Source organism: Catellatospora coxensis (assembly GCF_016862635.1).
Classification (GTDB): domain Bacteria; phylum Actinomycetota; class Actinomycetes; order Mycobacteriales; family Micromonosporaceae; genus Catellatospora; species Catellatospora coxensis.
Window position 1 is genome coordinate 225,319 of sequence record NZ_BONI01000001.1, and the last position, 57,671, is coordinate 282,989.

General features: G+C 72.2%; 39 protein-coding genes and 2 pseudogenes (2 of these 41 only partly in view). 32 read left to right on the top strand and 9 right to left on the bottom strand.

Annotation, left to right across the window (positions count from 1 at the left end):
• The 3 genes in view from Cco03nite_RS01050 to Cco03nite_RS01060 are tightly spaced (at most 3 nt apart) and all read right to left on the bottom strand, a layout consistent with a single transcriptional unit that may run on beyond the window.
• Positions 1–2,321, bottom strand: the 5' portion of a protein-coding gene (locus tag Cco03nite_RS01050) for a transglutaminase TgpA family protein (protein ID WP_203687968.1). It extends 139 nt beyond the left edge of the window; 2,321 of the gene's 2,460 nt are visible here — the first part of the coding sequence; the start codon lies at positions 2,319–2,321; the stop codon falls past the left edge of the window.
• Positions 2,318–3,619 carry a DUF58 domain-containing protein gene (locus Cco03nite_RS01055; RefSeq protein WP_203687969.1) on the bottom strand — a complete coding sequence of 434 codons (1,302 nt, stop codon included), beginning with the start codon at positions 3,617–3,619 and terminating at the stop codon, positions 2,318–2,320. Before Cco03nite_RS01055 ends, Cco03nite_RS01050 begins: the two co-directional genes overlap by 4 nt.
• 3 nt (positions 3,620–3,622) lie before the next feature.
• Positions 3,623–4,633: an AAA family ATPase gene (locus Cco03nite_RS01060; RefSeq protein WP_203688051.1), complete on the bottom strand. Its 1,011-nt coding sequence runs from the start codon at positions 4,631–4,633 to the stop codon at positions 3,623–3,625.
• Positions 4,634–5,216: 583 nt separating this feature from the next.
• On the opposite strand from Cco03nite_RS01060, the gene leuS reads away from it, so the two are divergent.
• Positions 5,217–8,030, top strand: coding sequence for a leucine--tRNA ligase (gene leuS, locus Cco03nite_RS01065; protein WP_203687970.1), 2,814 nt, complete (start codon positions 5,217–5,219; stop codon positions 8,028–8,030).
• A 410-nt stretch (positions 8,031–8,440) separates the two neighbouring features.
• Here leuS and Cco03nite_RS01070 read toward each other — a convergent pair whose 3' ends face one another.
• The 4 genes from Cco03nite_RS01070 to Cco03nite_RS01085 all read right to left on the bottom strand — a co-directional run bounded on the left by Cco03nite_RS01070 (position 8,441) and on the right by Cco03nite_RS01085 (position 12,123).
• Positions 8,441–9,370, bottom strand: coding sequence for a DUF559 domain-containing protein (locus Cco03nite_RS01070; protein ID WP_239167017.1), 930 nt, complete (start codon positions 9,368–9,370; stop codon positions 8,441–8,443).
• A gap of 86 nt (positions 9,371–9,456) precedes the next feature.
• On the bottom strand, positions 9,457–10,182 hold the full coding sequence (locus Cco03nite_RS01075) for a TVP38/TMEM64 family protein (protein ID WP_239167018.1): 726 nt from the start codon (positions 10,180–10,182) through the stop codon (positions 9,457–9,459).
• The gene (locus tag Cco03nite_RS01080) at positions 10,179–10,886 is read right to left on the bottom strand and encodes a type 1 glutamine amidotransferase (protein WP_373314198.1); all 708 of its coding nucleotides are present in this window, start codon (positions 10,884–10,886) and stop codon (positions 10,179–10,181) included. The genes Cco03nite_RS01075 and Cco03nite_RS01080 overlap by 4 nt, the downstream gene beginning before the upstream one ends.
• Positions 10,879–12,123: a Mur ligase family protein gene (locus tag Cco03nite_RS01085; protein WP_203688054.1), complete on the bottom strand. Its 1,245-nt coding sequence runs from the start codon at positions 12,121–12,123 to the stop codon at positions 10,879–10,881. Before Cco03nite_RS01085 ends, Cco03nite_RS01080 begins: the two co-directional genes overlap by 8 nt.
• 215 nt (positions 12,124–12,338) lie before the next feature.
• Between Cco03nite_RS01085 and Cco03nite_RS01090 the strand changes: the two genes are divergently transcribed.
• The 27 genes and pseudogenes from Cco03nite_RS01090 (at position 12,339) to dnaE (ending at position 44,587) form a co-directional block, all read left to right on the top strand.
• Positions 12,339–12,614: a hypothetical protein gene (locus Cco03nite_RS01090; RefSeq protein ID WP_203687971.1), complete on the top strand. Its 276-nt coding sequence runs from the start codon at positions 12,339–12,341 to the stop codon at positions 12,612–12,614.
• A 398-nt stretch (positions 12,615–13,012) separates the two neighbouring features.
• Positions 13,013–13,444, top strand: coding sequence for a division/cell wall cluster transcriptional repressor MraZ (gene mraZ / locus Cco03nite_RS01095; RefSeq protein WP_203687972.1), 432 nt, complete (start codon positions 13,013–13,015; stop codon positions 13,442–13,444).
• A 199-nt stretch (positions 13,445–13,643) separates the two neighbouring features.
• A complete protein-coding gene (gene rsmH, locus Cco03nite_RS01100) occupies positions 13,644–14,675 on the top strand; it encodes a 16S rRNA (cytosine(1402)-N(4))-methyltransferase RsmH (RefSeq protein ID WP_203687973.1) in 1,032 nt (343 codons plus the stop codon).
• Positions 14,676–14,846: 171 nt separating this feature from the next.
• A complete protein-coding gene (gene ftsL, locus Cco03nite_RS01105; RefSeq protein WP_239167019.1) occupies positions 14,847–15,263 on the top strand; it encodes a cell division protein FtsL in 417 nt (138 codons plus the stop codon).
• Between the two features lie 146 nt (positions 15,264–15,409).
• A complete protein-coding gene (locus Cco03nite_RS01110) occupies positions 15,410–17,644 on the top strand; it encodes a peptidoglycan D,D-transpeptidase FtsI family protein (protein WP_239167020.1) in 2,235 nt (744 codons plus the stop codon).
• Between the two features lie 37 nt (positions 17,645–17,681).
• Positions 17,682–19,286, top strand: a pseudogene (locus Cco03nite_RS01115) (UDP-N-acetylmuramoyl-L-alanyl-D-glutamate--2,6-diaminopimelate ligase); the annotation flags it as partial.
• A gap of 80 nt (positions 19,287–19,366) precedes the next feature.
• Entirely contained in the window at positions 19,367–20,791 is a 1,425-nt protein-coding gene (locus Cco03nite_RS01120) for a UDP-N-acetylmuramoyl-tripeptide--D-alanyl-D-alanine ligase (protein ID WP_203687976.1), read from the top strand.
• Positions 20,788–21,897 (top strand): phospho-N-acetylmuramoyl-pentapeptide-transferase, encoded by a 1,110-nt coding sequence (mraY, locus tag Cco03nite_RS01125; protein ID WP_203687977.1) that lies wholly within the window; start codon positions 20,788–20,790, stop codon positions 21,895–21,897. Before Cco03nite_RS01120 ends, mraY begins: the two co-directional genes overlap by 4 nt.
• A 5-nt stretch (positions 21,898–21,902) precedes the next feature.
• Positions 21,903–23,300 carry a UDP-N-acetylmuramoyl-L-alanine--D-glutamate ligase gene (gene murD, locus Cco03nite_RS01130; RefSeq protein WP_203687978.1) on the top strand — a complete coding sequence of 466 codons (1,398 nt, stop codon included), beginning with the start codon at positions 21,903–21,905 and terminating at the stop codon, positions 23,298–23,300.
• Between the two features lie 179 nt (positions 23,301–23,479).
• On the top strand, positions 23,480–25,000 hold the full coding sequence (locus tag Cco03nite_RS01135) for an FtsW/RodA/SpoVE family cell cycle protein (protein WP_203687979.1): 1,521 nt from the start codon (positions 23,480–23,482) through the stop codon (positions 24,998–25,000).
• Complete coding sequence (gene murG / locus Cco03nite_RS01140; RefSeq protein ID WP_203687980.1) at positions 25,000–26,130, top strand: undecaprenyldiphospho-muramoylpentapeptide beta-N-acetylglucosaminyltransferase; 1,131 nt, start codon at positions 25,000–25,002, stop codon at positions 26,128–26,130. The genes Cco03nite_RS01135 and murG overlap by 1 nt, the downstream gene beginning before the upstream one ends.
• Before the next feature lie 26 nt (positions 26,131–26,156).
• Positions 26,157–27,626: a UDP-N-acetylmuramate--L-alanine ligase gene (murC, locus tag Cco03nite_RS01145; RefSeq protein WP_203688057.1), complete on the top strand. Its 1,470-nt coding sequence runs from the start codon at positions 26,157–26,159 to the stop codon at positions 27,624–27,626.
• Positions 27,626–28,435, top strand: a complete 810-nt coding sequence (locus Cco03nite_RS01150; RefSeq protein WP_203687981.1) for a cell division protein FtsQ/DivIB — start codon at positions 27,626–27,628, stop codon at positions 28,433–28,435. Before murC ends, Cco03nite_RS01150 begins: the two co-directional genes overlap by 1 nt.
• A gap of 283 nt (positions 28,436–28,718) precedes the next feature.
• On the top strand, positions 28,719–29,828 hold the full coding sequence (gene ftsZ, locus Cco03nite_RS01155; protein WP_144121468.1) for a cell division protein FtsZ: 1,110 nt from the start codon (positions 28,719–28,721) through the stop codon (positions 29,826–29,828).
• A 205-nt stretch (positions 29,829–30,033) separates the two neighbouring features.
• Positions 30,034–30,813 carry a YggS family pyridoxal phosphate-dependent enzyme gene (locus tag Cco03nite_RS01160; RefSeq protein ID WP_203687982.1) on the top strand — a complete coding sequence of 260 codons (780 nt, stop codon included), beginning with the start codon at positions 30,034–30,036 and terminating at the stop codon, positions 30,811–30,813.
• A 166-nt stretch (positions 30,814–30,979) separates the two neighbouring features.
• Positions 30,980–31,753: a cell division protein SepF gene (locus Cco03nite_RS01165; RefSeq protein WP_203687983.1), complete on the top strand. Its 774-nt coding sequence runs from the start codon at positions 30,980–30,982 to the stop codon at positions 31,751–31,753.
• 24 nt (positions 31,754–31,777) lie between these two features.
• Positions 31,778–32,074 (top strand): YggT family protein, encoded by a 297-nt coding sequence (locus tag Cco03nite_RS01170; RefSeq protein ID WP_203687984.1) that lies wholly within the window; start codon positions 31,778–31,780, stop codon positions 32,072–32,074.
• A 55-nt stretch (positions 32,075–32,129) separates the two neighbouring features.
• The gene (locus Cco03nite_RS01175; RefSeq protein WP_203687985.1) at positions 32,130–32,912 is read left to right on the top strand and encodes a DivIVA domain-containing protein; all 783 of its coding nucleotides are present in this window, start codon (positions 32,130–32,132) and stop codon (positions 32,910–32,912) included.
• A 367-nt stretch (positions 32,913–33,279) separates the two neighbouring features.
• A complete protein-coding gene (locus tag Cco03nite_RS01180; protein WP_203687986.1) occupies positions 33,280–33,942 on the top strand; it encodes a hypothetical protein in 663 nt (220 codons plus the stop codon).
• Between the two features lie 203 nt (positions 33,943–34,145).
• Positions 34,146–34,466 carry a DUF167 domain-containing protein gene (locus Cco03nite_RS01185; protein WP_203687987.1) on the top strand — a complete coding sequence of 107 codons (321 nt, stop codon included), beginning with the start codon at positions 34,146–34,148 and terminating at the stop codon, positions 34,464–34,466.
• Positions 34,467–34,480: 14 nt separating this feature from the next.
• Positions 34,481–35,959 carry a potassium/proton antiporter gene (locus tag Cco03nite_RS01190; RefSeq protein ID WP_373314200.1) on the top strand — a complete coding sequence of 493 codons (1,479 nt, stop codon included), beginning with the start codon at positions 34,481–34,483 and terminating at the stop codon, positions 35,957–35,959.
• Between the two features lie 582 nt (positions 35,960–36,541).
• Complete coding sequence (locus tag Cco03nite_RS01195) at positions 36,542–36,976, top strand: TraR/DksA family transcriptional regulator (RefSeq protein ID WP_203688058.1); 435 nt, start codon at positions 36,542–36,544, stop codon at positions 36,974–36,976.
• A gap of 81 nt (positions 36,977–37,057) precedes the next feature.
• Positions 37,058–37,678: a signal peptidase II gene (gene lspA / locus Cco03nite_RS01200; RefSeq protein ID WP_239167021.1), complete on the top strand. Its 621-nt coding sequence runs from the start codon at positions 37,058–37,060 to the stop codon at positions 37,676–37,678.
• Positions 37,675–38,613: an RluA family pseudouridine synthase gene (locus Cco03nite_RS01205; protein ID WP_203687989.1), complete on the top strand. Its 939-nt coding sequence runs from the start codon at positions 37,675–37,677 to the stop codon at positions 38,611–38,613. The genes lspA and Cco03nite_RS01205 overlap by 4 nt, the downstream gene beginning before the upstream one ends.
• Before the next feature lie 45 nt (positions 38,614–38,658).
• Positions 38,659–39,693, top strand: a complete 1,035-nt coding sequence (locus Cco03nite_RS01210; protein ID WP_203687990.1) for a hypothetical protein — start codon at positions 38,659–38,661, stop codon at positions 39,691–39,693.
• Between the two features lie 328 nt (positions 39,694–40,021).
• A pseudogene (locus Cco03nite_RS01215) lies at positions 40,022–40,960 on the top strand (MinD/ParA family ATP-binding protein); the annotation flags it as partial.
• A gap of 90 nt (positions 40,961–41,050) precedes the next feature.
• Positions 41,051–44,587, top strand: coding sequence for a DNA polymerase III subunit alpha (gene dnaE, locus Cco03nite_RS01220; RefSeq protein WP_203687991.1), 3,537 nt, complete (start codon positions 41,051–41,053; stop codon positions 44,585–44,587).
• A 153-nt stretch (positions 44,588–44,740) separates the two neighbouring features.
• Here the strand turns inward: dnaE and Cco03nite_RS01225 are convergent, their stop codons facing one another.
• On the bottom strand, positions 44,741–45,124 hold the full coding sequence (locus tag Cco03nite_RS01225; RefSeq protein ID WP_203687992.1) for a hypothetical protein: 384 nt from the start codon (positions 45,122–45,124) through the stop codon (positions 44,741–44,743).
• Positions 45,114–45,545 carry a YbaB/EbfC family nucleoid-associated protein gene (locus Cco03nite_RS01230; protein ID WP_203687993.1) on the bottom strand — a complete coding sequence of 144 codons (432 nt, stop codon included), beginning with the start codon at positions 45,543–45,545 and terminating at the stop codon, positions 45,114–45,116. Before Cco03nite_RS01230 ends, Cco03nite_RS01225 begins: the two co-directional genes overlap by 11 nt.
• A gap of 190 nt (positions 45,546–45,735) precedes the next feature.
• Between Cco03nite_RS01230 and Cco03nite_RS01235 the strand changes: the two genes are divergently transcribed.
• The 4 genes from Cco03nite_RS01235 to Cco03nite_RS01250 form a co-directional block, all read left to right on the top strand.
• A complete protein-coding gene (locus tag Cco03nite_RS01235) occupies positions 45,736–55,779 on the top strand; it encodes a toxin glutamine deamidase domain-containing protein (RefSeq protein ID WP_203687994.1) in 10,044 nt (3,347 codons plus the stop codon).
• Positions 55,776–56,348, top strand: coding sequence for a hypothetical protein (locus Cco03nite_RS01240; RefSeq protein ID WP_203687995.1), 573 nt, complete (start codon positions 55,776–55,778; stop codon positions 56,346–56,348). Before Cco03nite_RS01235 ends, Cco03nite_RS01240 begins: the two co-directional genes overlap by 4 nt.
• A gap of 108 nt (positions 56,349–56,456) precedes the next feature.
• Positions 56,457–57,023, top strand: coding sequence for a hypothetical protein (locus tag Cco03nite_RS01245; RefSeq protein WP_203687996.1), 567 nt, complete (start codon positions 56,457–56,459; stop codon positions 57,021–57,023).
• A gap of 179 nt (positions 57,024–57,202) precedes the next feature.
• A protein-coding gene (locus Cco03nite_RS01250) for an SUKH-3 domain-containing protein (protein ID WP_203687997.1) crosses the window boundary here: on the top strand, positions 57,203–57,671 show its 5' end (the start). 785 nt of this gene lie beyond the right edge of the window; the window shows 469 of its 1,254 coding nt (coding positions 1–469); it begins with the start codon at positions 57,203–57,205; its stop codon lies beyond the right edge, outside the window.

A 57,671-nucleotide genomic window follows, 5' to 3' on the forward strand; every position in this document is an offset into this window, starting at 1 on the left:
AGCAGCGCCGTCAGGCGCACACCACGGTCGGCCTCGTCGGCGATGGCCCGGCGCACCTCGCGGACGGCCGGGGCCAGGCGCTCGGCCGACAGCGGCACCGGGGCGTACCGGGCCCGCTCCTCGGCCAGCCCGAGCAGGCGGGCCTGCTCCACCGCCGCCGACGCGGGCAGCGCGGTGCTGATCAGCCGTTCGACCGTGGCCCGCGGGGTCTCCGCCGGGTCGACCACCAGCCGGTGGTCGACCATCGTGTCGATGAGCTCGTCCCAGGCCGCATGCGCCTGCCGCCGGGCCGCGTCGGTGTCCCCGACCACGGTCATGGTCAGCTCCGCCGGGGCGGCGCCGACCGTGGCGAACCCGTCGCCGGCGGACGCCACCGCGGCCCGCACGCTGCGCCGCCGCCGCAGCGTCAGCCGCCGCAGCGCCGGGGTGACCAGCAGCACCAGCAGCACGAGGACGCCAGCGCTCGCCACCCATACCCAGGTGGGCAACTCGGTCTCGATGTTGATCGGCCCGGCCACCCCGCCGTCGGGGTCGATCGGGTCACGGGTCGGCCCACCCGGGCCCGCCGAGCCGTCGGTCGCGCCGGGGCTCAGCGAGGGCCGGGGCGCGCCCGGCACCTCCTCGGGCGCGTCCACGTCCGGGGCCCACGCCGTGGGGGCCGAGCCCACCACGTACGTCGACGGGGTCGCGTCGAACGGCACCCAGCCGAAGCCGGAGAAGTACACCTCGGTCCAGGCGTGCAGGTTGCGGTTGGTGAGCGTACGCACCCCGTTGTCGGCCGAGCCGCCCAGCGTGAAGCCGAACGCCACCCGGGCCGGGATGTCCGCGGTGCGCACCATCCAGGCCAGCGCCGCGGCGTACTGCTCGCAGAAGCCGCGCTTGTTGTTGAGGAAGTCGACGATGGCAGCGCCGGAGGTGCCCGCCGGGGCCGCCACGTCGTACTTGAAGTCGTTCTTGGCGGAGAAGTAGTCGTAGAGCGCCCGGACCCGGTCGTAGTTGTTCGTCTTGCCCTCGACCAGCTTGTTCACCAGGGTGCGGACCTCGGGCACCTCCGGCACCCGGCTGTAGTCGCGCTGGTTGGCGTCGGACGCGGCCATCGTCGGCGCGGTGCGCAGCTGGTCGGGCGTGAACTCGGCCCGCACGTAGTCGAACTCGTACGACAGCTCGGCCGAGTTCGACCGCTGCGAGTAGACGATCTGCAGCGACGGGTCGTACGACCACGCGGCGTCGAGCCCGCGGACCGACGTCGGCGCCGAGTAGACCGGCAGCAGCGGCATGGCGAAGTTCTCGGTGATCTCGACGCGGGCCGTCGCGGCCTGCGTGCGCACCGCGCTGAGGTCGAGTCCGGCCGGGTCGGGCAGGTTGTCGCTGACCGGCTGGCCGGCGGGCTGGTGGCTGGCGAAACCGCCGCCGCTGATCTGGTCGGCGACGCCGAAGCGCATGTAGAACGGGTCCGGGTCGTTGGTGGTGACCTTGACCATGTCCTGCACACCGGCCTGCTTGAGCCGCCCGCTCAGCTCGGCGAACAGGTCCACCCGGCCGCTGCCGCGCGGGCCCTTGCCGGCCTGGCCGAGGCCGTCGCCGCTGCCGAACTCGCCGAGGAAGCCGGCGCTCATCGCGGGCACGGCCAGCGGCAGGGCGACCGCCACCAGCACGCCGACCACGGCCAGCCGCCGCCCGGCCGAGGCCAGCGGGGACGGCTCCCAGACGTCGACGCCGCGGCCCTCGCCGGTGAACCGGCGGCCGAACCGGCGTACCCGGTCGACGTTGTCGCTGACCAGCAGCCACAGGAAGCCGATCGCGGCGACGACGAACGGGATCGGCGACACCGAGTCGATGTACACCGCGACCGGCACCGAGTAGACGGCCAGCATCGGCAGGCCGGCCAGCGCCGGGCGGCGCAGGCCCACCGCGCACACGTCGACGATGATCGCCACCGCGCCCATGCCCAGCGCGCTGACGAACAGCAGGCCCTCCAGGTCGGGCACCGGCACGTAGCTCTTCTGGACCTCCTCGCCGGCCAGCGCGAACAGCGAGCCGAACTGCGCGAACGTGTCCGGCGTCGGGATCAGCCCGAGCAGGGCGGTGTCCCCGCCGAACAGCCAGGTCAGGCCGATCAGCAGGGCGGCCAGCATGGCCAGCAGCTGGGCCCAGAGCCGCCCGCGCAGCGAGCGCGCGCCCAGCGCGGCCCCGGTCACCATCGCGACCATGAGCCCGCCCTCGAACAGCCAGCTCCAGCCCGCGAAGATCTGCGAGATCGGGGCCGAGGCGAGGATCGTGGCCCCGCCCGCGACCATGCCCAGATGACGTCGTGAGTTCATCGGCCGCCTCCCATGGTGACCGTCTCGGCCATCGCCGCGCGCACCGCGAAGCCCTGCTGGCCCCGGGCGGCCTGCGGCCACAGCGTGGGCAGCTGGTCGCCGTGCTTGACCCGGACGACCCGCCAGCCGCTCTGCATCAGCGACAGCGCCGCCGACGCGTGCTCGTGCTCGGCGGCCTCGCGGGCCTGGACGGGCAGGTTGAGCCAGGTGCTGGCGTCCAGGAAGAACGCCACGCAGGTGGTGCCGCTGCTGCGCAGCGCCGACAGCAGGCGCGCCTCCTCGGCGCTGAGCAGGCCCAGCACCGCGATGATCAGGCCGCCGTCGGCGCGCCGCCGGGTGTGCTCGACCAGGCTGGTGACGTCGCCGCGCGGCGTGGCCTTCACCTCGGCCAGGTGGTCGAGCAGCATGCCGTCGCCGACCCCCTCGGTGGCGTCGATGTCGGCGCCGGTGTCGGTGACCAGGCGCAGCCGGTACCCGGCCTGGCGCAGGTGCACCGCGATGCTGGCCGAGGCCGACACCGCCCACTCGAAGCTGGCCGTGGGGCCCTCGCCCCGGTGCGCGCCCAGCCGCGTGTCGAGCAGGACGGTCGCCCGGCTCTCCCACGGCTGCTCCTCGCGGCGCACCATCAGCTCGCCGACCCGGGCCGTCGAGCGCCAGTGCACCCGGCGCAGGTCGTCGCCGCGGCGGTACTCGCGCGTCGCGGCGTCGTCCTCGCCGTGCACCGCGACCGAGCGGGCCCGGCTGTCGCCGGTGCCGGAGTACTCCCCGGCCAGGCGTACCAGCTGCAGCGGTGACACGTTCGGGATGACGGTGAGCTTGTCGGCGCTGGGGAACGAGCGGGTCAGCTCGCACAGCCCGAACGGGTCCGTCATGCGCAGGGTCAGCGGGCCGACCTCGTAGCGGCCGCGCAGCTCGGCGCGCACCGTGTACGCCACCGAGCTGGCCTGCTGCGCGCCGAGGCGCTCCAGCACCAGCCGGGGCCGGCTGCCCAGGGCGTACGGCAGCCGGTCCTCCAGCAGCAGCGTGCCGGTGGGCAGCCGGGACATGTTCTGCAGCCGCAGCAGCACCCGCGCGCTGCCGCCGGCCTGCACCCGGTACGGGTCGAGGCTGCGCGTGCAGGCGAGCTTGTAGCGCGCCCGGCCGACGTACATCGCCGCCATCAGCGGCAGCGCCACGAGCAGCACCGCCACCCGCATCAGGTCCTTCTCGCCGAGGGCGAGCGCGCACAGCAGCGCGGCCGCCCCCGCGGCGAGGAACGAGCGTCCGCGGGTGGTGAGCCCGCGCAGCGCCTCACGCATGGGTCAGCCCCGCCGGTCGTAGAAGGAGTTGGGCGGCGTCGCCGGGCGGGTGTCGTAGGGGGAGCGCCCGCGGTCGTGCGGCACCGGCAGGCGGTGCACGAGCTCGGACAGGATCGCGTCGGTGGTGCGCCGGGCCAGCTGGGCGTCGGCGGTGGGGATGACGCGGTGGGCGAGCACCGGCACGGCCAGCGTCTGCAGGTCGTCGGGCACGACGTAGTCGCGGCCGTCCAGCGCCGCGACGGCCTTGGCCGTGCGCAGCAGCTGCAGCGTGGACCGCGGGGACGCGCCCAGGCGCAGCTCGGGGGCCTCACGGGTGGCGGTGACCAGCTCGACGGCGTAACGCTTGACCGCCTCGGCGACGTGCACGCTGCGCACCGTGGCGATGAGCCGGCGCACGGTGCCGCCGTCGACGACCGCGGTCAGGTCTTCGAGCGGGTCGTGCGAGTGGTAGCCGTCGAGCATGGCGTACTCGGCCGCGGCGTCCGGGTAGCCCATCGCGATGCGGGCGGTGAACCGGTCGCGCTGGGCCTCGGGCAGCGGGTACGTGCCCTCCATCTCGATCGGGTTCTGCGTCGCGACCACCATGAACGGGATCTCCATGGCGTACGTCACGCCGTCCACGGTGACCTGGTGCTCCTCCATGCACTCCAGCAGCGCCGACTGGGTCTTCGGCGAGGCCCGGTTGATCTCGTCGCCGACCACCAGGTTGGCGAAGACCGCGCCCGGCTTGAACTCGAAGTCGCGGGTCTCCTGGTTGTAGACACTGACGCCGGTGACGTCGCTGGGCAGCAGGTCGGGGGTGAACTGGATGCGGCGCACGGAGCAGTCGATGGACCGCGCCAGCGCCTTGGCCAGCTTCGTCTTGCCCACGCCGGGGACGTCCTCGATGAGCAGGTGGCCCTCGGCCAGCAGTACAGCCAGGGCGAGCCGCACGGTGGCGGTCTTGCCCTCGATGACCTGCTCGATGTTGGCCACGATGGCGTTGGTCGTGGCACGGAACTCGTCGACCGTCATGGGGTCGGTGAGTTCGCCCCCACTGCGTTGCGTGGTCACATGTCCTCCTGTAGTTCGCAACTGCGGGGCACGGCCCCCGTGGGACGGGCGCTTCCTGCGCTCACCCCGGCCTCCCACCATTCTGATCACCTGCGCCCCGACAGGACGCCGACCTCCGTCGGGGAGGTTGCTTCGCTGTGCAAGTACCGGCGGGGCGCCGGGCCGGACGGCCGCCCCGAGCGCCAGGCTCGTTCGGGAGTGAGAGCCTTGTCCGCAGTGTTCCGTAGGTGCGGCGCTTGCGGCAATGGCGGGCAGCGATACGGGATCTGGTCGCGGTGCGACGCGCCGGGATCAGCCGGTGTGCGCGGCATGCGAGATGCAGCGATTACACGCTCAGGGGTATCATGCGGGCATGGCTTGGGCCCTGGCGCTCCTTAGAGAGCCGTGCTGACGCGACAGAGCGCGCGTGAGCACGGCGACCCCTCCTGCGTGAGGGGCTTTTTTATGCCCGATGACGGGCACGGAGCCGCACTCCGCGACGCGCTGACGCGTTCGCGTACCGCCCGATGACTTTGATCTTGATCTGACTCGTGAGGACCTGGACATGAGCGAGCACGCCGAGACCCCGGCCGACATCCCCCCGTACCGCTACACCGCCGCGTCCGCGAACGCCATCGAGGCGCACTGGCAGGACTACTGGCAGGAGCACGGCACCTTCCACGCGCCCAACCCGGCCGGCCCGCTGGCCGACGCCGCGCACCCGCGCTCGGGCGCGCCCAAGCAGTTCGTGCTGGACATGTTCCCGTACCCGTCCGGCGCGGGCCTGCACGTGGGCCACCCGCTGGGCTTCATCGGCACCGACGTGTTCGCCCGCTTCCAGCGCATGGCGGGCTTCAACGTGCTGCACACGATGGGCTTCGACTCGTTCGGCCTGCCCGCCGAGCAGTACGCGGTGCAGACCGGCACCCACCCGCGCATCACCACCGAGCGCAACGTCGAGCGCTACCGCGCCCAGCTGCGCATGCTGGGCCTGGGCCACGACGACCGGCGCTCGGTGGCCACCACCGACGTCGAGTTCTACCGCTGGACCCAGTGGATCTTCCTGCAGGTCTTCAACTCCTGGTACGACGCCGAGCAGGGCAAGGCGCGCCCGATCGGCGAGCTGATCGAGAAGTTCGCCGCCGAGGACCCGACCTGGGCGGGCAAGTCCGCCACCGAGCGCCGCGCGATCATCAACGAGCACCGCCTGGCGTACGTCTCCGAGGCCCCGGTGAACTGGTGCCCCGGCCTGGGCACCGTGCTGGCCAACGAGGAGGTCACCTCCGACGGGCGCAGCGAGCGCGGCAACTTCCCGGTCTTCAAGCGCAACCTGAAGCAGTGGATGATGCGCATCACCGCGTACGGCGACCGCCTGATCGACGACCTGGACACGCTGGACTGGCCCGACCCGATCAAGGCCATGCAGCGCAACTGGATCGGCCGCTCCACCGGCGCGCACATCGCCTTCCCGGTCGAGGGCAGCGCGGAGGTCGTCCGCGTCTTCACCACCCGCCCCGACACCGTGTACGGCGCGACCTACATGGTCGTCGCGCCCGAGCACGAGCTGGTCGACGGCATCGTGCCCGCGACCTGGCCCGAGGGTACCCACGAGGTGTGGACCGGCGGGCACGACACCCCCGCCGCGGCGGTCGCCGCCTACCGCGCCCAGGCCGCGGCGAAGACCGACGTCGAGCGCCAGGCCGACGCCAAGGTCAAGACCGGCGTCTTCACCGGGGCGTACGCGATCAACCCCGTCAACGGCGCACGCGTGCCGGTGTTCATCGCCGACTACGTGCTGGCCGGCTACGGCACCGGCGCGATCATGGCGGTGCCCGGCCAGGACGAGCGCGACTGGGAGTTCGCCGAGGTCTTCGAGCTGCCCATCATCCGCACCGTGCAGCCCACCGAGGGCTTCGACGGCAAGGCGTTCACCGGCGAGGGCCCGGCGATCAACTCCGGCATGCTGGACGGCCTGGGCATCGCCGACGCCAAGGCGAAGATCATCGCCTGGCTGGAGGCCGAGGGCCACGGCCAGGGCGCGACCACGTACCGGCTGCGCGACTGGCTGTTCAGCCGCCAGCGCTACTGGGGCGAGCCGTTCCCGATCGTGTACGGCACCGACGGCCAGGCCATCGCGCTGCCCGAGTCGATGCTGCCGCTGGAGCTGCCCGAGGTCGCCGACTTCTCGCCGAAGACCTTCGAGCCCGACGACGCGTCCTCCTCGCCGGAGACGCCGCTGTCGCGCAACAAGGAGTGGGTCGAGGTCGAGCTGGACCTGGGCGACGGCCCGAAGACCTACATCCGCGAGACCAACACCATGCCGCAGTGGGCCGGCTCCTGCTGGTACCAGCTGCGCTACCTGGACCCGACCAACGGCTCGGCCTTCGTCGACCCCGCCAACGAGGCCTACTGGGTCGGGCCGCAGTCGGCGGGCGACTCCGGCGGCGTCGACCTGTACGTCGGCGGCGTCGAACACGCCGTGCTGCACCTGCTGTACGCCCGGTTCTGGCACAAGGTGCTGTTCGACCTGGGCCACGTGTCCAGCTTCGAGCCGTACCACCGCCTGTTCAACCAGGGCTACATCCAGGCGTACGCGTACACCGACGACCGGGGCGCGTACGTGCCGGCCGAGGAGGTCGCCGAGGAGCAGCCGACTGTCTACACCTGGAACGGCGAGAAGGTCAACCGCGAGTACGGCAAGATGGGCAAGTCGCTGAAGAACGTCGTCACGCCCGACGAGATGGTCGAGCGGTACGGCGCGGACACCTTCCGCGTGTACGAGATGTCCATGGGCCCGCTGGAGGTGTCCCGCCCCTGGGACACCCGCGCGGTCGTCGGCTCGTACCGCTTCCTGCAGCGGGTCTGGCGCACCGTCATCGACGAGGCGACCGGCGCGGTCACCGTCGTCGACACCCCGGCCTCGGACGACCTGCGCCGGCTGCTGCACCGCACCATCGCCGGGGTCCGCGAGGACATGGCCGCGCTGCGCTTCAACACCGCGATCGCGAAGCTGATCGAGCTGACCAACGCGGTGACCAAGGCCGGCGCGACCCCGCGCGAGATCGCCGAGCCGCTGGTGCTGATGCTGGCCCCGGTCGCCCCGCACATCGCCGAGGAGCTGTGGTCCAAGCTGGGGCACCAGGGGTCGCTGACCTTCGCCGACTTCCCGGTCGCGGACCCGGCGCTGCTGACCGCCGACCTGGTCACGTACCCGGTGCAGGTCAACGGGAAGGTGCGCGGGCGGGTCGAGGTCGCCGCCGACGCGGCCGAGGACGAGGTCCGCGCCGCGGCGCTGGCCGCGGTCACCGACTCCCTGGCCGGCAAGGACCCGAAGAAGGTCATCGTCATCCCCGGCCGCCTGGTCAGCATCGTCGCCTAGCTTCAAAGGAAGGGCACCTTCTTAACGCTCCGCGTTATAGAAGGTGCCCTTCTTAACATGGCGGCCGTTGTGAGCTGCGGTTTGGCATGGGACGGCCGCGGCTCAACGCTCGTAGGCAGCCTGCGGCCGGCCCACGGTCGGCCTGTGGCAGGCCCACCGACCGGTGCTGGGCCAGCCCGCGGCCAGCCGCGGTCATCCTGCGGTCGGCCCGTGGGCGGTCTTCGGGTCGCCTGCCGGGGGCCTGCTGCGGTGGCGCGGCGGCGGGACTGGGTCGGCCTCGTCGTTTCGGCTCAGCGCCTGGTCGATATGCGCGTTACGCGCCATCTGCAGGCCGCCTCAGGACGCAAGATCTGTTTTTGTGGACGCTGGACGTTGCTATAACGACGTCCAGCGTCCACAAAAACGGATCATCAGCCGGGCCAGCCCGCGGCGCGCAGCGCGGAGCGGACGGTTTCGAGTACTTCGTCCGGCTTGTTGCGGACGGCCCAGGCTGGGAAGCGCAACACCCGCTCGCCGCTCACCCACAGGGCGTTCTGCCGCCGCATGTCGGCCCAGTACCCGCGCACGTCGAGATGCTGCGCACCGTCGATCTCGGCATGCACGCCATACCCTTCGAAGAGGGCGTCCAGGTAGCGCTGCCGCCCGTCGGTATCACGGCGGCTGACCCGGAGCTTCGGCCGGGGCAGGCCGCCGCGGCGGCACAGGGCCAGGAACTGCGCCTCCGGCAGCGACCCGGCTCCGCCTGCGGCGTCGTTGACCGCCTGGACTATCACCGGCCGCCGTCGCACGCTGCTCATCCGTGCGAGCACGGCCCGCACCTCGGCAGCCCCGACCAGGCGCTGCTGCACGGTGGCCGCGACGATCGCGCGGGCCTCGTCGTCGGAGCGCGCCCACTGCGCGGCGTCGACGACCGAGCGGGCGGGCATGGTGCACGGCGGGCTGCCGAGGTCGTGCACGTCCGCCGGGTCGAGCAGGCGGGTGCGGTGCACGAGCACGTCGTGCGGCGTGTCGCGGTCGCGGGCGGCGGAGGGCATGAGCAGGTGGATCGCGGGTACAGCGAAGCCGCGCAGGCCGAGTTGGGTCAGCGCGGTGCGCCCCGCGGTCACCGTGCCGGGCGGCCCGGCGAGGACGGCGATCCAGCGCCGCTGCTCGTCGTCGCCTGGTGCCGCCTGCAGCACGTACACGCCTCGGCGAGGTCGCTGCCGGCGTCCCGAGGCGACCCGGTGCCGGATAGCGGCGTCGGTGAAATGGGCGAGTGCCTGGTCCCGGCTCAGCACATCGTGCTGGCGGAAGCGCAGGAAGTCGAGGTCTGACGCGTCGTCGCGGGGCAGTTCTCGCACGTCCGCCGAGCCTAGACCGTCCAAAAAAGATTGTTTTCTGGAGCGCCGGACGCCGCCGAAGCAGCGCGCGGCGTCCGAGGAACGGGTCAGGCGGTGGCCGGGCGGGCCGTCGAGCGGGACTGGTGGCGCCAGTGCAGGGCGGCGGCGGCGCTGATCAGGATGCCGGTCGCGGCCGGGATGAAGGTCAGCCAGCTCAGCGAGTGCGGCGCGATCGCGGCCGCGCCGATGGTGGCGTAGCTGAACGAGGACGGCAGGCCGCCGAGCGCGGTGCCGAGCAGGTAGTGGCGGAAACGCACCGAGCTGGTCCCGTACGCGTACCCGACCAGGCCGAACGGGGCGATCGGCTGCAGCCGGACCACGATCACGGCGAGCAGGCCGCGCCGGGCCAGCCAGCGGTCGAGCCGGGCTAGCCGGTGGCCGGCGTGCGCGGCGACGAAGTCACGCCCGGCCCAGCGCCCGGCGGCGTAGGTCACGGTCGCGGCCAGCAGCGCCGCGGTGAGCGACCAGACGGCCCCGCCGACCGCGCCGAACAGCGCGCCACAACCCAACGAGATGGCGGTACGCGGCACCAGCGCGCACAGCAGCACCGCGCAGACCAGCACCGCGACCGCGGGCGCGGCCGGACCCAGCTGGTCGACCCAGGTCGGCAGCTGCTCCAGCGGCAGCTTCCACGCCGCGAAGCCCGCACCCGTGACCAGCACCCCGAGCGCGACCAGCCGCGGCCAGTGCGTCGCCGCACCGCGCCCGCGGGCCTCGATCGGGACCGGCTCCTCCGTGGCTGTCGCGGCGGTGACCTCGGGTGCCGCGGTCACACGAGTCCCACGGCGCCGAGGCGCTCGCTGCGCAGGCGGGTGTGCCAGGTGTCGTCGGCCGCGCCGAGGTTCTCCTCGCCGGTGGCCCAGCGCAGCAGCAGGTCGGCCAGGGCCGGGTTGCGCGACAGCGCGGGGCCGTGCGAGTACGTGCCGATGACGGTGCCGGACCAGGCGCCCTCGTGCTCGCCGTCGTTGCCGATGCCGGCGCGTACCTTGGCCAGCGGCTTGACGCCGGGGCCGAGGTGGGTGCGGCCGCCGTGGTTCTCGAAGCCGGTGAGCATGGGCAGGCCCAGCGCCGGGTCGATGTCGCCGGCCAGCTCGCCGACGGCGCGGGTGGGGCCGCGGTCGGAGTGCAGGTCGAGCAGGCCGAGGCCGTCGCACTTGGCGCCCTTGGCGTAGAAGCTGTTGCCGAGCAGCTGGTATCCGGCGCAGACGGCGAACACCACCGCGCGGCGGTCGACGGCGCGGTGCAGGCCGCGGTCGGCGGCCAGGCGCTGGGCGGCCAGGGCCTGCGGGCCGTCCTCGCCGCCGCCGATGAGGTAGATGTCGCCGTAGGGCAGGGCCTGGTCGGAGCGCACCTCGAGGGTGTCGACGGGGATGCCGCGCAGCTTGGCGCGGTGCGCCAGGATCAGCATGTTGCCGCGGTCGCCGTACGTGGACAGCAGGTCGGGGTAGACCCAGACGATCTGGAGTGCGCTAGACAACTCGATCCAACTCCGCTCGGATGTCCTGGAACGCGGTGTAGTTCGCGATCACTTCGAGACGGCCGGGCGGCACCGCCGCGACAGCCTCGGCGAATGTCTTCACGTGGGTGAAGGCGACGTCGTTGACCTGCAGCCGGACCGCGAGGTCGTAGGCCCGGTCGCCGGTGATGAGGACCTGGCGGCCGCGCAGCGGGGCGAAGTCGACGTCGAACAGCCAGCTGGTGTCGAAGCCGTCGGGGTCCCGCGCGTTGATCGACAGCAGGGTGGGCTGCTCCTCGGCCATGTCGAAGGCCTCCAGCCAGCTGGCCGGGTTCTTGGCCAGCAGCAGGCGGATGTTGCGCCCGTCCCGGTCGACCTGGGCGTAGCGGCCGGCCACGCTGGCGACCTCGCCGAGCTTGGGCGCGGCGTCGGCGGGGGAGACCCCGAACCGGTGCGCCACGGCCAGCGCGGTCGCCGCGTTGCCGACGTTGACCTTGCCGGGCAGCTGCAGTTTGACCTCGTGGCGTACGCCGCCGGGGTCGATCACGCCGGACTCGTCGACGGTCCACTGCGGGACGGGGCGGGCCAGGTCGCCGTTGGCGCAGCGCCAGGCATCCTCGTCGGTCTCGTCGCGCTCGATGTGCGCGCCGCAGGCCGGGCAGACGTGGGCGTCCTCGCGCCAGCGCTGGCCGGCGGAGAACCAGGTGACCCGGCCCTCGCCCGCAGCGGCGTGCGCGGCGGCCGCGTACACGACCATGGGGTCGTCGGCGTTGGCGACGACGTGCACGTCGGGGTGGTCGGTGAGGGCGTCGCGCCACAGCTGCGCCATCATCGCCACCTCCTTGGCCCGGTCGAGCTGGTCGCGGGACAGGTTGAGCAGCGCCACGACCAGTGGCGTGGTGGCCCGGAGCACCTGCGCGAGGTAGTGCTCGTCGACCTCCAGCACGGCGTACGGCGTGGCGCCGGCGCGGGCCAGGGCGGAGGTGTGACCGGTGGGCATGTTCGCGCCGAACGAGTTCGTCGCGACCTCGCCGAGCACGCCGACCGCCGCCGCGGTGAACCGCGTGGTGGTGGTCTTGCCGTTGGTGCCGGAGACCAGGGCTATCCGCCGCCCGGCCGCCAGGTGGGCGAGCAGGTCGGGGTCGATCATCATGCCTAGTCGTCCGCCGATGACCGACCCGTCGCCCCGGCCGGTGGCGCGCGACAGCGCCGCGGCGGTGCGCGAGACCGATGCCGCGAGCGAGGCCCGCAGCGGCAGCTTCTTCTCCGTCACGCCGGAGAGGCTACCTGACTCCCGGACGGCGTCAGGCCTGTGGCGTGAACCACTGCCCGGCTTCCTGTTTTCCCAGCGTATTGCGCGAATCGGGTCTGAAAGGGTAAAACGATACAGCGGCCGTGCGCGAATGCGCACCACGTGCCGGGTGGCGAGCACTTGGCACAGTGGTGGGCCGCAACCCCTGGAAGGACATCGCTGTGCTCGAACTCCCCGAGCGGCGCCCGGCCCGTCTGCTGCTGGGCCTGGGCGCCGGTATAGCCGCGGTCAGCCTGCTCGGCGCTCCCGCCGCCAAACCCGCCCCGACCACCGCCAAGACCTCCGCCAGCGCGTCGGCTCAGCCCGACGGGGCGTCCCGGCGCGACCAGCGTCGCCCGTCCGGCGAGGATCCGCAGGCCGACGCCGAGGCCGACGCGCCGGGCGCCCGTGCCGAAGAGGACGGCGACGACGCCGAAGCGGACGACGCCGGCGCGTGAGCCGCGGCCCGATCGCGACGGCGCTCCACCGATCGACGGCCATATAACTGAGTAGTACCAAGAGAGAGCTGTCAAGCACCCTCTGTCACCGCGTTACCACCTCCGGGTGATGGCGCGGAGACGGAGGGTGCATTTTTCTGCGCCTACACCGGGTGTCAAAAAGATGACCTTGGTAACGCGGCGCGCCGCCCTCCACCGCTCGTTTACGGCCATGAGCTGCGCCTATGTGGAGCGAATCGGCACCCGGAAGGCTGAATCCGCATTGACCGTGGAGGGAAGTGGAGTAAAGTGGGGCGCAATGGCGGGCCGGATGGTCCGCCGGCCCCGGGGGCAACGCACGCCGGCTCGTCCGCGAAACGAGACGGCGTCGGTGTCGGTGCTGGAGGGGGTGGGGGCCGATGTTCCTGGGCACCCATACTCCCCGGCTCGACGACAAGGGCCGGCTGATCCTGCCCGCTCGGTTCCGTGACGAGCTGGCAGGAGGTGTCGTGATCACCAAAGGGCAGGAACGCTGTCTCTACGTCTTCCCGACGCCGGAGTTCCAGCGCATCGCGGGCCAGTTGGCCGAGGCTCCGATGACGCACAAGGCGGCCCGCGCCTACAGCCGGGTCTTCTTCGCCAGCGCGCACGACGAGATCCCCGACAAGCAGGGCCGGGTCACCATCCCGGGCCACCTGCGGGAGTACGCGGGACTGGACCGTGACCTCGTGGTCATCGGCGCCAGCACCCGGGTCGAGGTCTGGGACAGGCTGGCGTGGGACGCCTACCTCGAGGCGAACGAGGACGAGTTCGCCGACATCGAGGAGGGGGTGCTGCCCGGCGGTCTGTGAGGACGGGGGTCCGGCACGCGTTCATGGCAGGCCGGGCTCGGCAGTCGTACCGCGAGATCTCCACCCGCTCCGGCACCTGGCGTCACTTCCCCGACGCCAGGCGCATCGCTCTCACTCTCGGCCGCGACGAGGGTGGGAACGGGGAAGCGGTTGGGGATCTGGCGGTACGACGAGGCACAGCGAAAACAGGGGGGTCGAGATGGTGGAGCCACGTGGCGTACACGTGCCGGTTCTGCTTGATCGATGCCTGGAGTTGCTGGCCCCCGCCCTGGACCGGCCCGGACGCGCACCCGGCGGCCGCACGGTCTACGTCGACGGCACCACCGGGCTCGGCGGCCACGCCGAAGCCGTGCTGCTGGCGCACCCGGAGACCATCCTCGTCGGGCTCGACCGCGACACCGAGGCGCTGGCGCACTCGGCGCGCCGGCTGGAGCGGTTCGGCGACCGGGTGCACCTGGTGCACGCGGTGTACGACGAGCTGCCGCAGGTGCTGCCGAAGCTCGGGCTGGAGCAGGTCGACGGGATCCTGTTCGACCTCGGCGTGTCGTCGCTGCAGCTGGACGAGGCCGACCGCGGCTTCGCCTACGCGCAGGACGCGCCGCTCGACATGCGCATGGACCAGACCACGGGCATCACCGCCCAGGAGATCGTCAACAGCTACTCCCACCCGGACCTGACCCGGATCCTGCGGGTCTACGGGGAGGAGAAGTTCGCGTCCAGGATCGCGGCGGCGATCATTCGCGAGCGTGCCAAGGCGCCGATCACGTCATCGGCCCTGCTGGCCGAGCTGGTGCGGGACTCGATCCCGGCACCGGCCCGGCGTACCGGGGGACATCCGGCCAAGCGGACGTTCCAAGCGCTGCGCATCGAGGTCAACGGCGAGCTGTCCACGTGGGAGCGTGCGCTGCCCGCAGCGATCGACGTGCTGGCGCCCGGCGGACGGGTGGTGGTGCTGTCGTACCACTCACTCGAGGACCGGATCACCAAGCAGGCCTTCGCGGCCCGCGCCCGCAGCACCGGACCGGTGGATCTGCCGGTCGAACTGCCGGGCACCGGGCCGACGCTGCGCCTGCTGACCAGGGGCGGGGCCGAGATGGCGTCGGACGTGGAAGTGGCCCGCAATCCGCGGGCGGCGTCGGTGCGCCTGCGGGCCGCGCAACTGATCGAACAGGAACCAGGATCCCGACCGGGCACGACCGGCCAGCGGGCTCCGCACGACAGAGGTCCCTGACCGGGGACCGACAGGCTGCGAGCAAAGGGGGTAGGGATGAACGTGACACCGCTGCGGGCATCGCGCCGCAGCACAACGCCGTCGCAGGAGGCGTCGCGACCGGGGGGTCGGGCCGCGAACCTGAATGCGAAGGCGCGAGAGGAAGGCCGTTCCGGGGACCGTTACCGGACGGTGGGCAGTGCCGCGCTGGCGGTGCAGCCGGAGGTCGTGGCGTCGCCGGAGGCACGGCGACCGCGGCTGCGGCTGGCTCCGCCGATGCCGGTGGCGGCGCCGCGAACGCCGTTCGTGCTGCTCATCGTGCTGGTCGTGGTCGCCGGGGTGCTCGGCATCCTGGTGCTCAACACCAAGATCGCAGAGAGCGGCATCCAGCTGACCGATCTGAAGAAGCAGCAGGCGCAACTCGACCTGCGCGAGCAGCAGATCACCCAGGAGATCACGGAGGCGGAGTCGCCGGGTCGCCTGGAGGCGGCGGCCAAGCGGCTGGGCCTGGTGCCGGCGGGCGCGCCCGCCTTCATCCGGCTCCCCGACGGCAAGATCATCGGGGTGCCGCAGCCGGCCACGGGCAAGCCGAGCATCACCAGCCAGTGAACGTCAGGAAGCCGGCGCGCGGTTTTTGGTGGCCCGTCCGGGCGGGCCACCAGGACCGGCCGCCGGCACCGCGGCACGGTTCCCACGGAGCCGTGCCGCGCCTGCCTGTGTAAGGAACCGGCTGTAGGCGACGGGAGAGGGCGACGATGGCGCGACGCGACACCGACGAGCCGGAGGACCGGGGGCGCAACCGCCGCGGCGGTATCGGCGACGCGCGTGCCTTCACCCCGCGCGGGCGCACCACCCGAGACGGCGGCTCCTTCGCGGGTTCCGAGCCGGATCCGCAGGCCGAGGCCGAGCTCCAGCGCCGCCGGGCCGAGCTGCGCATGGTGCGCGGCGGACGGGCCGAGGAGGGCCGCCCGCCGCAGCGCCTGGGCCGGGTCACCGGGGCCCCGTCGGCCCGCCGGCCGCGCCGGGCCGACGACGCCGACGGCGGGGACTTCGACGTCGAGGAGGCTCCGCGCCGCCGTACGGCCGCCGCGGGCCGCGGCCGTCCCGCGGTCCGCGCGGACCGTGAGTTCATCGGGCGTACGCAGGCCGCCCGCGCCCGCGAGCCGCGCCGCGGCGACCGGCTCCCGGCCGGGCGGGGCCGCCCGCAGGACCGGCGGCAGCGCCCGGTCGCCCCGCCGCCCGACCCGCCGAAGATGGGCGAGCCGCGCCGCCGCCTTCGCCTGGCGACCGCGGTGGCGCTGCTGCTGTTCGCCGCGATCGGGGTGCGGCTGGTGCAGTTCCAGCTGGCCGACGCGCCCGCGTTCGCCGCGCAGGGGCTGGAGGACCGGCTCGACAAGATCGTGCTGCCCGCGGCGCGCGGCGCCATCTACGACCGCACCGGCGAGGTGCTGGCCAAGAGCGTCGAGGCCCGCTTCGTGGCGGTCGACCCGGAGCTGGTCAAGGACCCCCGGACGACGGCCGTCGTGCTCGCGCCGCTGCTGGGCAAGGCCCCTTCGGAGCTGGAGCCGCTGCTGCAGAAAGGTAAGCAGGAGGTCAGCGGCGCGCCGATCCGGTTCCGCTGGCTGCTGCGCGGGCTGAGCGTGGCGGACGCCGAGAAGGTGCGCGCCCTGAACCTGCCGGGCGTCATCGTCAAGCGCGACGAGCGCCGCGACATGCCCGGCGAGGACCTCGCGGCGAACCTCATCGGATTCACCGGCACCGACCTCAACGGCCTGGCCGGCATCGAGGCGCGCTACGACCAGCTGCTGCGGGGGCGCAACGGGGAGCTGCAGTACGAGACGGGCAACGGCGACCTGAACAAGCCCATCCCGGGCGGCTACCGCCGGGAGACCGTGGCGCAGCCGGGCAGCTCGCTGATGCTCACCATCGACCGGGACGTGCAGTGGCAGGCGCAGCACATCCTGTTCGAGAGCATGCAGAAGGTGAAGGCGGTCTGGGGCGCCGCGGTGGTGCTCGACGCCCGCACCGGGGAGGTGGTCGCGCAGGCCACGTACCCGACGTTCAACCCGGCGAACCCGGGCGCGGCCAAGCCGGAGGCGCTGGCCGACAACGCCACCTCGGTGGTGGTCGACCCCGGCTCGGTGCACAAGGCCATCGTGCTGTCGGCGGCGCTGCAGGAGGGTGTGGTCGAGCCCGACTCGACGGTGAAGATCGGTCCCTCGATCAAGAAGGGCGACCAGGTCTACTGGGACACGCACCAGTTCCCCGAGGGCACCAAGATCACGCTGCCGGGCCTGATGGCGTTCTCCTCGAACGTGGCCACCATCAAGATCGCCGACAAGCTGGGCGCGCAGAAGCTGTACGAGTACCAGAAGCTGTTCGGGCTCGGCCAGCCCACCGGGATCGGGGTGCCCGGCGAGTCGTCGGGCCAGCTCCAGGCACCCGAGGACTGGAGCGGCACCTCGCACGGCTCGATCCCGATCGGCCACGAGATGGCGGTGACGCCGCTGCAGATGGCGGCGGCGTACGCGGCGATCGCCAACGACGGCACCTGGGTGCAGCCGCACCTGATCAGGCAGACCATCGCGCCCGACGGCAAGGTGACCGAACCCGCCCCGCCGAAGTCGCACCGGGTCATCAGCGCCGAGAACGCGGCCGCCCTGCGCGAGATCATGGAGGCGGTCACCACCGTCGACCAGGCCACCGGCCGCTCGGCGGCGCTGGCCGGATACCGCATCTCCGGCAAGACCGGCACCGGCTCGCAGGTCCTCAACGGCAAGTACGTCAAGGGCGAGGTCGGCTCGTTCATCGGCATGGCCCCGGCGGAGAACCCGCGGTACGTCGTCGCCGTGTTCGTCAAGACGCCGGGCGTCGGCGCGGGCGGCAAGGTGGCGGGCCCGGCGTTCCGCGACATCATGGCGTTCACGCTGCGGCACTTCAAAGTGCTTCCGAGCACGGTCAAGTCGCCCAGTTTCGTGACGCATTACTGATCCTTGTCACTAGATGTCAGACACAGCGGGCACAGGTGTGCGATGCGTCATGGGCCAGCGGGTAAGGTCTAGCGCCGTGCCCGGGAAACTCAGCTCCACCGCACCGCTGCGGCCCGCCCACGTGGCGCCGGTCAGTCTCGCCACGCTCGCGAGCCTCGTCGGGGCCGCGGCTCCGGCAGGCGGGCCCGCGGCCACGGCCGAGGTCCAGGTGACCGGCGTCACCCACGCCGGGGACCAGGTGCGGCCCGGGGACCTGTACGCGGCGCTGACCGGCTCCCGCCGGCACGGCGCCGAGTTCGTGCCCCAGGCGCTGGCCGCCGGAGCGGTCGCGGTGCTGACCGATGCCGCCGGAGCGGCCCACCCGGCCCTGGCGCCCGCGCTCGCGGCCGGGGCGCCGGTGCTCGTCGTCGCGGACGCCCGCGAGGCCCTGGGGCCGGTCGCCGACGCCGTCTACGGCTCGCCCAGCGCCGCGCTGACCGTCATCGGGCTGACCGGCACCGCGGGCAAGACCAGCACCGCCTATCTCGTGGAGGCCGGGCTGCGCGCGGCCGGCCACGTCACCGGCCTGATCGGCACCGTGGAGACCCGCCTCGGCGACCTCACCGTGCAGAGCGTGCGCACCACCCCCGAGGCGTCCGAGCTGCACGCCCTGTTCGCGGTGGCCCGGGAGAGCGGCGTCACCGCGGTGGTGATGGAGGTGTCCAGCCACGCGCTGAAGCTGGGCCGCGTCGGCGGGGTGCGCTTCGCGGTCGGCGGCTACACCAACTTCGGCTCCGACCACCTGGACTTCCACCCCGACTCCGCGGACTACTTCGAGGCCAAGGCGCGGCTGTTCGACGGGCGGTGCCGGGTCGAGGTGCTCAACCTCGACGACGCGGCGCTGCTGCCGCTGCGCCGCCCGGCCACCGTCACGTACTCCGCCCTCGGCGACCCCGCCGCCACCTGGCGCGCCGCGGACGTCGTCGAGCAGGGCTTCGGCCAGCACTTCACCGCGATCGGCCCGGCCGGCCCGGTGCCCGCCGCGGTCCGGCTGCCCGGCCGCCACAACGTGGCCAACGCGCTGCTGGCACTGGCCTGCCTGACCGCGGTCGGGGTCGACCCGCGCACCGCCGCCGACGGCGTCGCGGCCTGCCCGGGCGTGCCCGGCCGGCTGGAGCAGGTCGACGCGCCCGGCCCGGTGGTCGGTGTGGTCGACTACGCCCACAAGGTCGGCGCGATCGAGGCCGCGCTGCTGGCGCTGCGCTCGCTGGCCGACGTCCGGGGCGGCCGGCTGATCTGCGTGCTGGGCGCGGGCGGCGACCGGGACACCGGCAAGCGCCCGCTCATGGGCGCGGCCGGGGCGCAGGGCTCCGACCTGCTCATCGTCACCGACGACAACCCGCGCACCGAGGACCCGGCGCTGGTGCGGCAGGGCGTGCTCGCGGGCACCGCGGGCTTCGCGGCCGAGGTCGTCGAGATCGGCGGCCGCCGTGCCGCGATCGCCGAGGCGGTGGAGCGGGCCAAGGACGGCGACGTCATCGCGCTGCTCGGCAAGGGCCACGAGACCGGCCAGGAGATCCAGGGCAAGGTCCTGCCCTTCGACGACCGGATCGAGCTGGCGGCCGCGCTGACCGCGCGCTTCGGCTCCGAGACCGCCGTCGCGCCGGCCGGCGGCGCCACCGAACACGCCCCGGCGGCAGAGCAGCACCCGGCCGACCGGACCGCCGAGCAGGAGGAGGCCCGATGATCCCGCTGACCCTGGCCGAGATCGCCGCCGCGGTCGACGGCACGCTGCACGGCGGCGACCCGCAGGCGCGGGTGACCGGCACCGTGGAGTTCGACTCCCGCAAGCTCGGCACCGGCGGCCTGTTCGTCGCGTTCGCGGGGGAGAAGGCCGACGGGCACGACTTCGCCCCGGCCGCCGCGGCCGCCGGCGCGGTGGCGGTGCTCGGCACCCGCGCGGTGGCCGAGCTGCCGACGATCGTGGTCGCCGACCCGCTGGCCGCGATGGCCAGGCTGGCCCGCGCCGTGCTGGACCGCCTCGACACCACCGTCGTGGCGATCACCGGCTCGTCGGGCAAGACCACCACCAAGGACCTCATCGGCGGCCTGCTGAGCGGGCTGGGCCCGACCGTGGCCCCGCCGGGCACGTTCAACAACGAGCTCGGGCTGCCGTACACCGCCCTGAAGGCCGACGCCGGCACCCGCTTCCTGGTGCTGGAGATGGGCGCGCGCGGCATCGGGCACATCAAGGACCTCTGCGAGATCGCCCCGCCGCACATCGGCGTGGTGGTCAACGTCGGGGTGGCGCACATCGGCGAGTTCGGGTCGGTCGAGGGCATCGCCCTGGCCAAGTCCGAGATCGTGCAGGCGCTGCCCGTGGACGGGCTGGCCGTGCTCAACGCCGACGACCCCCGGGTGGCCGCGATGGCGGGCGTCACCGCCGCGCCGTCGGTGCTGGTGGGCCAGGCGGAGGTGGCGGACCTGCGGGCCGTGGACGTGGTGCTGGACGGGCGCGGGCGTGCCTCGTACACCGTGGTGCGAGGTGGCGAGTCCGCGCGGGTGGAGTTGGGCGTGACGGGCGCGCACCAGGTGGGCAACACGCTGCTGGCCGCGGCCGTGGCGCTGCGCTGCGGCATGCCGTGGGCCGAACTGCCCGCGGCGCTGGCCCGGTTGCGCGCGGTCTCGACCCGAAGGATGGATGTTTTCGACCGTGCCGACGGTGTCACGGTCATCGACGACTCGTACAACGCGAATCCGGCCTCGACGGCGGCGGCGCTGCGCGCGCTGCACACCATGGGTGGCGCAGGTCAGGCCGGGCGGCGCACCGTGGCGGTGCTCGGCTACCACGCCGAGCTGGGTCCGGCGGAGCGTGACGGCCACGCGGAGGTGGGAGCGCTGGCGGCTACGCTCGGCGTCGGCCTGCTGATCGTGGTGGGCGAGTCAGCCGCGCCGATCCTCGACGGCGCGGCCTCGGTGCGGCATTGGGAAGGTGAGTCGGTGCTGGTCAGCGATCAGTCCGCGGCGATCGGCGTGCTGCGGGAGCGGCTGCGGTCCGCAGACGTCGTACTGGTGAAGGGTTCGCGCTACCGAACCTGGGACGTGGTGGACGCACTGCGCGAGACGCGCGCCCTCGCGGGCGCGAGTGACGGAGACGGCCACCGATGAGATCCATCATCGTCGCGATCCTGGTGGCGTTCGCGGTATCCCTCTTCGGCACCCCCATTGCCATCAAAGCCTTCACCCGGCTCAAGGCGGGCCAGCCCATCCGCACCGACGGACCGCAGGCCCACCTGGGTAAGAAGGGCACGCCCACGATGGGCGGCGTGGTGTTCATCTTCGCCACGGTCATCGCCTACGTGGTGGCTCACCTGAGCCTGACCACCCTGCCCGAGAAGCAGATCGCCCAGATCACGCCGACCATCACCGCCCTGGTGCTGCTGGGCCTGTTCGTGTTCTCCGGCGCGGTCGGCTTCATCGACGACTTCCTGAAGGTGCGCCGGCGCAACAGCGGCGGCCTGAACAAGCGCGGCAAGCTGCTGGGCCAGCTGCTGGTCGGCGCGGCCTTCGGCATCATCGCGCTGAGCGACCCGGGCTCGAACACCGAGACGGTCGGCTCCACGAAGATCTCGTTCATCCGCGACATCGACTGGCTGGACATCGGCAAGGTCGCCGCGATCGTGCTGTTCGTGTTCGTCGTGCTCGGCGCGACCAACGGCGTGAACCTGACCGACGGCCTGGACGGCCTGGCCACCGGCACCTCGGTGATGGTGATCGGGGCGTACAGCTTCATCGCGGCCTGGCAGTACCAGCACTGGTGCGCCGACACCTCCGGCTACGCGTCGAACCCCACCAACTACTGCTACGCGGTACGCGACCCGCTGGAAGTGGCGATGATCGCCGCCGCGGCGGCCGGCGCGCTGGTCGGCTTCCTGTGGTGGAACACCTCGCCGGCGCGCATCTTCATGGGCGACACCGGTGCGCTCGCGCTGGGCGGCCTCATCGCGGGTCTGGCCATGTCGACGCGCACCCTGCTGCTGCTGCCCATCATCGGCGGCCTGTTCGTGATCATCACGATGTCGGTGGTGATCCAGGTGATCTCGTTCCGGACCACCGGCAAACGTGTCTTCCGCATGTCGCCGCTGCAGCACCACTTCGAGTTGGCAGGCTGGAGCGAGGTCAACATCGTCGTCCGGTTCTGGATCGTCGGCGGCATCGGCGTGGCGATCGGCCTGGGCATCTTCTACAGCGACTTCCTGCGCGTGATGGGGTGACACCGATGTACGAGGGCCGTTCGGTGCTGGTGGCCGGGGCGCGGGTGGCCGGAGCCGCCTGCGCCACCGCCCTGGCGGGCCTCGGCGCCAAGGTGACGCTGGTCGACCGGGCCGCCTCGGCGGAGACCGAGCGGCTCGCCGACGCCGGCTTCACCGTGATCATCGGTGAGCCCGACCCTGGGCAGCTGCTGTCCGGGGTCGACGACCTGGTCGTCTCCCCGGGCTTCCCGCCGCACCACCCGCTGGCGCTGGCCGCGGCCGCCGCCGGGGTCGACGTGTACAGCGAGCCGGAGCTGGCCTGGCGGCTGCGCAAGCCGGACGGGCCGCGCTGGCTGGCGGTCACCGGCACCAACGGCAAGACCACCACGGTCACCATGCTCGCCGCGATCCTGACGGCGGCGGGCCTGCGCACGGCGGCGCTGGGCAACATCGGCATGCCGCTGGTCGACGCGCAGGCCGGCGGCCCCACCGGATTCGAGGTGCTGGCCGTCGAGCTGTCCAGCTTCCAGCTGCACTGGTCCTCGACCTTGGCCCCGCACGGCGGCGCGCTGCTCAACCTCGCCGACGACCACCTGGACTGGCACGGCGGCTTCGACCACTACGCGGCCGCCAAGACCGCCGTGTGGCGCTCGGCGGCCACCGGGGGCACCGCGGTGGGAAACCTCGACGATCCGCGCGTCAGGGCGCTGCTGGAGGGCCTGCACGCCACCCGGATGCCCGGCCCGCTGGTCGGGTTCACCCTCGACGTGCCGCCGCCCGGCTGCGTCGGCGTGGTCGAGGACGTGCTCGTGGACCGCACCGGCGCGGGTGACGCCCACGAACTGGCCACCCTCGCCGACATCCACCCGGTCGGCGCGCACAACGTCGCCAACGCCCTGGCCGCCGCCGCGCTCGCGCTGTCGGTCGGCGTGCCGCACGAGGCGATCCGGCGCGGGCTGGCCGGCTACGTGCCCGAGCCGCACCGCAACGCGAAGGTCGCCGACGTCGGCGGCGTGACCTGGGTCGACGACAGCAAGGCGACCAACCCGCACGCCGCCCAGGCGTCGCTGACTTCGTACGAGCGGATCGTGTGGGTGGCCGGCGGGCAGCTCAAGGGCGTCGACATCGACGAGCTGGTCGCCCGGATCGCGCCCCGGCTGGCCGGGGCGGTGCTGCTCGGCGTGGACCGGGCCGAGATCGCCGCGGCACTGGCGCGACACGCGCCGCACCTGCCCGTGGTCGACGTCGCCCGCACGGATGATGGGGCGATGGCGGAGGTCGTGCACGCGGCCGCCCGGCTGGCCGAGCCGGGCGACACCGTGCTGCTCGCCCCCGCCGCCGCGTCCCTGGACATGTTCCCCAGCTACTCCCGCCGCGGCGACGCGTTCGCCGAAGCGGTCCGCACCCTGCCCACGGCCGGCTGACCGGCCCCGCCTTGCATAGACGTTGGCCTATCACATCGAAAATGAGCCGCTCGTATTCGATGTCATAGGCCAACGTCGATCGCAAGCCGCGGGCGGGTGCCGCCCGTGAGGCGAGGCGGGGCACGCCCGCACAACAGAACAGCACCCCGTTCGCAGCGGCCGAGATCGGAGTCCTCTCGATGACCGGTGACGCCCGTACGGCAGCCCCGCCCGCCGAGGCGGGCACGCCGGCTCCCCGCACGCTGCGGGTGGACCTGTTCACCTGGCTGGCCGCCCTGCGTGGGCTGCTGTCCCGCCCGCTGGCCTCGTACTACCTGCTGCTGGCCAGCGCCGGCCTGCTCCTGGTGATCGGCCTGGCGATGGTGTACTCGGCGACCAGCGTCGCGGCGTACAGCGCCAGCGGCAACGCGTTCGCGGTCATCGCGCAGCAGGTCATCGCCGCGGTGGTGGGCCTGGCCGCGTTCTGGGTCTGCCAGCGCCTGCCGCGGCGTACCTTCCGGGCGATGGCCCCGGTGGCGCTGACCGTGTCGATCGTGCTGCTGGTGCTGATGGACGGCATCGCGCTGCTGCACGCCTCGAAGGTGCTGCCCGAGCCCCGGATCGGCTTCATCCACTCCGAGACGCTGTGGCTGTACCTCGGGCCGATCCAGCTCCAGCCGTCCGAGCTGGCGAAGTTCGCGCTGGTGCTGTGGGGCGCGGACGTGCTGACCCGCAAGGGCAACTCGATCGTGCGGCTGAAGGAGCTGTTCTCGCCGCTGTTCCCGCTGGTGGGCCTGCTGTTCGTGCTGGTCGGGTACACCGACCTGGGCACCATGCTGTGCCTGCTGATCCTGTTCGTCGGCCTGCTCTGGGCGGCCGGCACGCCGATGCGCTACTTCGGCATGCTGATCGGCACCGGCCTGGCCGGCATCGCGCTGCTGATCGTCGCGCCCGGCCTGGGCGGCTACCGGTCGGACCGGTTCGGCGCGTTCTTCCAGACCGACGCCGAGATCATCAGCTGCACCGCCAACGACGACACCTGCTACCAGTCCAAGCAGGGCCTGCTGGCCATCTCCGACGGCGGCTGGTTCGGGGTGGGGCTGGGCAAGTCCAGCCTGAAGTGGAACTGGCTGCCCAGCGCGCACAACGACTTCATCTTCGCGGTCATCGCCGAGGAGCTGGGCGTGGTCGGCTGCCTGGTGGTGCTGTCGCTGTTCGCCGTGCTGACCTTCACCGGGCTGCGTATCGCCCGCCGGGTCAACGACCCGTTCCGCCGGATGGCGGCCTGCGCGGTGACGCTGTGGCTGGTCGCGCAGGCCGTGATCAACATCGGCGGGGTGGTCAAGTTGCTGCCGATCACCGGCCTGCCGCTGCCGTTCATCTCCGACGGCGGCACGGCCCTGGTGGTGACCCTGGCGGCGGTCGGCATGCTGGCGTCGTTCGCCCGCGCGGAGCCGGACGCGGCGCGAGCCCTGCATGCCCGTCCGGCCCCGAAGTGGGCCCAGCTAGTGTGGGCCCCGTTGCCACCCCTGCCGTCGCCGGCGCGACCCGCCGACGCGGCGGCCGCCGCGACCGCGGCGACGGGGGTGGCCAAGGCGCGCGAGCCGCAGGCGAAGGAGCCGGCGTCGCGCGCGGGTGGCCGGTCCCCGGCCGACCGCCGTTCGGGCGGCGCGCCGGGACGGACCACCAAAGCAGGTGGCCCGGGTGAGAGGAGACGGTGATGGTGTCAGGTGACGGCAGGTTGCGGTCGGTGGTGCTGGCCGGTGGTGGCACCGGCGGGCACATCTACCCGCTGCTGGCGTTCGCGGACTGTCTGCGCCGCCACGACCCGGACGTGCGCATCACGTGCCTGGGCACGCCGCGCGGCATGGAGACGGAGCTGATCCCGGCGGCCGGCTACGACCTGCGGCACATCCCGGCGTACCAGCTGCCCCGCTCGGTGAACATGAACCTGCTGCGCACCCCGGACCGGATGTTCCGGTCCACCAGGGCGGCGCGCGCGGTGCTGGACGAGGTCGAGGCGGACGCGGTCGTCGGCTTCGGCGGTTACGTCTCCGTGCCGGCCTACCTGGCCGCCTGGCGGCGGCACACGCCGATCGTGATCCACGAGGTGAACGTGCCGGCCGGGGTGGCCAACAAGATGGGCATGCGCTTCACCGACCACCTGGCGGTGGGTTTCCCGCACCAGCCGCGCCAGGACGAGTCGCTGCGCGGCGCGACCGTGGTCGGCGTGCCGCTGCGGCAGTCCATCTCCACGCTGGACCGGGTCGCGCTGCGCGAGCGGGCCCGCGCCCACTTCGGCCTGGACCCGCACCGGCCGACCCTGTTCGTGTTCGGCGCGTCGCAGGGCGCCCGCTCGATCAACCTGGCCGTGGCCGCCTCGGCGAAGGCGCTGACCTCGGCGGGCGTGCAGGTGCTGCACGTCATCGGGGCCCGCAACGAGGACTTCGACGTGCCGAGCGACCTCGACGCGCCGTACGTGCGGGTCAAGTTCATCAACGAGATGGAGCTCGGCTACGCCGCCGCCGACCTGGCGCTGTGCCGCGGCGGGGCGATGACCTGCGCGGAGACGGCCGCGCTCGGGGTGCCCGCGATCTACGTTCCGCTGCCGTACGGCAACGGCGAGCAGCGGCGCAACGCGCTCCCGGTCGTTGAGGCTGGTGGTGGACTTATCGTGGACGACGGCGAGCTGACCCCGCAGTGGATCGAGCAGAACGTGCTGCCGCTGGTGACGGACCCGGCCCGGCTGGCCACGATGGGCTACGCGGCCGCGGCGTACGGCCGGCGGGACGGCGACGAGCAGCTGCGCACGTTCCTGCTGAACGCGCTGGCGTCGGCGAAGCGAAACTAGGGAGGCGTGCAGTGGAGACGGCGGAGATGATCCCGGCGGGTGTGCTCACCGCGGAGGACCTGGGCCGGGTGCACATGATCGGGGTCGGCGGGGTCGGCATGAGCGGCCTGGCCCGCCTGCTGCTGACCCGCGGCGTGCCGCTGTCCGGTTCGGAGCTGCGCGAGTGGCCCGCGCTGGCGGCGCTGCGGGCGCTGGGCGGCACCATCTACATGAGCCACGACGTGTCGAACCTGGACGGCGTCGACACGGTCATCTACTCGACCGCGATCCCGGCCGACCACGTGGAGCTGGCCGAGGCGCGCAGGCGCGGGCTGCGCGTGCTGCACCGCTCGGAGGCGCTGGCGGCGTCGATGACCGGGCGGCGCACCATCGCGGTGGCCGGCACGCACGGCAAGACCACCACCACCTCCATGATCACCCTGATCATGCAGCAGGCCGGGCTGGCCCCGTCCTTCGTGATCGGCGGGGAGATCTCCGAGGTCGGCTCGAACGCCCACCACGGCACGGGGGAGTACTTCGTCGCCGAGGCCGACGAGAGCGACCGGTCGTTCCTGCTCTACCGGCCGCACGTGTCGATCATCACGAACGTGGAGGAGGACCACCTCAACACGTACGGCACGCTGGCCAACCTGGAGGACGCGTTCGTCGAGTTCGGCACCCTGGTCGAGCCGGACGGCTTCGTGGTCACCTGCGCCGACGACCCGGGCGCGATGCGGGTCACCGCGCGGCTGCGCGAGCTGGGCCGCACGGTGTTCACCTACGGCGAGTCGCCCGAGGCGGACCTGCGGCTGACCGACATCACCACGACCGCCGCGGGCGTGCGCTACCTGGCCTCGCTCGACGGGCAGGAGCTGGGCGAGTTCTCCATGCCGGTGCCCGGCCGGCATCTCGGCCTCAACAGCGCCTCGGCCGTGCTCACCGCGCTCAAGCTCGGCGTGGACCCCGAGGTGGTGGCGGCCGGGCTGGCCGCGCACCCGGGCGTGCGGCGGCGCTTCGAGCTCAAGGGCATCGTGGGCGGCGTACGCGTGTACGACGAGTACGCCTACCACCCGACCTCGATGACCGCGGCCCTGCACACGCTGCGCGAGGTGGCCGGGGACGGCCGCCTGGTCGTGGTGTTCCAGCCCTACCGCATGTACCGCACCCGGGACCTGCAGGAGGAGATGGCCACCGCGCTGGCGCTCGCCGACGAGGCCGTGATCATGGAGGTGTTCGGCCCCGGCGAGGTGCGCGAGCCGGGCGAGGGCGGGGTCGCGCTGACCGCGGCCGTGCCGCTGCCGCCCGAGCAGAAGATCTTCGTGCCGTCCTGGGAGGACGTGCCGGGCGAGGTCGTCCGCCGGGTCCGCGAGGGCGACGTGGTGGTGACCATGGGCGCCCCGCCGATCTCGCTGATGGGTGACGAGCTGATGGCGGCCCTGGCCGGCCGCGCCGAACCGGTCTCCCCGAACGGGTACGTCGCCCGCCACGCCTCACCGGACGCGCGAGAGCCGGCCTGATGCCGGACGGCCCCGACGACGGATCGCGGCGGCGCTGGCGGCTCGTGCGGGCCGGCACCGACGCCGTGCCGCCCTGGGTCCGGCAGTTCATGCGGCGTACCCGGATCCCGCTCTCGCGGGCCGGCCGGGTGCGCCGCAACCGGCGGATCGTGGCCCGGCTGGGCCTGGCGGCGGGCGCGCTGCTGGTGTTCGGCGTGCTGGGCTGGCTGATCTTCGTCTCGCCGGTGCTCGGCGTGCGCGAGGTCTACGTGACCGGCGCGCTGATCCTGGAACCGGACCAGGTGCGCGCCGCCGCGGCGGTGGCCGACGGCACCCCGCTGGCCCGGGTGGACACCGACGCGGTGCGCGCCCGGGTGGCGGCGCTGGCCCCGGCCCGGGAGGTCACGGTGTCCCGCAGTTGGCCGTCCACTCTGGTCATCGAGGTGGTCGAGCGCACACCGGTCGGGGCGGTGCCCAACGGAAAGAAGTATGATCTTTTCGATGATCATGGTGTGATCTACCGTACGGTCTCCGGCGTCCCGTCCGGTGTCGTGCGGGTGCAGTTGGCCACGCCCGGCCCACAGGACGTCTCCACCCAGTCCGCGCTCGCGGTGCTGCGGTCGCTGACCGAGCGGCTGCGGTCCGAACTGGTCACCCTGGTCGTCGAGGGCCCGGCTCGGATCAGGCTGGAGATGTCCGGAGACCGGGTCGTGACCTGGGGTGACGCGGAGAACAGCGAGGACAAGGCGAAGGCGGCGGACGCCCTGCTGGCCAAGCCGGACAAGCGCATCGACGTCAGCGGCGTGCCGGAGGTCGTGACCCTCGGCTGAGCCGCCCGGCGGCCGGTGCGGCGGCGACGTGCGCGAGGTCTCCATAGTGGAAGGCGAGACACGCCGCAGTGGTCCTTGGATCACAGCGTGCCGACGCTTACGTTTCCGTACAAGACAATGATTGACATAACCGTAAGGCTCTAGTAGAGGTTTAGGGTTCCCGCCCCGAACCGCTGCCGGAGCGGCAGTGACCGGAGGTCCGCCTCCGCCGCTGCGGCAAGCTAGGCCGGGTGGGGGTGTTGCCCTCGCCCTTGTGGCACAAGAGCCTCGAAGGAAGGGTCCGATGACACCTCCGCACAATTACCTCGCGGTCATCAAGGTCGTCGGCATCGGCGGCGGTGGCGTCAATGCCGTCAACCGCATGATCGAGGTCGGCCTCAAGGGCGTGGAGTTCATCGCCATCAACACCGACGCGCAGGCGCTGCTGATGAGCGACGCCGACGTCAAGCTCGACGTGGGCCGCGAGCTGACCCGGGGCCTGGGCGCCGGGGCCAACCCGGACGTCGGCAAGAACGCCGCCGAGGACCACCGCGACGAGATCGAGGAGGTGCTCAAGGGCGCCGACATGGTCTTCGTGACCTGCGGCGAGGGCGGCGGCACCGGCACCGGCGGCGCGCCCGTGGTGGCCAACATCGCCCGCAAGCTCGGCGCGCTGACCATCGGCGTGGTGACCCGGCCGTTCTCGTTCGAGGGCAAGCGCCGCCAGGTGCAGGCCGAGTCCGGGATCGAGGAGCTGCGCAACCAGTGCGACACGCTCATCGTCATCCCCAACGACCGTCTGCTGGCACTGGGCGACCGCGGCATCACCATGATGGACGCGTTCCGCCAGGCCGACCAGGTGCTGCTCTCCGGTGTCCAGGGCATCACCGACCTGATCACCACGCCGGGCCTGATCAACCTCGACTTCGCCGACGTGAAGAGCGTCATGAGCGGCGCGGGCAGCGCGCTGATGGGCATCGGCAGCGCCCGCGGCGACAACCGCGCGGTCGAGGCGGCCGAGCGCGCCATCTCCAGCCCGCTGCTGGAGCAGAGCATGGACGGCGCGCGCGGCGTGCTGCTGTCCATCGCGGGCGGCTCCGACCTGGGCCTGTTCGAGATCAACGACGCGGCGCAGCTGGTCACCGACGCGGCCCACCCGGACGCGAACATCATCTTCGGCGCGGTCATCGACGACGCGCTCGGCGACGAGGTGCGGGTGACCGTGATCGCTGCCGGGTTCGACGGCGGCTCGCCGTCTTACAAGCCGGTGGAGATCCCGCGCAAGGTCACCCCGCCGGTGGAGGCGCCCACCCTGCGCCACCCGACGCCGACCAGCACCCCGCCCGCGCAGTCGCAGCGCAAGGTGCTGTTCGACGATGTGGACGTGCCGGACTTCTTGAAGAACGGTTCTTAGTTCTTGGCGCGGTCGCTTACCGCACCAAGGTCATTCGACTTGCCTGGCACCTGGCCGAAAGCGGGCTCAAGATACGCACATGTGCCCGGCAAGTCCGATGATCGAGGGGGGCGGCCGGTCCGAGCGGCAGCTCGGTGTGAAGGACGGCTTGCCACCCGCCCAGAGGCTCTCGTGATCGAAGCTCCGGCCATGCGGTAAGAACAGCATGACCGGAGCTTCCTTCGTCCTGGAGTGGATCTTGAGCGAGCACGACGCGCAGCGGCGCGAGCAGATCGCGGCGAACCTGGCGGCGGTGCGCGAGCGCATCGCGGCCGCCGCCGCGCGGGCCGGGCGTGCGCCGAGCGAGATCACGCTGGTCGCGGTCACCAAGACCTACCCGGCCGCCGACGTGCTGCACCTGGCCGCGCTCGGGGTGGCCGACGTGGGGGAGAACCGGGACCAGGAGGCCGCCCCCAAGGCCGCCGAGGCCGCCGCCGCAGGGGTGGACCTGCGCTGGCACTTCATCGGGCAGCTGCAGCGAAACAAAGCCCGTTCCGTGGCCTCCTACGCCGCGATGGTGCACTCGGTCGACTCGGTGCGGCTGGCGGTGGCGCTGGGGGCCGCGGCGGCGCGGGCCGCCGGCGAGGCCCGGCCGGGGTCGCTCGACGCGCTGGTGCAGATCAGTGTGGACGGTGACCCGGAGCGGGGCGGAGCGCTGCCCACCGGTGACGATCCCGATCGGGCGCTGCTGCGTGTCGCAAATGCGATCGCCGTCCACCCCGCGCTGCGGCTGCGCGGCGTGATGGCGGTGGCGCCGCTGGACTGGGCGCCCGAGCGGGCCTTCGCCGAGGTGGCCAGGTGCGCCGCGCTGATCCGGGCAGCACATCCTGATGCGACGGTGGTGTCGGCGGGGATGAGCGACGATCTCGACGAGGCCGTGGCGTGCGGCGCGACACATGTGCGCATCGGCAGCGCAATTCTCGGAATGCGACCACCCCTGCGGTAGCCTGGCGGCTGCACCGAAATTACACGAGTGTGGTTAACCCACGTGAGTGAAGATGAAGTGCGGCAGGCACTGGCTTCGTGGCGGGCTTTGATGGAGAGCTGGTGTCTGCGCGAGAGCGGCACAGGCACGGGGGTTTGTGCCGCACGGCGGACGGAGGGGCGCGGCAATGGGCGCACTGCGGAAGGCGGGTGTCTGGCTCGGGCTGGTCGAGGACGATGACGAGCACGAGTACGACGAGCCTGCCTACGACAAGGGTTATTCCTCCGGTTACCGCGACCGCGGGGGTCGCCGCGGCGACCGGGCGGAGGACCGCTACTCGCGTGACGGGGGCCGGTACAACGACGACTTCGAGGACGACGACGACCTCGACGAGGCGCCGTCGGTTCCGCGTACCCGGATGGCGACGGATCGTAGCGGTTCGGCGCGGCTGGAGGCGGCGCGCGAGTCGGCGCGGGCGGAGGCCACCCGGCTGAACGTGGAGGCCCGCCTGGAGGCGGCGCGTGCCGAGCGGGCCACGGTCCGCCCGATCACCCGGCCGCTGACCGCGGCCCCGGCCACGGCGTCGGCGACGGGCGGCGCCACCGCGGTGCGCGACAACCTGGCGCTGGCGCCCCAGGTGCAGCCGCAGCAGCGGGTGGCGGCGACGGCCGAGGACGACCGGCGGCCGCAGATCACCACGCTGCACCCCACCACGTACAACGAGGCGCGGCAGATCGGGGAGCGGTTCCGGGACGGCACGCCGGTGATCATGAACCTGACGGAGATGGACGAGGCGGACGCCAAGCGTCTGGTTGACTTCGCTGCGGGACTCGCATTCGGGTTGCGGGGTACGATCGAGCGCGTCACCAACCGGGTGTTCCTGCTCTCACCGGCCAACGTCCAGGTAACCGCCGAGGACAAGGCCAAGATCGCCGAGGGTGGGTACCTCAACCAGAGTTAGTCCTACCGAGGGACTCAGACTGTCGTGTTTTCACCTGTGCTGCAGGTCGCGTACATCGCGATCTACGTCTTCTACCTGGTGCTCCTGGCCAGGTTCGTGATGGGGTACGTGCTCTCGTTCAGCCGGCGCTGGCAGCCGGCGCGGGGGTCGGCCGCCGCGCTCGAGGTGGTGTGGAGCGTCACTGATCCGCCTCTCAAAGCGTTGAGGCGTGTGATCCCACCGTTGCGCATTGGTACCGTGAGCATCGACCTGAGCTCCATCGTCCTGTTGATTATCCTTTTCGTGCTGATGACTATCGTCGGGGCACTGATCCGCGGGTGACCCCCACCCGTGGGCCTGTTCCTCAACGCGGCCGCGACTGACCCGAGGAGTTTCGATGCCGCTCACCCCGGCCGACGTGCACAACGTCGCCTTTAAAAAGCCTCCGATCGGCAAGCGGGGGTACGACGAGGAGGAGGTCGACGCCTTCCTCGATGAGGTCGAGCGCGAACTCGCCCGTTTGATCGAAGAGAACAGCGAACTGCGCATGCAGGTCGAGCGCGGTGGCGGCGGCCGCCCGGTCGGCGGCCCCGGCGGCCCCGACCCGCGGCTGGCGGCGGAGCTGAACGAGATGAAGGCTCAGCTCGACCGCATGCAGCGCGACAAGTCCGCGGCCGAGCAGGCCGCCCGCGCCATGCAGAACGAGCTGGAGCAGCTGCGCGGCGGCGGCATGGCGGCCGCGGCGGCGATGTCCGGCCCCGAGGGCGAGCAGCAGGCCCTGCGCGTGCTGATGATGGCCCAGCGCACCGCCGACGACCACGTGTCCGACGCGCGCCGCGAGGCCGACAAGGTGCTGTCCGAGGCCCGCTCCAAGGCCGAGGAGGTCACCCGGGACGCCCGGGCGAAGGCCGACGCGCTGGAGCGCGACGCCCGCCAGCGCCACCAGGAGGCGATCAGCGGCCTGGACGCCAAGCGCACCGCGCTGCAGCAGCACATCGACACGCTCAAGCAGTTCGAGCGGGAGTACCGCACGCGCCTGAAGGCGTACCTGGAGAGCCAGCTGCGCGACCTGGAAGGCCGCGGCCAGAGCCTGGAGGCCGAGATCGGCCGCGAGGACCGTCCGGCCGGCGGCGGCCTGGCCGCCGCGGGCTCGGGTTCGGGCTCCTTCAACGGCCGCTGAGGCGGCTTCGCCACCGGGGTGACACGACCGGCGTCCCACGGGCGGTCCGTTTCGGCGGACCGCCGGGGCGCGGCGGGTCTCCCGGCGGCATGAACCACACCAGCACCACCAGTACCACCCCTCACGCACAGCCAGTGTCACCGCGGCAGCCTCACCCCTCGTCGCTGCCGACGTACCGCAGATAGAAAACGAGCCTGGGTGCCTCCGAGCCGTGAGACGGCGCGGCGCCCCGGGTTCGCCGGTGCGGGACCCTCCCGCGCCGGTAGCGAGACGGCGGGTTCGTGAGCGCTTCCCCCCGGGTGATGCCCAGGAGCGTGTCCCGGACCCGGCCGAGACCTGGATCTAGCCGACGCGGCGGGGGTGAGCTGTGATAGTCGCAAGTCTGCTGCTCATCCTCGTTGCCGTTGTGCTGCTCGTGCTGGGGCTCACGGACGGATCGAGCGGTTTGCTCGTCGGTTCGATCGGCACCAGCCTGCTGGCCGCGGTCGCCCTCGTGGTGGGCGCACGTCAGGCCGCTGCCGCGCGTGCCGCGGCCGGGCTCCTCGACGATGACGAGGACGAGCAGTTCGAGGGTGACGAGGATGACGAACCGGTCGGCCGGCGTGCCGGCGGCCGGGCTGTGGTGCCGCCCCGGGTTCCCGAACGGGACGACTGGGACGACGAGCCGGTGCGCCAGCCGGTGCTCGGCCGCACCGACACCGAACCGATGTCCGCCGGATACCAGCAGACCGAGGTCATGCTGCCGGCGCAGGGCGCGGGCGGGCGGGCCGACGATTTCGACGACGAGGACCCGCCGGACGAGCCGGTGGCGCAGCGCGTCTCGCCGGCCGACGCGGCGCGGATCGCCCGGATGTCGGCGGACGTCCTGGTGATCGACGGGAGGCCGCGTTACCACGTGGCCGGGTGTGTGCACCTGCTGGGACGGCCGTACGAGCCGCTGCCGGTTTCCGAGGCCGTCGACCTGGGCTTCAGCCCCTGCGGTCTCTGCGAGCCGGACAGCGCGCTGCTGGCCGACGCGCGCCGGGTCTGACCGGCGCAGGTTCCACCGGTGTGCCCGCGATCTGTCCCGGGCGGGCACACCGACCGCGCGGCGCGCCGCCTTCACCGGCGGCGCGCCGGCGTGGTGCGCGGCCCAGGGCCCCGCAGGCTCGCCACGCCCCGCACCGCGGGCTCGCGGGCGCCGACTCCGGAGGTCCGCGACGTCGCCGTAACGTGCCTCCGGCACAATGGGTCATGGCGCGTGATCGGTCCTCCTCGGTGACGGAACCCGCGGTCGTCGCGGTCCGGGTCAAGCCGGGCGCGGGCCGGACCAGGGTCGGCGGCGCGTACCCGGGCCCGCACGGCACCGCCCTGATCGTGGCGGTGCAGGCGCCCGCGGTGGACGGCCGGGCGACCGAGGCGGCCCGCCGTGCGCTGGCCGAGGCGCTGTGCCTGCCCGCGGCCACGGTCTCGCTGCGCACGGGCCTGGCGAGCCGGGACAAGCTCTTCCTGATCGAGACGCCGCCCGCCGACCTGGCGGACCGCCTGACCGCGCTGCACGAGGCGGCTCGGTGATCGCGCACCTCGACATGGCCCTGCTGATCGGGGCCGCGGTGCTGCTCGTCGCGGTGGCCGCGGTGCGCTGGTCCACCCGCCTGGGCGTGCCCAGTCTGCTCGTCTACCTGGCCATCGGCGTGGTGCTCGGGTCGGTGTTCGGCCTGCGTTTCGACGACGCCGAGCTGGTGCGCCTGCTGGGCACCTGCGCCCTGGTGCTGATCATCGCCGAGGGCGGCCTCACCGCCCGCTGGACCACGCTGCGCCCGGTGCTGGGGCTGGCCGCCACGCTGGCCACGTTGGGCGTGCTGGTGAGCGTGGTGATGGTCACCGTGGTCGGCCACTTCCTGCTCGGCTGGGACTGGCGGACGGCCGCGCTGATCGGCGCGGTGCTGTCGTCCACCGACGCCGCCGCCGTCTTCTCCACGCTGCGCCGGCTGCGGCTGCGGCCCCGGCTGGTCGCCACGCTGGAGGCGGAGTCGGGCATGAACGACGCCCCCGTGGTGCTGCTGGTGATCCTGCTGTCGAGCCCGGCGGGCATCGGGCCGTGGTGGCAGGAGGCCCTGTTCATCGCGTACGAGCTGGCGGCCGGTGCGGTGATCGGCGTGCTGGTCGGCTTGGTGGGCCGGGAGTTGATGCGCCGGGCCGCGCTGCCCGCCGCGGGCCTGTACCCGCTGGCCGCGGTCGGCCTGACCGTACTGGCGTACGCCGGCGGGGCGGTCGTGCACGCCTCGGGCTTCCTGGCCGTCTACGCGGCCGGAGTGGTCCTCGGCAATTCCCGCCTGCCGCACCGCCAGGCGATCCTCGGCTTCGCGGACGGGCTGGCCTGGCTGTCCCAGATCGGCCTGTTCGTCCTGCTCGGTCTGCTGGTGTCACCGCCCGGCCTGGTCGAGATGCTGGTGCCCGCGGTACTGGCCGGGGTGGTGCTGACCTTCGTCGCCCGCCCCATGTCCGTGCTGGCCAGCGCGACGCCGTTCGGGGTGGGCTGGCGGGAGCAGCTGTTCCTGTCCTGGGCGGGGCTGCGCGGCGCGGTGCCGATCGTGCTGGCGACCATCCCGCTCGCGCAGGGGGTGCCCGGCGCCGAGGCGCTGTTCAACATCGTGTTCGTGCTGGTGGTGGTGTTCACCATGGTGCAGGCGGGCACCCTGCCCGCGGTGGCCGTCCGGCTGCGGGTGACCGCGCCGGGGGAGGCGACCGAGCTGCGCGTGGAGACCGCGCCGCTGGACCGGATGCACGCCGAGCTGCTGCAGATCGAGGTGCCGCCCGGGTCGGGCCTGGCCGGGGTGCACCTCGACGAGCTGCGGCTGCCGGTGGGCGCGTCGGTGACCCTGGTGCTGCGGGACGGTGTCGGGTTCGTGCCCGACCGCGACACACGGTTGCGAATGGGTGACAGTCTGCTGATTGTCGCCACCGAAGCGGTACGCGACGACGCCGAACGGCGGCTGCGGGCGGTGAGCCGGCGCGGCCGGCTGGCCCACTGGTTCGGAGAGGACGGCAAAGAACACGGGGACTAGGTGATATTGTCCCTTTTGCCAAATTCACCAGAAAGGGACGGTCACGCGGCAATGTCCGGCATGACCGCGATGATCCGTGCCTTTCCTGCGGATACTTCGGATGCTTCCGGGGTACTCACAGGAATTCGGCAGGCAGTGCGTGGCATGTTTGTGGACCGTCCATACGTTCCGTATTCTTGCCAGCCTATTGGAGTGCGCGGCGTGAGCCGCGCGCCCGTTTTGCATCTGGGGGACGCCATGGCCGAGAGGGCAGGCGGGAGCAAGACCGGAGCGGCGGCGAAGAAGGCCGTCGCGAAGACCACCGCGGCGCCGAAACGCTCCGTGAAGACAGTGGCCGCGGGGGCGGCCACGGCTAAGGGGGAGACGGTGACGGCTACCTCAGACACCACTGCCCGCAAGCGCGCGGCCGGCCCGGCCGCGCCCGAGCGGAAGACGGCGGCCAAGCCCGCCGCGGCGGCCGCCGACGCCAAGAAGTCGGCGAGCGCCACCCCGACCACCCGGCGGCGTGCCGCCGGGACGGAAGAGAATCCCCCTGCCCAGGCAACGCCGAGCGCCGCCACGTCCGCGGCCGAGGGAGCGACCATGGTCAAACCTGCCGAGTCCAAGACCGCCAGCCGTACGGCCGCCAAGGCGACCACGGTGAAGAAGGGTGATCGCAGCGCCGCGGAGACCGAGAAGATCCGCCTGGCGCTGACCGCGCGCCGCGACGAGCTGCAGGAGGAGTACGACCACACGCTCGTCGAGATCGCGGAACTGCAGCGCGACCGGCTCACCGACTCGGCCGGTGACGACCAGGCCGACACCGGCACCAAGACGTTCGAGCGCGAGCAGGAGATCACCCTCGCGAACAACATCCTGGAGCGGATCACCCAGGTGGAGCGCGCGCTGGAGCGCCTCGACGAGGGCAGCTACGGGTGGTGCGAGAAGTGCGGCAACCCCATCCCGGTGGAGCGGCTGGCCGCGTTCCCGTCCGCCACGCTGTGCGTGACCTGCAAGCAGCTGGAAGAGCGCCGCTAGGGCCCGGTTGCCGGCCGGGCGGGCCGACCCGGCATGATCGTATGAAGGGCGCAGCCGCGCCGTGACTTGGGGAGTGTGTCGGTGGACCAGGACAGCGAACGGGAACCGGAGCACTCCCCACGTCGGATCAGCCGCGGCGCGGCGTTGTCGACCCTCGTCGGGATGGCCCTGTTCGCGATCGTGCTGGACCTGGTCACCAAGGAGTGGGCGACGAAGCTGGACCCGCACGAGCCGATCAGGCTGCTCGGCGGCGCGGTCTACATGTCGCTGACCCGCAACAGCGGGGCGGCGTTCAGCCTCCTGGAAGACCACACCTACATCTTCCCGATCATCGCGCTGATCGTGCTCAGCGTGCTCGGCTACATGGCCCGGCGGCTGCGCTCGCTGCCCTGGGCGATCGCGCTCGGCATGATCATCGGAGGCGTGTTCGGCAACCTGGTCGACCGCGTCTTCCGCGCCCCGGCTCCGTTCCACGGGCACGTGGTCGACTTCATCAGCGTGTTCGACGCGCACGGCCGGGCCTTCCCGATCTTCAACGTCGCGGACATGGCGCTGGTCGGCGGCGTGAGCCTGGCGATCCTGCTGGAACTGCAGGGCCGCCAGCGCGACGGCAGCCGCATCACGTCCGAGAAGGACGCCGACGCCGACGACGAGCCTGCCCCGCCGGCCGCCGTCGGTTCCGAGCACGGGTCCCGGGCATGACGGCGAGGGGGGAGACCCGCTCCCTGCCGGTCCCGGACGGGCTCGACGGGATGCGGCTGGACCAGGCGGTGTCCCGGCTGTTCGGGCTGTCGCGCACCGCGGCGGCCACGCTCGTGGAATCCGGCGACGCCACCGTCGACGGCGTGCCTCGCGGCAAGTCCGACAAGGTCACCGGCGGCAGCTGGCTGGAGGTGACCCTGCCCGCCCCGCCCACGGCCCCCGCCGTGGTCGCCGAGCGGGTGGACGGCCTGCGGATCATCCACAGCGACGACGACATCGTGGTGGTGGACAAGCCGGTCGGCGTCGCGGCCCACCCCAGCCCCGGCTGGACCGGCCCGACCGTCATCGGCGGCCTGGCCGCGATGGGTCAGACCGTCGCGACCAGCGGCGCGGCCGAGCGGCAGGGCGTCGTGCACCGGCTGGACGTGGGCACCACCGGGCTCATGGTCGTCGCCAAGAGCGAGTCCGCGTACAGCGCGCTGAAGTGGGCCTTCAAGCACCGCGAGGTGGACAAGCGCTACCACGCCGTGGTGCAGGGACACCTCGACCCGCTGCGGGGCACGGTCGACGCCCCCATCGACCGCCACCCCACGCACGACTGGAAGTTCGCCGTGATGTCGGGCGGCAAGCCCAGCATCACGCACTACGACACGCTGGAGGCCTTCCCCTCCGCCAGCCTCGTCGACATCAGACTGGAGACCGGGCGCACCCACCAGATCCGGGTGCACTTCTCCGCTCTGCGGCACCCCTGCGTAGGCGACACCACCTACGGCGCCGACCCGACGCTCTCCGCCCGCCTCGGCCTGCACCGGCAGTGGCTGCACGCGCGGGAGCTCAGTTTCATCCACCCCGGCACCGGACAAGAGGTCCGGTTCGTCAGCGAGTACCCGCCAGATCTCGCGCAGGCTCTCACGCTGCTGCGCGAGGCTGGTTGACACGCGCTCGCGCCCCCCGCGCGAGGCCGGATGAAGGGACGCCGGATGCGCCCGCAAAGGTTCCTGCGGCATCTGGATCAGGTGATAGTGCCGCGGCTCGCGGGCGGCTTCGTCCGCATCGCGCGCGGGCGGCTGCGGTTGCGGCTGCTCACCGCGGCGGCGCTGGTCGGGGTCACCGGAGTGCTGCTGGCCGTGGTGTGGACCGCGCACCGCGGCACCACGGCCACCCCCGAGAGCACGCTCGGCGAGACGGTGCAGGTGGGCGTCGTGCAGGGGCAGTCGGTGCCGCTGTACGCCAGGCAGGCCCGCTCGGAGCTGGCCGGGCTGCTCAAGCGCCCCTCGGCCACGCCGGTGGAGACGTACGCCCTGGTCAGCCTCAAGGCATACCTGGCCCCCGAGCGGCTCACGCCGGTGCTCGGCGGCGTCTCGGTGGTCGAGGTCTACGCCCGCGTGCCGCTGGCCAAGACCCAGACCGCGTCGGTGCGCATACCCGCCTTCAAGATCCCTGAGGACGTGGTGGCCGGCATGAAGCAGGTCGCCGTGCGCAAGGACGCCGACGCGGCGGACTTCCAGGGCCTGGCCGGCAAGCTGACCACCGCGGACGCGGAGGAGGAGCGCCTGCGCGACACCTACCTGGGCGGCTCGGCGGTCGCCGAGGCCGAGGCCGAGGCCTACCGCACGGGCTGCACCTGCGTGTACGCCGCGGTGGTGCGGGCCACCCCGGCGGCGCTGGACCAGATCGCGTCCCGTCCCGAGGTGCGCGCGGTCGACCCCGCGCCCGAGGTGCGGCGCCTGGACCGGGCGGTCTTCCTGCCCCCGCTGCCGGAGCAGGTCGGCCAGCTGGACCCGTCCGCCTCGGCCACGCCCGCCGCCTCGCCGAGCGCGTCGCCCAGCGCCACGCCCGGCGCCGAGCCGAGCGCGGAGCCGAGCGAAGGTCCCGGGGACGAGCCCAGCTCGTCACCCCCGGCGTCGCCGCACGCGTCTCCGGTGGCTGAGACCAGCCCGGCCGAGGACGGCACGGTTCCGGCGTCGCCGGCGCATGCCCCGTCGGCGGCGGCCTCCGACGCGGGGCAGGGGTGAGGTCCCCCGCGGGTGTCCGCACCCTGCATCGAATGGCGTCGTTGAGCACGGGGAGACCCGGTTCGCAAGTGCTCTTCACCTCTTCTCGGCGGCAATCGGCCGTCAGGGTATGGAGGTGCGGGTGCCTGAACACATAGGGTGGTCAAGCCGGTGTCGGGGTGCGTAGCCTTGCACCGCGTTGATCATTGATCACTATGGCAGGGCGGGGAGGGCGCACACCGTGGAGCGCAACGGCCAGCGGGGCGACGGCCCCACGGCTTGGGGCCGACCCGGCGAGCTGACGCCCGCCGAGGCGACCTCACGCTGGCGGGTGCTGCTCGACCGGGCCCGCGCCGCACCGCCGCGCGACCCCGCCCCGGCTGAGCCGTACCCGGCCGGACCGGCCACCGCCACGCCGAGCGGGCCCGCGTACGGCGCGCCGGCCGGGCGGATCGACTGGCGTCCCGCGGCTCCGGCCGGCGACGTCGACCACGCCGTCTCGGTGCTGCGCCGTGAACTGGGCGGGCCCAAGGTGCTGGCGTTCGCCAACCCCAAGGGCGGGGTGCACAAGACCACCGCCACCGTGCTCGCCGCGGCGACCATCGGCAGCGTGCGCGGGCGCGGCGTGCTGGCCTGGGACGACAACGAGCTGCGCGGCACGCTCGGGCTGCGGGCCGGCAGCGCCCGGCACGCGCGCACCATCCGGCACCTGCTCGCCGACCTGCTGGAGATCGAGAACGCGCCGATCGGCGAGCTGAAGGACCGGCTCGACGACTACCTGCGGCACGCCTCCGACGGGTCGTACGACGTGCTGGCCGGCGAGGAGAACCCGCGCTTCGCCCAGCGGCTGGACCAGCACACCGTGCGCCGGGTGCTGGAGCTGCTGTGCCGCACCCACGACGTCGTCTGCGTGGACACCGGCAACAACGTGGAGAGCGCCAACTGGCAGACCGTGATCCGCGCCGCGGACCAGCTCGTCATCACGACGGTGCCGCGCGAGGACGCCGCGTTCACCGCCGACTGGATGATCGACCTGCTGCACGAGATCGGCCTGGGCAAGCTCGCCGAGAACGCGGTGACGCTGCTGTCCTGCGCCACCCCGGGCACCTCGCCGCTGATGGAGGACCTGCGCAAGCACTTCGCCACGCGCACCCGCGCGGTGGTCGTGGTGCCGTTCGACCCGGCCCTGGAGACCGGCTCGTCGATCGAGTACGGCGCGCTCCAGCAGACCACGAAGCGGGCCTGGCTGAACGCGGCATCGGCGATGATCGAACCCTTCGCCCGGTGACGCCGGGCACCCCGGGAGCGGCGGGTGGAACGCGTCGGAGCGCAGGACTAGGCTGAGCGGTACCGTCTACAAGCTGGGGGTGGGTACGCCGTGGGCGACTCTTTTGTGCATCTTCACGTGCACACGGAGTATTCGATGCTCGACGGCGCGGCCCGGTTGAAGGAGCTCTTCAAGGAGGCCAACCGCCTGGAGATGCCCGCCCTGGCGATGACCGACCACGGCAACATGTTCGGGGCGTACGACTTCTACAAGCAGGCCACCGCCGCCGGCATCAAGCCGATCATCGGCGTCGAGTCCTACGTCACCCCGAACACGCCCCGGCAGGAGCGCTCGCGGGTGCGCTGGGCCGACGGCGGGGAGAACGACGTCTCCGGCGGTGGCGCGTACACCCACATGACGATGCTGGCGGCAGACGCCGACGGCCTGCGGAACCTGTTCCGGATGCAGTCCAGGGCGAGCCTGGAGGGCTTCTTCTACAAGCCCCGCGCCGACCGCGAGCTGCTGCACGCGTACGGCAAGGGCGTCATCGCGACGACCGGCTGCCCGTCGGGTGAGATCCAGACCTGGCTGCGCATCGGCGACTTCGACAAGGCTGTGGCGGCGGCGGGCGAGTTCCAGGACATCTTCGGCAAGGAGAACTTCTACCTGGAGCTGATGGACCACGGCATCAGCATCGAGAAGGCCGCCCGCGAGGGGCTGGACCGGCTGCGCAAGCACATGAACCTCAAGCCGCTGGTCACCAACGACCTGCACTACACGTACGCGCAGGACGCCGACGCGCACGAGGTGCTGCTGTGCGTGCAGTCCGGCTCGACGATGGCCGACCCGAAGCGCTTCAAGTTCGACGCCCGCGACTTCTACCTCAAGTCGGCCGAGGAGATGCGCCGCCAGTGGGACGACCTGGTGCCGGGGGCGTGTGACAACACGCTGGAGATCGCCGAGCGGATCGGCGACTACAAGACGGTGTTCGCGCACCGCAACCTGATGCCGTCGTTCCCGGTGCCGGAGGGCTACACCGAGGAGTCGTGGCTGCGCGCCGAGGTGCACCGCGGCCTGCGCGACCGCTTCCCGAACGGGGTCCCCGAGGACCGGCTGCGCCAGGCCGACTACGAGCTCGACGTCATCTGCAAGATGGGCTTCCCGGGCTACTTCCTGGTCACCGCCGACCTGTGCGAGTACGCGCGCAAGGAGGGCATCCGGGTGGGACCGGGCCGTGGTTCGGCGGCCGGTGCGCTGATCGCGTACGCGCTGCGCATCACCGAGCTGGACCCGATGTCGCACGGCCTGCTGTTCGAGCGCTTCCTGAACCCCGACCGCGTCTCCATGCCCGATATCGACATGGACTTCGACGAGCGCCGGCGCGGCGACATGATCCGCTACGCGACCCAGCGCTGGGGCGAGGAGCGCGTCGCGCAGATCATCACGTACGGCACGATCAAGGCCAAGGCCGCGATCAAGGACGCGGCCCGGGTGCTCGGCTACCCGTTCGCGGTCGGTGACAAGATCACCAAGGCGATGCCGCCCGCGGTGATGGGCAAGGACATCCCGCTGTCGGGCATCTTCGACAGCAACCACCCGCGCTACCAGGAGGCGCAGGAGTTCCGGGCGCTGTACGACACCGACCCGGACACCAAGAAGGTCGTCGACACCGCCAAGGGCATCGAGGGCCTCAAGCGCCAGTGGGGCGTGCACGCGGCCGGCGTGATCCTGTCCGGCGAGCCGCTGATGGACGTGCTGCCGATCCAGAAGCGCGAGCAGGACGGCGCCATCATCACGCAGTGGGACATGGGCGCCTGCGAGTCCATCGGCCTGCTCAAGATGGACTTCCTCGGCCTGCGCAACCTCACCGTGATGGACGACTGCCTGGAGGGCATCAAGTCCAACCGCGGCATCGACGTCGTGCTCGAAGAGCTGCCGCTGGCGGACAAGCCCACCTACGAGCTGCTGGCCCGCGGCGACACCCTGGGCGTGTTCCAGCTCGACGGCGGCCCGATGCGCGCGCTGCTGCGCTCGATGGTCCCCGACGGCTTCGAGGACATCTCGGCCGTGCTGGCGCTCTACCGCCCCGGCCCGATGGGCGCGAACGCCCACAACGACTACGCCGACCGCAAGAACGGCCGCAAGCCGGTGGTGCCGATCCACCCGGAGCTGGCCGAGCCGCTGGAGCAGATCCTCGGCGACACCTACGGCCTGATCGTGTATCAGGAGCAGGTCATGGCCATCGCGCAGAAGCTGGCGGGCTACACGCTCGGCCAGGCCGACCTGCTGCGCCGCGCCATGGGCAAGAAGAAGAAGGAGATCCTCGACAAGGAGTACGTGCCCTTCTCCGGCGGCATGAAGGAGAACGGCTACTCCGACGCGGCGATCAAGACGCTGTGGGACATCCTGGTCCCGTTCTCCGACTACGCCTTCAACAAGGCGCACACCGCCGGCTACGGCCTGGTCTCCTTCTGGACGGCCTACCTGAAGGCCAACTACCCGGCCGAGTACATGGCGGCGCTGCTCACCTCCGTCGGCGACGACAAGGACAAGTCCGCGGTCTACCTGGCCGAGTGCCGGCGCATGGGCATCAAGGTGCTGCCGCCGGACGTCAACGCCTCCACCGCCCGGTTCACGCCGGTCGGCGACGAGATCCGGTTCGGCCTGGGCGCGGTGCGCAACGTCGGCGGCAACGTCGTCGAGGCGATCGTGCGCGGCCGCAAGGAGCAGGGCGCGTTCACCGACTTCTACGACTTCCTGCGCAAGGTCGACGCGGTCGCCTGCAACAAGCGCACCGTCGAGTCGCTGATCAAGGCGGGCGCGTTCGACTCGATGGAGCACCCCCGCAAGGGCCTGCTGTCGGTGCACGCCGACGCCATCGACTCGTTCATGAGCGTCAAGAAGAACGAGGCCATCGGCCAGTTCGACCTGTTCGGCTCGGCGTTCGCCGACACCGACTCGTCCGGTGCGGGCATGATCGTCACGCCGCCCATCCCGCCGGGCGAGTGGGACAAGACCGACCTGCTCGTCTTCGAGCGCGAGATGCTCGGCCTGTACGTCTCCGACCACCCGCTGTTCGGCCTGCAGCACGTGCTGAGCAAGGCCGCCGACATGTCGATCGCGGCGCTGAACGAGGAGGGCGCCGTCGCCGACGGGCAGATCGTCACCCTGGCCGGCATCCTCTCCGGTGTCCAGCGGCGCATCACCAAGCAGGGCAAGGCCTGGGCCTCGGCGACCCTGGAGGACCTGGACGGCGCGGTCGAGGTGCTGTTCTTCCCGAACACCTACGACCTGGTCGGGCAGTACATCGCCGAGGACGCCATCGTCGTGGTCAAGGGCCGCGCGGACCGCCGCGACGACCAGGCCAAGCTGATGGCGATGGACATGTCCATCCCGGACACCAGCGTCACCGACGACAACGCCCGGCCGGTGGTGGTCGCGCTGCCCGCCAACCGGTGCACCCCGCCGCTGGTCGAGCGCCTGCGCGAGGTGCTGTCGACCCACCCCGGCAAGGCCGAGGTGCACGTACGCCTCACCAACGGCTCGAAGTCGTCGACCTACCGCCTCGGCCCGATGCGGGTTGCCCCGGTCCCGGCGCTGATGGCCGACCTCAAGGCCCTGCTCGGCCCGTCCGCGCTGGCGGGCTGACCTAGGCGGACCCTGCGCGCGCCCGGGTGCGCTGCCCAGGGCGCGGCGCGCTTCGGCCATGATCGCTGTTCTCGGTCAGGAAGTCAGGTCCGACCCGAGCTTCTGACCGGAGACAGCGATCATCGCGCCAGAGCCTGCGGGCCGGCCGTGCGGTCAGACCGGGATGTCGGGGTGGTGGTTGCCGGCCTTCTCGGTGCGCTTGGACGCGGCGACATCGGTGTCGGTGGTGACGGTGGCGGCCTGGGTGATGTTGCCGCCCATCGACTCCAGGGCCGTGCCGACCTGCCGCCACAGGTTCAGGATGTTCGGCGCGATCTCCGAGTAGCCCTTGTCCAGGGCCTTGCCGACGTCGTCCATGCCCCACGGCCTGGCCTGCCCGGCCGACTCGATGCTCGCCCCGGTGCCGTTGCGCAGCGCCGTCACGTCCTTGCCGGCCGCCGTCATCCGGCTGCCCGCGTCGCGGGCCAGGTCGAGGTCGAGATGCGTGCCGTCGCCGCTGGGCCAGGCCATCGGGCGGATCGGGATCTCATCGCTCATCGCGCGGCTCCGGACGGTAGTCCATGATGTCGTCGTGCCGCTTGAGCAGGTCGTTCATGTCGTTGGTGCGCAGGAACGTCACCGCCCCGGAGTCCGCCGGCATCACCTCGGCCATCAGGCTCGACACCCCCGCGCCCGCGGCGTCGGCCGCCTTCGCGACCGTCTTGGTGATCTCCTCGGCGAGCCCCGCGGCACTGTAGGACCGCAGCGCGGCGGGCTCCAGCTCCAGCTTCACCAGCCGGCCGCGGGCGTCGACCGACACCTTGATCAGGCCGTCGCGCGACTTCTCGGTCGCCCGGTAGGCCTTGAGCTTGGTCTGCAGGTCACCCATGCCGTTGCGCAGCCGGGTGTACTGGTCGTGCACCTGCGCGAAGCGTTCCCGCAGCGCCCAGTTGGCGTCGCGATCGGAGCGTTGTGCCACGGCGGCTCCTCCCCTGGTACGGCCGGTGACGCCGACTCTAGCCCGGATCTGCACCCCTCGCCGCAACCGGGTTGGCGCGCTCTTGTCCGGATCGAGTAACTTACCCAGAGCGCCTGCGCGCCACCGGATGTCCCGTGCTCCGAGCACGGACCGGACCGTGCGGGAGAGCCGAACTCTGGGGAGGGTGCGGATGTCGTGGTTGCCGTCGCCGATTCCGCATCCGCTGTCCTACTTCGACGCACCGGGGTGGATGAAGGAATGCCTCGACTGGGTCATCGGCATGGACTGGCCCGAAGGCGACGAGCAGGCCACCTGGGACCTAGCCGACGACTGGTACGCGGTAGCCGGTGACCTCGCCGACCCGCTGACCGAGTCCGAGCGGGCGGCCCTGGACGCGGTCGCCGCGTTCGGCGGGGCCGAGGGCAAGGTCGCCGCCGCGATCAAGGAGGCCTGGGGCCAGATCGGCAGCGGCGACGAGAAGTCGGCCCTGCAGGCGGCCGCCTACGTCGCGGGCGCGCTCGGCGAGATGCTCGAAGGCGGCGGCTGCGACATCCAGGGCGCCAAGCTGGAGTACTACATCGAGCTCGGCCTGCTGCTGATCGAGCTGATCGCGCTGGCCGTCGCCGCGTTCTTCACCTTCGGCGCGTCCACCGCCGCCGCCGGCCCGGCCTGCATGGCGACCCGCTTCGCCATCAAGGAGATCCTCAAGCGGCTGCTCAAGTCGCTGATCGAGCGCGGCATCAAGCGCGCCCTCAAGGACAAGCTCAAGGACCTCGGCAAGGACTTCGGCAAGAAGCTCGGCAAGTGGGCGATCAAGGCCGGCAAAGAGGGCCTGGACGAGATGAAGGAGGAGCTGCTCACCCAGGGCGCCATCCAGACGTACCAGACCGCGACCGGCCGCCGCGACGGCCTCGACCTGGGCGATCTCGCCATGGCCGGCTGGGCGGGCTTCGCCGGCGGCGCGGCCAGCACCCTCGCCGGCGGCCACAACGGCGGCTTCGTCAGCAAGGTCTCCCACGGCGTACGCGGCGAGGTGCTCGGCGACATCGGCGGCTCGCTCGCCACCGGGCAGCTGCCGGACGCGGGCAACCTGGGCATGGCGGCGACCTCGGGCGCGCGCTCCAGCGTCACCAGCCACCTGACCGGCGAGCTCAACAACATGACGACCAACATCGTCAGCAACCTCGCCGGGACGAGCTTCGACGGCGACCCGAGCACGAACATCACCACCGCCGCGGCGGCCACCGCGGCCGCGGGCGGCGGCGGTTCGGGCGGCGGCGGTGGCCCCCAGGGCGGGACCGCGGGCTCCGGCGGTGGTTCCGGTGGTGGTTCTGGCGGCTCGCACGGGGGCGGCTCGGGTAGCGGCTCCGGCGGCCTCGCCGGCGTGGCCCCGCCGGAGGCGACCGCAGCCCCGGCCGCACCCGCCGCACCGCCGCCGGTCGCGAACGTTCCCGCCCAGGCCAACACCGTGATAGCCCCGGCGGTCGCCACCGCTCCGCAGGCCATGGCCGCGCCCTCCACCGCGGCCCCCGCCGCGCCCGCGGTGGCGAGCCCGGCGTCGGGCCTGGCCGGCACCTCGGCCGCCCCTTCCGTCTCGGCGTCGACCTCCGCATCGGGGTCGGTCTCCACCGGGTCCGGTGGACTGTCGGGCACGGGCTCCGCCGGCGGCACCGCGACGGCGGGCACGAGCCCGTCGGGCGGCGGCACGGGGTCAGGCGGCCCGTCCGGGTCCACGGCCACCTCGGGCTCGGGCACCGCCTCGGGCTCGGGCACCACCTCAGGCTCGGGAACTTCCGGCACGGGAACCTCGGGTTCCGGCACCGGCTCCGGGTCGAACACCTCCGGTTCGACCGGTACGAACCCGGCCTCCGGTGCGCGGCCCGCGGCAGGCGTGACGGCGACCGGCCCGACGCAGGCCGGGCTGGCCGCGCAGACCGGCACACCGTCGCAGACCGGCCCGTCCGTGCAGGCCAATGCCTCGACGACCACACCGTCGGCGCAGGCCAACACGTCCGTCACGACATCCGCGACGCAGGCGAGCGCCTCCACGGCCGCGCCGTCGGCGCAGACGAACACGACTGCGCAGACACCTTCGTCCCAGACCGGGCCGTCCGCGCAGACGAACACCACGACGCAGACGCCGTCCACGCAGACAGGACCCACGGCGCAGGCGAGCACCAGCACGCAGACCGGTCCCGCGAGCCAGACGACCGCCACCAACCCGCAGGGCACGACGCCGTCGACCACGGGCCCGCAGAACCCCGCCACACAGAACCCCGCAACGGCGCAGCACCCCGCGACGGCGCAGAACCCGCCACACCAGCAAGGTCAGACCACGTCGCCCAGCTCTTCGACGAGCCCGCAGACGGCCCCCGCCCAGCAGCCGCCAGGCGACCCGGCCCGCCCGCAGCCCGCCCCGGCCCAGCAGCCCGACCCGGCGACGCCCGCGGTCGCCGTCGTGCCGGGCGCGGACAACCGCGGTCCCGGCCCGGACAGCGACACCAGGCCCCCGGCCGCCGACGGGCGGCGGGACGGCGAGCGCAGCCGGGCCGAGGCGCGGCGCTGGAGCGACGCGTACCACGGCGGGCTGCGCGCGCAGCGGCGCGAGATCCTGGCCTCGATGGGCCGCCCCGGGGCGCTCGCCGCGGCGGCCTGGGACGCGCTGAACCGCCACGACGGAGCGGACTTCACCCGCGGCGGCGTCACCACCGACGACGTGTCGGCGCTGACCGGCACCGACCAGCCGCCGTCGGTCGACGCGACCCGCCGCTACGATCAGCGCGGCGGCTACCGGCCGGTGCTCACCCAGCACCAGCTCGACCTGGAGAACGCCGTCCCGCGTGACGAGGACGGCCGCCCGCTGCAGTTCCCGCCGCTGCGCTCGGGCTGGCTGCGCTACGCCAACGACGGCGGCCCGCAGGCCGACCCGACCCGCGCGGTGAACTGCGTCGACGTGCTGCTCTCGGTCGCCGACACGTGGCTGCACGGGCGGCCGCGCTGCGCCGCCGCGCGTACCCTCGACGGTTTTGCCAGCGGCAACCCGGACCAGCCGGCCGGCCCGGAGCCGCGCGGGCCGCACCGCATCGAGGACTTCTTCGGCGGGCGCCTGCAGCAACTGTGCCCGGACACCCGCGGCCTGGACCGCCAGGCCGCCCGGCAGACCGTCGACGCGTCGTACGCCCGCCTGGCCGACCAGCTGCGCCAGGCCGGACCGGGCGCGATGGCCGTGATCATCCACCACTCGTCCGACGGCACCGCGCACACCTGGCCGGTCTTCAACGACGGCGGCGTCATCATGTACGCCGACCCGCAGCAGCCGCCCGGCACGCCGACCACCACCCCGCCCTACACCAGCGGCATCATCCAGATGGACGCCATGGTGATCGGGCCGGACGGCGAGCAGTCCGTGATCGACGGCGCGCCGACCGGGGCCTGGTCGCAGTACCAGGGTCAGCCCGATCCGGCGGCTGCCCCGGCCGGGGTGCACGCGACCCAGCTCGACGCGGACATGCAGCGCCCGCTCACCGACGCCGAACTCGCCGAACACGGCATCCGCGTCGGCGAGGCGACCCTCGACGATCTCGGCTACCCGGACCCGTCCGTGCTCAGCGACGCCGACCGGGTCCGCCTGGAGGCGATGCTGCCGCAGACTGCGGTCGTCTCCACGCAGGACGTGCGCTTCACCCAGCGTTCGGTGAGCCCGAACAGCGGTGACCTGACCATGGACCAGTTCACCGCGCGGATGGCGGAGACCGGCTGGCAGGGCGGCCCGGCACATGTCATCGCCTGGGGCGACGGCTCGATGTCCAGCATGGACAACCGCCGGATGCGGGCGGCCAACCTGGCCGGACTCGACACCGTGCCGGTCTGCGTGCACCGCCCGGACGAGCCGCTGACCAGTCTGCCCGATGGTGAGGACCCGGACCGCACGAAGTACCGGCGGCCGCTGCAGACCGATATCCGGATGGTCGACGGTCGGCTGGTCGTCGGCGGCGACCGGGGCGAGGTCGTGCACCCCCGGGGCACGGTGCCGGCGACGTTCGGCGAGGCTGCGCTGTTCCGTGCGGCGGAGCAGCGCAGCCTGCTGCCCGGCCGGCTGTACGGCGCGGACACGGTTCCGGTGACCATCGGCAAGCCGCCGGAGCCGGACGTGGTCGTCGATGACCTGGAGCTGGACGAGCGCGAGATGCTCACCGGCCTGCACGAGGCGGCGGTGGCGAACGCCGACGGGATCCGCGACGACATCGCCCAGCTCGTCTCGGCCTACAACCTCAGCCCGGACACGGACGGCATCCTACAGATGCCCGGCATCGACCACCGGGTCAAAGAGCTCGCCTCACTGGTCCGCAAGTACCTGGTCGAGGGCCGGTTCTTCGGTGTTGAAGGATTCCCTGAACGGGCCAACGACGCGGTGCGTTTCATGGTCCGCCTACCGGAAGGTGAGGGCTACCGGCCAGCCTTCGACGCGGTGCGCAGTGGCCTGGAGGCGCAGGGCTACCAGCTCACCGACATCAAGAACTTTTTCGCGTCCGGCAACCGCTTCCTGGGCCTCAACGTCACCTTCACCAGCCCGACCGGGCAGCTCTTCGAGGTGCAGTTCCCGACTGAGAACTCCGAACGTGCCTGGATTCTCACCCACGACGCGTACGAGGTGCTGCGTCGGGAGGGCAGCCTGGACGAGAACGGTGAACGGCAGAACGCCGAGTTGCCGGCGCGGCGTGTGCATGCGTTGTTGTCCATGCTCGCGCTCAACGAGGAGCTGGGCGTCAACGATGTGCCTCCGGGCATCGACACGATCGTGGGACCGCCGCCGGAGTCGGCCCCGGTCGGCGCCAAGTCCACCAATCTGGCGGTCTGGATCACGAAGAACGCAAAGATTTGGCAGCAGTACCGGGCATGGTTGGATGATCAGCAGGAGTCCTTCGCGGGCTTCGGCGACATCCTCGCCGAGTTCGGCATCGACCCGGACGACGTGCCGATCACACCGGAAGTCGCGGAGAAACTGGAGCGGATCGATGGTGAGCTACTACGCGCTTTACGCGGTGGACAAGTCGAAACCTCCGGCGAGGGGGATCATCGTGACTCACGGCGGGGTGGACGCGATGCTGTGGGACCACCGGCAGAAGGCGTGGGTGTACGACCCGACGACGGTGGCGTACGTGATGGATCACCACGACTACGTGGACCGCTCGGAGGAGATCAGCAGGGAACAGGCCGAGGAGCTGACCCTGCAGATCACCAAGGGGAAGGAAGCGCTCCCCGACGAGGAGACGATTCTCTGGATCTTCCAGTGGAAGGGAGCCCCGCCGCAGGACGACGACTGACCGACCAGGCCTCACCCGAGGTCCCCTCGGACCCGGCTCCTTCCGATGTGTTCGTCACCCCAGAAGCCGCAAATGGACCGGAGCAGGTCGATGGTGAGCTACTACGCGTTTTACGCGACGGACAAGTCGAAACCCCCGGCGAGCGGGATCTTCGTGACCCAGGGCGGGGAGAACGCGATGCTGTGGAGCCGTCGCAAGAACGCCTGGATCTACGATCCGGGGAAGGTGGCGTACCTGCTGGATCACCACGAGTACGTGGACCGCTCGGAGGAGATCAGCAGGGAGCAGGCCGAGGAGCTGACCCTGCAGATCACGGAGGGGAAGGAGGCGCTCCCCGACGAGGAGACGATTCTCTGGATCTTCCAGTGGAAGGGAGCCCCGCCGCAGGACGACGACTGACCCCGTCCTCCGACACAGCGGCGTCGCCTGAACTGGCCACGGACGCGCAGGCCGACTCGGCCTCGCCCGACGCGGCGCAGCGGCCGGCCGACCCCGGCTCGTCCACGGTGCCCGCTCAGCGCGACGGTGACACCGACCCGGGCACCGCCACGCCACCGGCACAGCCTCCGGCGGGACCGCCGCCGGACCCGATGGGCCGCTTCTTCGCGCCGCCGCCGTCGGACGGCCCGGACGGCGAAGAGCACGCGATGCTCGACGACGTCTACGAGCGCGCGCTGGAGGCGTCCGAGCGCATCCTCGGCGACCTGCAGCGGTTCACCGCAGCGGCGGAGACGGCACTCGGGCTGCCCGAGGGTTCGCTGCCGCTGCGCGACACCGACCACAAGGCCAAGAGCCGGGAGTCGCTGGAGCGCAAGTACCTCGCCGAAGAGCGGCAGGGTGGGCCGGACCAGTACGCGGCCAGCGTCAACGACTCGGTGCGCTTCTCCATCCAGTTGCCGGACGGCCCCGGCTACCTTCCCGCGCTCGACGCGGTGCTCGCGCAGCTGGCGGCGGCCGACTACGAGCTGGAAGGAAAGGTCAACAACTTCTGGAACGCCGGCAACCGCTTCTACGGTATGAACACCACGTTCCGGGCGCCCGACGGCACCCTGTTCGAGGTGCAGTTCCCGACGGAGCGGTCGTATCAGGTGTGGCACGCCACGCACGTCGAGTACGAGACGATGCGCAACGTCAAGGCCACGCCTGAGCAGCGGGTCCGTGCGCTGCTGCGCATGCTGGAGGTGAACCGTGCCGCCGGTATGATCGACGAGATCCCGCCGGGCGTCGCGGACCGCAGGCCCAAGGACGCGAGCCTGGCCAAGTGGATCGCGGACAACTCCGAAGTCTGGGCCGCCTTCGAACGGCAGCTGGCTGCCGAGGGCCGCACCCCCGGTGACGTGATCGCCGAATACGACCTGACCCCTGACGACTTCCCGATCACTCCCGAGGTCGCCGCCCGGCTGGAGGCCCAGAATGTTGCACTACAAAGCCATCTACCGGAAGGACATCGAGGACTTCCCGGACCAGGAGGCAGTGGGCCTGATCATCGCGGGCGAGGGGTACCTGGAGTATCTGATCTGGGATCACCGGGCCCAGAGCTGGCGGTACGACCCGGAGACGGCGGGGTTCATCCTGGGCCGGGACACGTACGACTACCGGCGCAGGCCGATCGACCGGCCGGAGGCGGAACAGATCGCGATGGCGATCACGAACGGGACCGACCCGCTGCCGAGCGAGGAGGAGATCCTCGAGGTGTTCCGGGAGTCCCACCGTCGCCGCGCAGCGGGGACGCTGGACTAGCCGACCCCGCCGGACCGCCTGACCCGGCCGGTCCGCCGCCGGAGCCGATGGGCGCGGTCTTCGAGCCGGAGCCCACGACTCAGGACCTGACGGCCGAAGAGTTCGCCATGCTCGACGAGGTCTACGAGACCTCCCGGCAGCGTTCGGCCGAGATCATGGCCGACATCCAGACCGCGATGGCGGCCGTCAACGGCTCGCCCGAGCACTCGGGCGACGACCTGCACCTGCTCGCCGACACCGACGAGACCCGGTTCAAGAGCCGGGAGTCGCTGCAGCGCAAGTACCTGCTGGAAGGGCAGGCGCACGGGCACGAGCACTTCGCCGCGACGATCAACGACGCGGTGCGCTTCTCGGTCGTCATGCCCGACGGCGACGCGTACCGCCCGGCGTTCGACGCGCTGGTCCGGCAGATGGCGGACCGGGGCTACGAGCTGGACGGGCCGCCGAAGGACTTCTGGCGGCCGGGCAACCGGTTCTTCGGCACGAACGCGACGTTCCGGGCCGAGGACGGCACCTACTTCGAGGTGCAGTTCCCGACGCAGCTGTCGTTCGAGTTGTGGCAGCAGACGCACCACGACTACGAGGTGCTGCGCGACGACAGCCTGCCGGCCGAGCAGCGGCTGCGCGCCCTGCTGTCGATGATCGAGGCCAACCGGCGCGCCGGTATCATGGACGCGATCCCGGCGGGCATGGGTGGTGACGGGGCCAAGGACAACGGCCTGGCCAAGTTCCTCTCCGAGCAGCCGGAGGTGCTGGACGAGCTGCGTGCCCAGCTGGCGCAGGAGGGCCGGACCCCCGCCGACCTGATCGCCGAGTTCGACCTCGCCCCGGACGACTTCGCGGTCACCCCCAAGGTGGCCCCCAACCTGAGGGAAGAGGATGCTGCACTACTTCGCGCTCTACGTGAGGGACATCGAGTACCACCCGGACCAGGAACCGACGGGTCTGATCGTCAAGGGCCCGGGGACCCGGGAGGCGCTGATGTACGACCACCGAGCGGGGGGCTGGCGGTATCGCCCGGACGCGGTCTCGGAGATCATGAACAGTCTGAGCTGGGACGACCGGCGTCGCCCGGTGGACCGGACGGCGGCCGAGCGGATCGCGCTGGCGATCTCGCAGGGGACCGGCCCGCTGCCGAGCGAGACGCAGATCGAGGAGATCTTCGCGGAGTCGCACCGTCGCCGCGCCCAGGAGACGCAGCCCTAGCCGGCGACCCCGATCCGGCGACCCCGGACGCCACCGACACTCCGCCGATGCCGGGCAGCACGCCGCCCGGCCCGGTCGGCATGGACCCGGCCGACCCGAACCACCCGCAGTGGCCCTACCGGGCCGGTCTGCAGACCCGGCGCATGTCGCTGGAGCTGCAGCGGCGGCAGCAGGAGGCGGACGCGCTCGCGGCCGAAGCGGCCAAGCACCTCGCCGAGATGCACAAGTACCGGTCGTGGGCGACGTTCTACTCCGAGCAGCAGCCCGACGCCGAGCAGGCGAAACTGTGCCAGGAGTGGGCCGACCGGCACCAGCAGTGGGCCAACGAGTGGGGCAAGGCCTCCAAGGCGGCCTACAACGGCACGTATACGGCCAACCAGACGACGACCGTCGGCACCGACGCGGAGTGGGTCGCGGTCAACACCGACGACGGCGACCTGCTGGTCGACGTGCCCGCCGCCGACGGCCGGCCCTACCTGTACCGGGGCGGCCTGCGCCCGCCGTTGCAGCAGCACCAGGACGACCTGATCGCCGCGCTGCCGCGTACCCCCGGCGGTTTCCTGCAGATGAACCCGGACCCGCGGGTGGGCACCTGGTTCGGCCTGGCCAACGACGGCGGGCCGGAGCTGGACCCGTCCCGCGGCATCAACTGCGTCGACTGCATGATCTCCGCGTGGCGGACCTGGCGGGGCCGCCCGCAGGTCTCCGCGCCGCGGACCTTCGACGGGTACGCCGGAACCGATGTCAACGCGGTCACGGGCGGCGAGGTGGGCGGCATGGCGCGCGTCGCCGCGGCCGTCGGCGGCGCCTGGCAGACCGTGTTCCCGAACATGTCGCAGAGCCCGGCCACCCAGGCCCAGCAGTGGTCCGACTGGGGCTTCGCGGCGATCACGCACGAGCTGCAGGAGGCGGGCCACGGCGCGGCGATGTTCATCGTCACCGAGTGGCAGGCCGGCACCTCGCACGCCTGGCTCGCGGTCAACCAGGACGGGACCATCCTGTTCCTGGACCCGCAGACCCGCCAGATCGCCGAGAACGTGTCGATGTACGGGCACACCGGCGACCCGTCGAACAACGCCAACGTCGTCGGCATGTACGCGATGATGCTGGACGCGAACGGCGACCCGGAGCCCATGTCCAGCCTCGCCCAGACCTCGTGGGGGAAGGCCGAACTGGCCCAGCAGCAACAACAGCCGCAACCCGACCCGGAGCCCGGCCCCGAGCCGGTTCACCAGCCTGGTCCCAGCCTGGACAAGCAGCCGGCTCCGAGCCTGGCGCAGCAGGATGGGCCACAAGGCCAGGAACCCGCGGGCGCACTACCCGATCCGGGCGCGGCGTCAGCGGCTCAGCCGTCGGACGCCGGGATCCGGCACGCGGGTGAATTGTCACAGGCGGGCGCACCGGAGGCCTATGCGAAGATCCGTGCATGGACTGATGTCGTCGAGCGGGTGGCCGACTACACCGGACATCCGCCGGAGATCATCGAGCGGGCCTGGCGGAACCTGTTCGTCGACGTGCACGATGTCGCGGTCGGGCCGGGCCAGGTCGAGCACGGGGTCTGGTTTCCGGCCTACCACCACAATTCCGGACCATGGCTGAAGGCCTATGAAGGCACCTTTCCGGACGACATCGAGGTGCGGGGTTTTGCGCTGCTGCTCGCCCACGAATACGTGGAGTCCCGCCTGCTCGAGGAAGGTGTGCCGTTCAACTCGGCCGACCCGCGCTGCTGGAGTCCCGACGAGGAGGACGGCGGATGGATGGAGGGCACCGCCGACGGCATCTATGCAGCGCACTTCCTGGCGCCGCGACACAACCCGCTGAACCAGTTCATCCAGTACCGCGGCATGGGATTGGTGCCGCTGGACATGTCGGTGCTGCCCCCGGAGACAGGGGACCCGCTGAGCGTGGACAATCTTGAAGCAGTGGTCAGTGCCGTGCTTGAGATCTTGAGGAGCCGGGGATGAAGGTGGAGGCGAGCACCGAGCGCCTGATCGAGCGGCTCGACGCCGTCGACTGGGACGAGAGCATGGACCGCAACGGGTCACGGGTCAGGCTGATGCAGGAGTACCTGCGCCGGTCTGCGCTGTGGGCGCAGGCGCTGGGCCGGACCGAGCACTGGCCCTTCTTCGACATCGCCTCCTTCGTCGACCCCGCGGCGCGGATCGACGAGCAGACGGCCGCGGCGGTGCGACGGCGCATGGGTGAGGGCGGCGCGCGGCCGCTGGACGCGACCATCGTCCGCTACATGCTGGACTTCAGCGTGCTGGAGAATTGGCCCGACGGGCTGCCAGACCCGTTCGAACCACTCCTGATGGTGTACGAACGTGGTGGGCCCTTTGACTGGGAGGCGGGGCGGGTGTATATCGGTTCGGCCGTGGGCATCCCCCAGGGCACCTGGGAGAAGTACGTCGGCCGCACGCCGCTGGACGATGTGAGCCCAGCTGCGCTGGACGCACTGGACGAGGCATGGCTGGCCCGGCGGGCGGAGCAGGCACGTGCTTACCAGGCCGGTGTACAGCGCCGCGACGGCTGATGGTGTGGCAGCGGCTCACGATCCGGCAACCGCTGCTCGGCTGCCGGAGGTGCCGCCCGCTGCCCGGACCGCGGCGCGCCCCGACGGCGATGTCCAGGAGAACCGGTAATGAAGGTGAATGCTCGCACCGAGCAGTTGATCACGCGGTTGCGCGGGGTGGTCTGGGAGGAGAGCCTGGTCCACAACGGGTCGCGCATCGCGCTGATGCGAGAGTACCTGCGCCGTTCCGCGCTGTGGGCACAGGCGCTGGACCGGGCGGACGCCTGGCCGTTCTTCGACATCGCGGCGGCGGCCGGCCGGGGTGCCCTGCTCGACGAGGCGTTCCTGGACTCGGTGCTGGACGGGCTGGAGGGGCGGGGATTGCGGCCGCTCGACCCGCGGATCATCCGGTACATGCTCGACTTCACCGCGTTGCCGGCCAGGCCGCAGGATCCACCCGATCCGTTCGAGCCGTTGCTCATGGTGCACGAGCGCGGCGGGTCCTTCAGCCGGGCGGCCGGCAGCATCCGGATCGGCGTCGGCGACGGCGTGCCGGCGCGGTCGCCGGAGCGCTACGCGCGGCTCGCTCCGGCGGAGGATCTGGGCCCGGCGGCGCTGGACGCACTGGACAGGTCCTGGGAGGAGCGCCGCGCAGGGGCTTCGCGTCGGGTCCGCGAGGCGGATCAGCGCAGCTGACCGGGCTGCCGGCGAAGACACGCGAGGTGGCTCCCGAACTGGCTGGTCCCGGTGGGCTGGGAATCCATGATGATCGTAGGTCTACATTGGACATGTTTTCGAGATCGTGCCTGCCCGTGGCAGGGTGAGGCCCGGCCCGCGCCAGCCGCGGCCCGGATCGTGCAGGGGAAGGGACTCCGATGACCGTCACGGCGCAGGACGCGCAGCGAGTGGCCGAGCAGCTGGCCCGCGGGGCGGGCGGCACGCACCGGCCGTACGTCGCGGAGTTCCCGGAGTGCTTCATCGTCTGGACGCTGCCCGACAGCGCGGGGCCACCGGAGCCCGGGGCGGGCGCGCGGCTGGTCATCGACCGGCAGGACGCGCGGGTCAGCACGTACCCGTCGGTGCCGCTGGAACACGTCCGCCGCCTGCACCGGCAGCACCGGGCCGAGCAGGAGCCGGCCGCCCCGGTGACCGCCGATCCGCTGGCGGCGCTGCGACGGCTGGGCGGCGGTTCGGCCCCGGGGGTCACGGTGCGCCTGGTGCCCGCCGACGGCCTGCCGCGCGAGACGACCGGCGCCAAGGGCGACCAGGAGCTCAATCACCACCCGCTGGTGGTCAAGTGGCTGGCGGTGCAGAGCCCGGGTTCGCTGGTACGCGGCACCCGGC

What these genes read in the sequence shown, in the direction of transcription:
- Cco03nite_RS01055 (WP_203687969.1), bottom strand. Translation starts at nt 3,619, where the DNA reads ATGCGTGAGGCGCTGCGCGGGCTCACCACCCGCGGACGCTCGTTCCTC.
- Cco03nite_RS01060 (WP_203688051.1), bottom strand. Translation starts at nt 4,633, where the DNA reads ATGACGGTCGACGAGTTCCGTGCCACGACCAACGCCATCGTGGCCAAC.
- leuS (WP_203687970.1), top strand. Translation starts at nt 5,217, where the DNA reads ATGAGCGAGCACGCCGAGACCCCGGCCGACATCCCCCCGTACCGCTAC.
- mraZ (WP_203687972.1), top strand. Translation starts at nt 13,013, where the DNA reads ATGTTCCTGGGCACCCATACTCCCCGGCTCGACGACAAGGGCCGGCTG.
- rsmH (WP_203687973.1), top strand. Translation starts at nt 13,644, where the DNA reads ATGGTGGAGCCACGTGGCGTACACGTGCCGGTTCTGCTTGATCGATGC.
- Cco03nite_RS01110 (WP_239167020.1), top strand. Translation starts at nt 15,410, where the DNA reads ATGGCGCGACGCGACACCGACGAGCCGGAGGACCGGGGGCGCAACCGC.
- Cco03nite_RS01120 (WP_203687976.1), top strand. Translation starts at nt 19,367, where the DNA reads ATGATCCCGCTGACCCTGGCCGAGATCGCCGCCGCGGTCGACGGCACG.
- mraY (WP_203687977.1), top strand. Translation starts at nt 20,788, where the DNA reads ATGAGATCCATCATCGTCGCGATCCTGGTGGCGTTCGCGGTATCCCTC.
- murD (WP_203687978.1), top strand. Translation starts at nt 21,903, where the DNA reads ATGTACGAGGGCCGTTCGGTGCTGGTGGCCGGGGCGCGGGTGGCCGGA.
- Cco03nite_RS01135 (WP_203687979.1), top strand. Translation starts at nt 23,480, where the DNA reads ATGACCGGTGACGCCCGTACGGCAGCCCCGCCCGCCGAGGCGGGCACG.
- murG (WP_203687980.1), top strand. Translation starts at nt 25,000, where the DNA reads ATGGTGTCAGGTGACGGCAGGTTGCGGTCGGTGGTGCTGGCCGGTGGT.
- murC (WP_203688057.1), top strand. Translation starts at nt 26,157, where the DNA reads ATGATCCCGGCGGGTGTGCTCACCGCGGAGGACCTGGGCCGGGTGCAC.
- Cco03nite_RS01150 (WP_203687981.1), top strand. Translation starts at nt 27,626, where the DNA reads ATGCCGGACGGCCCCGACGACGGATCGCGGCGGCGCTGGCGGCTCGTG.
- ftsZ (WP_144121468.1), top strand. Translation starts at nt 28,719, where the DNA reads ATGACACCTCCGCACAATTACCTCGCGGTCATCAAGGTCGTCGGCATC.
- Cco03nite_RS01160 (WP_203687982.1), top strand. Translation starts at nt 30,034, where the DNA reads ATGACCGGAGCTTCCTTCGTCCTGGAGTGGATCTTGAGCGAGCACGAC.
- Cco03nite_RS01165 (WP_203687983.1), top strand. Translation starts at nt 30,980, where the DNA reads ATGGGCGCACTGCGGAAGGCGGGTGTCTGGCTCGGGCTGGTCGAGGAC.
- Cco03nite_RS01175 (WP_203687985.1), top strand. Translation starts at nt 32,130, where the DNA reads ATGCCGCTCACCCCGGCCGACGTGCACAACGTCGCCTTTAAAAAGCCT.
- Cco03nite_RS01185 (WP_203687987.1), top strand. Translation starts at nt 34,146, where the DNA reads ATGGCGCGTGATCGGTCCTCCTCGGTGACGGAACCCGCGGTCGTCGCG.
- Cco03nite_RS01190 (WP_373314200.1), top strand. Translation starts at nt 34,481, where the DNA reads ATGGCCCTGCTGATCGGGGCCGCGGTGCTGCTCGTCGCGGTGGCCGCG.
- Cco03nite_RS01195 (WP_203688058.1), top strand. Translation starts at nt 36,542, where the DNA reads ATGGTCAAACCTGCCGAGTCCAAGACCGCCAGCCGTACGGCCGCCAAG.
- Cco03nite_RS01205 (WP_203687989.1), top strand. Translation starts at nt 37,675, where the DNA reads ATGACGGCGAGGGGGGAGACCCGCTCCCTGCCGGTCCCGGACGGGCTC.
- Cco03nite_RS01210 (WP_203687990.1), top strand. Translation starts at nt 38,659, where the DNA reads ATGCGCCCGCAAAGGTTCCTGCGGCATCTGGATCAGGTGATAGTGCCG.
- Cco03nite_RS01225 (WP_203687992.1), bottom strand. Translation starts at nt 45,124, where the DNA reads ATGAGCGATGAGATCCCGATCCGCCCGATGGCCTGGCCCAGCGGCGAC.
- Cco03nite_RS01235 (WP_203687994.1), top strand. Translation starts at nt 45,736, where the DNA reads ATGTCGTGGTTGCCGTCGCCGATTCCGCATCCGCTGTCCTACTTCGAC.
- Cco03nite_RS01240 (WP_203687995.1), top strand. Translation starts at nt 55,776, where the DNA reads ATGAAGGTGGAGGCGAGCACCGAGCGCCTGATCGAGCGGCTCGACGCC.
- Cco03nite_RS01245 (WP_203687996.1), top strand. Translation starts at nt 56,457, where the DNA reads ATGAAGGTGAATGCTCGCACCGAGCAGTTGATCACGCGGTTGCGCGGG.